Consider the following 56464-nt stretch of genomic DNA (forward strand, 5'->3'; position numbering starts at 1 on the left):
TTCAAAACCTGTTGGCCCCGGAGAGCTAGATCGTACTGGTGGGAATTGCGTTTTATGTGGTGGATCTCTAGATTCCACTGTCTGATTGGTAGTTTTCCAATCGGCAACCCAGAGCGATTTTTGCGATTAATGGCTGGATTGTTGGCTTTCGTTGCCCCGTTCCGCCACGACCGTCCTATCAGTACTCTGAGTGGATTGCGTATCACTAAATTTCTCGTGGTCTGGTCTCCTTGACTCCGGGTCAATGGGTGGTGCTTGTTGGTTTGACATGCTTATTGCGAAGATAAGTGCTGTTGGAATTAAAATTTAACTGTCAATGTAGTAGGCGCTGGATAATCAGTCGAGCTGTTTCCAAGGCTAGGCGGTTGGTCGCTTACCGCTTCTCAAGAACATAGCCCACGCCTCGGAGCGTGTGGATAAGCTTCGTCTCGAAAGGATCATCGATCTTGGCTCTGAGCCTTCGAATCGACACCTCTACAACGTTTGTATCGCAGTCAAAGTTCATGTCCCAAACCTGTGAGATGATCTGCGTACGGCTCAGTACCACCCCCGTGTTGCGCATCAGGTAGTGCAACAGTGCAAACTCTTTTGTAGTCAAATCGATGCGCTGGCCATCCCTGAAGGCTCTGTGACGGCTCTGGTCGAGTTCGAGGTCAGCTACACGAATTATCTCGACGGATGCAGGGTGGTCAGACCTGCGCATCAAGGCGCGGACCCGGGCCAGCAGTTCTGGGAACTCAAATGGCTTGATTAGGTAGTCATCTGCACCGTTCTCCAGGCCCCGAACCTTATCTGCTAGGCGACTTCTAGCCGTCAGCATCATGATACGAGAAGGGCAGTTTTTACGTCGCAACAGTTCAAGCACCTGCCACCCATCCATCTCCGGCAGATTGATATCAAGGATGATCAACTCATATTCGTGCTGCTTGGCCAGGAATAATCCATCTGAACCGGTATGGACGCAATCTACAACATAACCGCATTCAGTAAGGCCTTGACGCACATACTCCGCAGTTTTTACTTCATCCTCAATTACCAGAATTCGCATGGGATTTTGTCTCGACATCACTGAGCAATTAACCGCGCACGCGCGCCGGCGTTATTGAAATGAATGGTAAATCAAAAAGAGTTGTCTGGGGGCTAAATTACGGATTTGTAATTTCTAGGTAATATATTTGATAGTCTGGCGTTATATCTTGTCGCGGTTTGGGTTTGACAGATGCGAGCCCTCTCTCCAATAGGTGATTTGACCTTATGAAGTACTGGGTTATTCTATTCTTTGTTCTGGTTTCATTCCGTTCAGATGACGGCGAAGTTCCCCTCATTGAGGAGGCTGGACATTGGTGTAGCCATGAGCTGCATCGACATGCGATGCATGAACTCGAACAACTGCTCGAATTTTAGATAAAAAAAGGCGCCCAAAGGGCGCCAAATATTCACCTTTTACCAAAGGAGCACTTAAGCCACTCAAGGTGAATGCGTAATGCACGTTTTTCTGAGGGGCCAGTTCATGGAAAACTGATCCGATCAGAGAATTACAGAATAGAAAGCGGGTATTCAATGATCACGCGAGTTTCATCAAGGTCCGATTCGAAAGCAGTGGCACGCGTGGTAGCTTGGCGCAACCGGAAGGACAAGTCTTTAGCCGGGCCGGTTTGAACGACATATTTCACCTCGACGTCACGCTCCCAACGTTTTTGATCGGTGAGCGGATTGCCGTTGTCGTCGGTACGCATGTAGAACTGGTTGGCGTTCGAGTAGTCTGCGCCCGAACCCCTTGCGTAGCGGGTCATGAACGTCAGACCAGGAATACCGTAGCTGGTGAAGTTAAGGTCATAACGCATCATCCAGGAGCGTTCTTTCGGCGAGTTGAAGTCGCTGTACTGGATCGAGTTGTCTACGAAGATTGAGTCCGACTGACGCAGGTAATCAAAATCGTCATCGCCATTGTTGCGCTGGTGTGACAGGGCCAAGGTGTGGGCGCCGTAGCGAACACCGACCTTGGCACTCCAGATATTGTTGTCGAACTCGCCCAGTCGGCGTTTACCTTCATCCACGGCTTTGTAGTAGTTGAACCCACCAATCAGCGCGAGGTCATCGCTCAGTGGGTAGGCGAAGCTGGTACCGGCGTAGTACTGGTTCCAGACATCTTTCAACTGGCTGCCGTAGACACTCACGGTCCAATTGTCGTTGATCGAGTAGTCACCGCCGCCGTAGCCGATCCAAGGCGAGTTGACCGGGCCGCCATAGAAGGTAACGAAATTGTCGTTCAGGTTACTGGAAACCGGTTGGCTCATTGCATGCAGTCGACCACCTTGCAGGGTGAGGCCCTGGATGCTGCTGTTCTCAACGGTCACGCCGCGGAAGCTTTCTGGCAGGAGGCGCGAGTCGCCCGCTGCGACGACCGGCGTCGATGGGAATACATCACCCACTTTCACCACGGTATCGAACAAGCGGATTTTGGCCGCTCCGCCAACCTTGGTGTATTCATCACGCGCCTCACCCTTGTTATCAACGGGCAGCACGTCGAAGGAGCTACGGCCGCCGTTGCGACCGTCGCCGGTATCAAGCTTGAGGCCGATCATTGCAAAGGCATCAACACCAAAACCGACGGTACCCTGGGTAAAACCAGAGTTGAATTTGGAAATGAGCGCGTGCGCCCAGGCTTCGGAGTAGCCGTTGGTGTTGCCCTTACCACTGTTGTAAGTGGGAGCCGAACTGTCGCGATTATCACGATTGAAGTAGAAGTTGCGGTTGAGCACTGTAAGGCTGCTGCCCTCAATGAAACCTTCTGGTTTGTCTTCAGCTTGAGCAGAAATTGCATAGCTTCCAGACAGCGCAGAAACTGCCGCCAAATACAGTGGTACTTTGATTTTCATCTGATGCTCCTTTGATTTACGGCAGTTTTTATTATGTGTACCGACGCGGGTGTCTTTATATGTTCTGACCCGGCGGCGCGCCTATGAAGAGCGCCGAGCTCATATTTGCAGGCCGAAGATAACGGGAGGGCGATAGGATAATTACAATTTCGTCATCTACAGGTTATCCGGGTGCCTAGCACCGTGTGTTAGCCATCTCTCTCGGTTGTAATCAAATCCTGGGTTCGACTGAATTTCTCAGTGTTTACGGGCATTACCCACTTTTCTTACGAAATTGTAATTTTCTAGCCACCCCTCTGATAGCTACCGCTCTTTAGAGTGCCATCACCTAATCCAGTGGGGCTTGGCAGCTGTTTCGGCGTTCTCGCCAAGCTTTATCGAAGTTTGTGCACGAGGACCATTAAAGTGCCCCGGTATATCCGCAATGTCTTTCCTAAGACCTCAATCTCACCCTGGAAGATAGCCGCACTCTGTGCGGTCATCTCCGGGCTGATGGCACCTGCTGCATTTGCCCAAAGCATCAGCTTGCCTCAAGCGCTTTCGACGGCGATGGATGCCAACCCTGACATGGCCGCCGCCCGTCAGGAGATTGGGATCGCAGATGGGGCACGCAAGCAGGCAGGGCTTATCCCCAACCCAACAATCTCGTACGACGTAGAAGACACCCGTCGCAGCACTAGCAAGACAACTGTGACGCTCAGCCAGACCCTGGAGCTGGGCGGAAAGCGGGGCGCACGTGTTGACGTCGCCACCTATGGCCAGACTGCTGCACAGCTGGAGTTGGACCGTCGAGTGAACGCTCTGCGCGCCGAGGTCGTTCAAGCCTTCTACGCAGCATTGCGAGCGCAGACTGGCCTAGATCTAGCCAAGCAATCTCTGGAGCTGACTGAGCGTGGTCTGCGCATTGTCGACGGCCGCGTTCGCGCAGGTAAATCCTCCCCAGTAGAGGCTACTCGTGCTCAAGTACAGTTGGCCGAAGCCAAGCTGCAGGTCAGACGCGCCGAAACGGAGAAAGCGACCGCTTACCAGCAGCTAGCTCAAATTACGGGGAGCTCGGTCACAGTATTCGATCGCCTGGATTCGCCGACCCTCTCCCCAGGTTTGCCTCCGGACGCTGAAGAGCTGTTGTCGAGGCTCGATCAAACTGCGGAAATGCGTCAGGCCGTGGTGCAGATCGACAAAAGCGATGCGTCCCTCGGCTCAGAGAAAGCTCAGCGAATCCCAGACCTCACTGTAAGCGTGGGTAGCCAGTACGACCGCTCCGTACGTGAACGGGTCAACACTGTAGGACTGTCCATGCCATTGCCGCTGTTTGATCGTAATCAGGGCAACATTCTTTCCGCTTCTCGACGCGCAGATCAAGCCCGAGACCAGCGCAACGCAGTTGAGCTGAGGCTGCGTAGCGAAACCCAAACCGCAGTAAACCAGTGGGCGACCGCCATGCAGGAGGTCGAGTCCTACGACAAGACCATTCTGCCGTCCGCACAGCAGGCTGTGGAGACCGCAACTCGCGGTTTCGAGATGGGCAAATTCGGCTTCATCGAAGTGCTGGATGCCCAGCGCACCTTGATCGTCGCTCGTGGCCAATACCTCGATTCGTTGGCAACAGCGACCAATGCGCGTGCGCAGGTGGAAAGGGTTTATGGCGATGTCGGTTCGACTGCCGGCGTTCGTTGAACGGGCCAGAAATTTTCTTCGGCGCTCGGCATAACACGTCGGTGCCTATGATCAGCAGGAGTAGCAATGGATAACAAACGCAAGATCGCCCTCGCGGTCGCCGCTGTGGCAGCCCTTGGATTTGGCAGCCTTGCCTGGAACAACAGTTCCGGAGAGCAGGCCGCCAGTACCGTCGAGCACGGCGCTAACGATGGCCATGGCGATGAGAAGACGACCGCATCAGCCGCCAAAGAGGAGGGTGATGAGGGTCATGGTGCAGAAGGCCATAGCGAAGAGGGTGGTGAGGAAGAGGGCAAGCTGACCCTGAGCGCTGAACAGATCAAGGCAGCTGGGGTAGTCCTGGAGTCTGCGGCCCCCCGTGACCTCGGCACCGTTGTGACTTTCCCGGGGGAGATTCGTTTCGACGAAGACCGGACTGCACATGTTGTCCCTCGGGTCCCTGGCGTTGTTGAAAGTGTCCAGGCCGACTTGGGCGAAGCCGTTAAGAAAGGCCAAGTCCTCGCAGTGATTGCCAGCCAACAGATTTCTGACCTGCGCAGCGAACAACAAGCCGCACAGCGACGCGTAGAGCTGGCCCGCGTTACCTTCGACCGTGAGAAGCAACTGTGGCAGGACAAGATCTCCGCCGAGCAGGATTACCTGCAGGCACGCCAAGCGCTGCAAGAAGCAGAGATATCTCTGGCCAATGCCAAGCAGAAGGTCGGTGCCATCGGCGCTTCGGTCAATTCCGTAGGCGGCAATCGTTACGAGCTTCGGGCACCCTTTGACGCCGTGGTGGTAGAGAAGCACCTGACCATGGGTGAAGTCGTCAGCGAGGCGACTAACGCTTTCATCTTGTCCGACCTGAATCAGGTGTGGGCCACCTTCGCTGTCCCTCCCACTGAACTGGGCAAGGTGGTGACGGGCCGTGCGGTAAAAGTTTCATCGCCCGACATGAACGTCGAGGTCGACGGCAAGGTGGGTTATGTAGGCAGCCTGCTGGGTGAGCAAAACCGTGCAGCGACCGTTCGCGTTACCTTGACCAACCCTGACGGCGCCTGGCGTCCAGGTCTGTTCGTGAACATCGCCGTCACTTCTCAGACCGATCGAGTGGCTGTGGCCGTTCCTGAAGGCGCCGTGCAGACCGTTGAAGACAAACCCTCGGTATTTGTGCGCACCAGGGAAGGCTTTGACACTCGGCCGGTAAAAACGGGCCGCCGTGACAATGGATACGTGGAAATCATCGACGGCATCCAAGCCGGCGCCCAAGTAGCAGCCAGTGGCAGCTTTACACTCAAGTCTGAGCTCGGCAAAGCGTCTGCCGAACACGGTCACTGATGCGAACTGACAGGATGATTTCTCATGTTTGAACGTATCATCAGATTCGCCATTGAGCAGCGCATCGTTGTAATGATCGCTGTTCTGATCATGGCCGGCATCGGTATCTACAGCTATCAGAAGCTGCCCATCGATGCGGTACCCGACATCACTAACGTCCAGGTGCAGATCAACGCTGCTGCGCCTGGCTATTCGCCATTGGAAACTGAACAGCGGATCACGTTTCCAGTTGAAACGGCCATGGCCGGTCTCCCGGGCCTTCAACAGACCCGTTCCTTGTCTCGCTCTGGCCTGTCTCAGGTCACCGTGATCTTCAAGGATGGCACTGACATCTTCTTTGCCCGCCAGTTGATCAACGAGCGGCTGCAAGTTGCGAAGGAGCAGTTGCCAGAGGGCGTTGAGGCTGTCATGGGTCCGGTATCCACTGGGCTTGGTGAAATTTTCTTGTGGACCGTTGAAGCTGAGGATGGTGCGGTCAAGGAAGACGGTACACCGTACACCCCAACCGACCTGCGTGTGATCCAGGACTGGATCATCAAGCCGCAGCTGCGGAACGTCCCAGGTGTGGCCGAGATCAACACCATCGGTGGTTACGCCAAGCAGTTCCTGGTCGCGCCGGATCCGAAGCGCCTAGCTACATACAAACTGACCCTCAATGATCTGGTCGCAGCGTTGGAAAGCAACAACGCCAACGTCGGCGCCGGTTACATCGAGCGTAATGGTGAGCAGCTCCTCATCCGTGCGCCAGGGCAGGTCGGTAACATCGAAGACATCGCCAACATTGTGATCACCAGTGTCGATGGCGCACTGATTCGAATCAGCAACGTCGCTGACGTTAGCATTGGCAAAGAGCTCCGGACGGGGGCTGCCACCGAGAACGGTCGCGAAGTCGTACTCGGCACCGTGTTCATGCTGATCGGTGAAAATAGCCGTACCGTGTCTCAGGCTGTTGCCGCCAAACTGGCTGACATCAACCGTACCCTTCCAGAAGGTGTGGTTGCCGTGACGGTCTACGACCGCACCAACCTGGTTGAAAAAGCTATTGCAACTGTGAAGAAGAACTTGGTGGAAGGCGCGATTCTAGTAATCGCCATTTTGTTCCTGTTCCTCGGTAACATCCGTGCTGCACTCATCACCGCGATGGTGATCCCGTTGTCCATGCTGTTCACCTTCACCGGTATGTTCAACAACAAGGTCAGCGCCAACCTAATGAGCTTAGGCGCACTCGACTTCGGAATCATCGTCGACGGTGCCGTGGTAATTGTAGAAAACGCGATCCGTCGACTGGCTCATGCGCAACACAAGCATGGCCGTATGCTCACCAAAGCTGAGCGCTTCCATGAGGTCTTCGCTGCTGCGGGTGAAGCTCGCCGGCCACTGATCTTCGGTCAGTTGATCATCATGGTGGTGTACCTGCCGATCTTCGCCCTGACCGGCGTCGAGGGCAAAATGTTCCACCCCATGGCCTTCACCGTTGTGATGGCGCTGCTGGGTGCAATGATCCTCTCCGTCACCTTCGTTCCGGCAGCCATCGCCATGTTCGTCACTGGCAAGGTCAAGGAAGAGGAAGGCGTGGTGATGCGCACTGCGCGGCTGCGTTATGAGCCGATTTTGAAGTGGGTCCTTGGGCATCGGAACATCGCGTTCTCGGCCGCTGTAGTCCTGGTCGTGCTCAGTGGTGTGCTTGCAAGTCGTATGGGTAGCGAGTTCATTCCAAGCCTCAGTGAAGGTGACTTTGCGATGCAGGCCATGCGCGTGCCAGGTACGAGCCTGACCCAATCCGTAGAAATGCAGCAACGCCTTGAAAAGGCTGTGATTGAGCAGGTCCCGGAAGTAGAGCGGATGTTTGCGCGCTCGGGTACAGCCGAAATCGCATCCGACCCGATGCCGCCTAACGCCTCCGACGCCTACATCATGCTCAAGCCTCAGGATCAGTGGCCCGACCCTAAGAAGCCTCGCGATGAGCTGATTGCTGAAGTGCAGAAAGCCGCAGCCGGTGTCCCAGGCAGCAACTATGAGCTGTCCCAGCCCATCCAGTTGCGTTTCAACGAGCTGATCTCGGGCGTACGGAGTGACGTCGCAGTGAAGGTGTTCGGCGATGACATGGACGTGCTCAACAACACGGCCAACAAGATCGCTGCAGCGCTCAAAGCGGTACCGGGCTCTTCGGAGGTCAAGGTTGAACAGACCACCGGCCTGCCGGTGCTGACCATCAACATCGACCGCGAGAAAGCCGCACGCTACGGCCTGAACATCGCGGATGTACAGAACTCGATCGCCATCGCTGTCGGCGGTCGTACGGCCGGCACGTTGTATGAAGGCGACCGTCGCTTCGACATGGTGGTGCGCCTGCCTGAGACCGTACGTACCGACGTAGCAGGTATGTCCAGCCTTCTGATCCCTGTACCGGCCAATGCATCTCAAGGTGCCAATCAGATCGGCTTCATCCCGCTGTCGCAGGTCGCTAACCTGGACCTGCAGCTGGGTCCGAACCAGATCAGCCGCGAGAACGGCAAGCGTCTGGTGATCGTCAGCGCCAACGTCCGGGGCCGCGACCTGGGGTCGTTCGTTCAAGAGGCAACCGCTTCGCTGGATGCCAAGGTGCAGATTCCTGCTGGTTACTGGACCACCTGGGGTGGCCAGTTCGAGCAGCTCCAATCGGCGGCCAAGCGTCTGCAGATCGTGGTTCCGGTGGCCTTGCTGCTGGTCATGACCCTGCTGTTCCTGATGTTCAACAACCTGAAAGACGGCATGCTGGTGTTCACCGGTATTCCATTCGCACTCACCGGTGGCGTCGTGGCGCTGTGGCTGCGGGACATCCCGCTGTCGATCTCGGCTGGGGTTGGCTTCATTGCACTGTCCGGCGTCGCGGTACTGAACGGCCTGGTGATGATTGCCTTCATCCGCGGATTGCGAGAGGAGGGACGAACGCTTAGGCAGGCCGTCGACGAAGGCGCGTTGACCCGACTGCGACCTGTGCTGATGACAGCCCTGGTGGCGTCCCTGGGCTTCATCCCGATGGCCTTGGCAACCGGTACCGGTGCAGAGGTTCAGCGGCCACTGGCGACAGTGGTGATTGGCGGGATCCTGTCCTCCACCGCGCTGACTTTGTTGGTGCTCCCTGCCCTGTATCAATGGGCACACCGCAAGGATGAAGACGGTGATGAGGCCGAAGTGGTTAGCTGATAGCCACTAAAGAGAAGCCCACAACACACGTTGTGGGCTTTTTTGTTTTATATGAGCCAGATGCACTTACCTTTCAAAATTGTAAGTAAGGTGAATTTTAGCGCCCGCCGTGGGCGCTTTTTTATTAATGGACTTCTCATGAAAACCACTAGATCTGCAATTGCCGTATTCATGCTCTTCTCTGTGCTGTCGACAGATGCTCTAAGTAGCGTGCAGATCAATGAGGATCTTGAGCAGTCTGCTCGGCAGGCTACAGAGCGCTATGCACAGAGCGTGAAGAAGCCCATGCCAGAGCTTGAAGACTACACCTATGGCATGAATCTGGACGTTGGGAAGTTGGTGTACGTGTCGCCCAACGTGCGGTACTGCGGCAACGTGAAAAGCATGATGGCCTACGAGGACTCGAAGGGCGAATTGCACATGGTTCGCTACCTGGTGAAAGGCGAGTGCGTTAATAGTCGGTGAGCGGCCACCCACTTGCTGCCCCCGGCGCTTAGCTCACAGCAACTCGATGCCAAAACGACGTAGCAGCAGAGCAAAGCCCCCAAAACTTACCATGGTGATGATGATGCTGATGATAAGCGTCGGCCAAAAGTCCAGTTTGGGCAGCAGCACCGGAAAAGTGATAAACATTGGCAGGGTTGGAAGGACGTACCAGAACGTATACCAGGCATGATTAGCTATCTTTTCCATACTCTGGTTTTCCAAGTACAGCCAGATCAGCGTCATGACCGTGACCAGAGGCAGAGCGGCAACTAGGCCACCCAGCTTGTCGCTACGTTTTGCCAGCTCTGATACTAGAATCACTATTCCGGCAGTGACTAAGTACTTCGTGATGATCCAAGCCATTGCTGAACCTCCTACGGGCACTCGAGAGAGTCTGTCGGAATCTTCCCAAGGCGCTCACGAAGTGCTCCTGCCGTTTTGACGCCTATCATTCCCGATCTTTCCTTTACGACACCACTCTCTCTGTTTGAAGAGTGGTGCGTTGACCAGGTGGTTACCAACCGATCAGTGCGACGGTAACGGCATGCTCTGGTGGAAAGCTGCGCGCTCGATCTGAATGGTGCAGTGGTGGATTTCGAACGCATCGCTGACCGCTTCCACGACGCCCGCCAGCACGGCATCTCCATCTGCTGTGTCACCCACTACTACGTGCGAAGTCATCACGTTGCTGCCGCTACTGACGGCCCAAACGTGCAAATCGTGTACATCAGTGACGCCATCAACGTTGCGGATGGTGGTCTCGATTGCCGCGACGTCAAGCCCCCTTGGGACACCCTCCATGAGGATGCCCAGGCTCTCGCGAAGCAGCTGCCATGTCCGCGGCAGTACCCAGAGGCCGATTGCAACAGCGACAATCGTGTCGACCCAGGTCCAGCCAGTGAAGCGGATAATGAGAGCCGCGATGATTACGCCCAACGATCCGAGCATGTCGCTCCAAACTTCGAGGTAAGCCCCTTTGACATTGAGGCTCTCGTTGCTGGCAGATGCCAGAAGACGCATCGAAATAAGGTTGATGATCAGGCCAGCGATCGCGATCCACATCATCGCGCCAGTGGCGATCTCCGTCGGCATGAAGAAGCGTTGGTAGGCTTCGTACAAGATGTACATTGCCACCAGGAAGAGCAGGACTGCGTTGAGCGTGGAGGCCAGGATCTCCAACCGCGCATAGCCAAAGGTTCGTTTTTGATCCGCCGGCCGCTTGGCTATCTGGAGCGCAATCAGCGATATCGCCAAGGCGGCGGTGTCAGTGAACATGTGAGATGCATCCGACAGCAGCGCCAAGCTGCCGGTTATCCATGCACCGATTACTTCAGCAATCATAAAGCTGCCAGTCAGGGCCAATGCCATGACTAGCTTCTTCTGATGTCCCTCACGTACTGCTGCACTGCCATGATCATGATTCGATCCCACGTATTTCTCCTTGCGCAGGGGGGTGGTCGCGTTGGCTTACCAGGGTGGCCAGGCGCTAAGGCGTGGCTTGGCCGCACTGGCTGCAGAATTTCGCTCCTGACGTCAGCGAGGAGCCGCAGGCCTTGCAGCCACTCGATAGTGGTGTTCCGCAGTTTAGACAAAAGCGCGCAGATGGGGCGTTAGCGGTCCGGCACTGCCTGCAAGGCTGCAGATCAGTGATTGGGGCTTGGGATATTGCCCGCCCACTGTCAATTACCCGGTCATTGCCGTCGCAGCTCTGCTGCTGGTCATAGCGGTCATGCCGATCGCTCCCGTGCCCACCACTGTGGTGCTTACCACCGCCGTGGTTTCCCCGGCCGTGGTGGCCGCCCAAGATGTTCTTGAAAAAGCTCATGGTGTTCGTCCCTCATTGATAAGTGACATAAGCACGGGCAAAAGTTAAGGAAGTGTTCTGCTCGCGAGAAAGACTTCTAAATTGAAGTAAAAGTTCAAAATGAGCGTACGACAAAACAAGCCCATTTTGTTTATGAAATTTAATTTAATTCGCTGGGTGGCACTAACCACACAGCAGTCGAACGTGTCCGATTTTTTATCATAGCCTGGTCGATCACAATCAAAAAAGCCATTGCTGCGATTCTGACAGCATTGTAATCACGAGGTCATCGTGTCGTTATCGTGTTCCGGAAATAATGCGCCTAGCGAGAGTTTACTTCTCATTCAATTCTTTTGCCTCAAACATCCTAAGCGCCCTTAAGCCATAGGGCTCGGGGTCTCTGGCGCTCCGCACGCCCACCTTCGCACAGTATCTGTCGATGGTTTGCCTGGTAGCTACCGAGGATTCCATAGCCATGCGTCATGGATCCCATAGCCATGCGTCATGGATCAGCAGCCTCCTAGAGTTTGATAATGACACCTTCGAAATCCATTGTTCACACCCTGTTCAGTAGATTGATCTTTGCTATTCGCAGTACTCGACAAAAAGGCATCAGCACCAATCTGCTCATCGGGCTGGTAACTCTTTGGTTGTTGCTATTTACGAACGCTGAGCTTTGGCGTGTTCTTACGCGGCTGATTTTCAATGCCGATGAAGTTAATTGGCTGCTCGCGAGTAGCCTGCCAGTTGTTGTGTTTGCTTGGGTGTTTACCATACTCAGTCTGCTGTCATGGGCACGGCTCGCCAAACCGCTACTGTGCCTGATCCTGATCAGTGCGGCTTTCGCCAGCTACTTCATGAATGCTTACGGCATCGTCATTGATTACACCATGTTCACCAACGTCGTGGAGACCGACGTCAGTGAGGTCTCCGAGCTACTGAACTGGAAGCTCGGCCTCTGGGTGGCAATGGTAGGGGGATTGCCCGTTTACCTGATCAGTCAGGTGCCGCTCCGACGTAAGCCCTGGATCAAAGCGTTGGCCAGTAGACTCATTGTCCTTTCGCTTGCCCTAGTCACCCTTGCCGGCATTGTGCTGAGCCAATACCAGTCTTATGCGTCCTTGCTGCGCAACAACCGGGAGATTCGGCTCATTCTGGTTCCCACCAACCTGTTTGCGGCCAGTCATGGCTACCTGAAACGTCAGTTGGCCACGCCGAGGCCAAGAGCCGAGAAGGGCTACTCGATGTGCTTCAGCGCGCAGGCATCAGCGTAATGTGGACTGACAACAATTCGGGCTGTAAAGGGGTCTGTGACCGGGTGCCTAACCACAAGGCTACCCAACATGCGGATGCTCAGCTGTGCACCAGCGACGAGTGCAAGGACGGGGTGCTGCTCTCGGAAATGGAGGACTTCATCAACCGTCAGGAAGGCGATGCTGTCCTGGTGCTCCACTACAAAGGCAGCCACGGCCCAGCCTACTACAAGCGATATCCCTCGCAGTTCAAGAAATTCGAGCCGGTCTGCGAGACCAATGAGCTCGACAAATGTAAGCAGCAGGAGGTGATCAATGCCTACGACAACTCGATCCTCTACACCGACTACGTAACGGCCGGGCTGATCGACATCCTGGCTGCGAACACCAAATTCGACACTGCGCTCATGTACGTCTCGGATCATGGGGAGTCACTGGGAGAGGGTGGCCTCTACCTACATGGGCTGCCCTATGCGATGGCCCCGGACGAGCAAACCAAGGTGCCAATGGTGCTCTGGATGTCTGACTCTATCGCGAAGAGCGAACGGCTGAATATGGGCTGCTTGAAAGCCCAGACAAACTCGCCATTGAGCCATGACAACCTGTTCCACACGGTGCTCGGGATGATGAGCGTCCAGACATCCTCGTATCGCTCAGCCCTAGACTTCACTGCCCCTTGCAAGCCCTTGGCCGGAAGCACGTACTCCGGCCTCTGAATGCTCGAAGTGCGATTGAAATACTCGCTCGTATCAGCTGCAATATTCAATTGGAGAGCAGAAAAGTCAGTTGAATCTGGTTGCCCAGGTTTTGCTCGCTGTGAATGTCGACCTTGCCACCGCAGTGTTCCACGATCCGTTTGTACCGCGAGCGATGCGCCTGCAGTGTACGTTCAAGCAATTCGGGCCAATCAAGCGCATTGACCAGTGTTGAGACCTAGGCTGGCATCTCGGTTGCTGCCGTTCTAGTCATGGGTAACCTGGGTCGCAGCAGGTGGCGACTGAGCGTAATCGACCTATGAAGCGGCCGGTCGACAACGACCGCTGTGGGTCGAAAGCTGCCTTAGGGCTGGGCGTCTGCATCACTAATTGGCTTTAGCACTATGCTCCCGCCTATCAGCTGTATGCTCAGGGAATCACCGATTTTGAGACCCATGCGTTCGAGGATATCGTCCGGGAGGTCAGTGATGACATCCCCAGTACCATCACCTGGTTCTTGGCATTTCAAGGTTGTCCGCACGGATTCATTCATAAGGGGCGGCTCCTTATGAGCTGATGGGGAAGCCTCCATCCTACGCCCACTTGCCCCCTACTGGCAGCATTCGACCCACTGCGAAGGCTGGATGTTGGAGCCAGCACCGGCAAGCTCTGCTTTCGCAAGTATGAAGGAGTTTAGTGATAATCCTGCTTCCGGCTGGCGGCGATGGCGCTGACAACTCAGCTTAGGGCCGTGTCTGCTTGAGGTCGCAAGCAGCCAGTCGCTAATGACCGCGCTATCGAACCACTGAGCACCATCCGAGACAGAGCTTTGTTTACCGCGGAGCGTGAGCCCGTTCGCTCGAATACCTTCCTAACAAAGGGGCTTCCCCTTAGGCATACGCTTGATGCGGTTCGAGTTAGATCCTGCGATAGACACAGCTAATCCTATGTCAGACGAGATGTAGACAGGTCCTCTGGCATGGAACCCAACGGCGTTAAGTGTAGACACCGTGTTCAATTCGTCCTAGGAGTGTCACAACTTGCTGGTAGCCCGATCGAGTCACCAAGGTGCTGCAAGGTGACTGATGCCTTAGCCCGATTGCTGGCTTGTACAGCCATTGCGCGGCAAGCACTCGACTGCCAAGCACCAGCGTTGCCAGATGCACGATTTCTTCGCACCTGCCCTTGAAGCTTCGGTGGTCGATGCTCCAGCACCCCTGCGGCGAGCATGGGCACAGCGCTAATATCTGAGGATCCTTCATTTGCAAACCTCAAAGGTGAAAGCCTATCTCTCAACCGGCAATTCGGCCAACAGGTTCCATTCCTTTGCCGGCATGTGCTGCTATGTCGAGAAACCTTCCTTGCGTCTGTACCCGCCTTCGCAAAAGCCTTCGGGCGTCGTCTTCATTTTCCGACTTTATACGCCACTTATCAGTCTTTACCTTCCGTCGGCCCTTCATTGCCTCTCCTCTTCCACGTAGGTAGCGCCCAAGATCAAACCAGCCGCAGGGTCAGATCGCGCAGACTTTGGTTGCATCCGATCGGACATCTCAGTCCATGCTGAAGGGGGACAGGCGCCCCTCCTCATCGGTCCGATGGCGTCACGCTTAGCTCCTCACGAACGCGCTCAATGATTGAATCCAGAGTGGCATCCTTGTCCATAAAAAGGTAGCACTGGGTCAAGATCGTCAAAGGATGAACATTCATGACAGAGGCGAGCCCATGCACCATTTCGAGGGTAGGGCCCTTTCCTCCGGCTTCCAGTTGACTAAGGTAGGTTTGGCTACTGTGGCCGCCGAACTCTTCTTGGCTGAGGCTACGAGATTTCCTCTGCCAGAATTTGGATCGCGGATCAGTTGAGAGCTTTGCAATCTGCCTCAGCTTGCGCGAGTTCATTAGCTGCCTGTTGCACCGTTTTTAAATGCCGGCGCAGCGCAGCATCCCGCACCTCAGGCCCCTTTCTGATATCTTTTAGCCCTTGCATCATCAGAGCAGAGATCTCGGCGGCTCGTTTCCGCACTGCATGCTTAACCAGCTGCGTGTCGGCAGGAGTGATAGCTGTTGCGGGGTTAAACCGGAAATTGCGCTCATGAGACTCGCGCCAATCCATCAATACCTGGGTGATTTGCTCTCCAAACCCTCTGATCTGCTTGATCTTTCGTGCGTTGATCTCTGCAGCGGTTTCGATGCCGAACGATTGTAAGCCCGCTCGCTTTGCGGGTCCCACTCCCGGCAGCACCGCCAACTCGATGTAGAACTTTTCCAGGTAGGCGGTGCGTTGGCGCTGCTCAGCTTTACTGCGAAGGGCAGCGAGGTCCTTCTGCTCCCTGACAGCCAAGGTATCAAACTCAAGTTTGAGTCTGTTTAGCAACTCGCGCTTGGCAGTGACCTGATCAACCCCAGAGTCTGCCTGCAGGGCCCTCACTGCATCTTGGTGTCGTTTGCGAGCGGCGTCTCTGATGATGGTACGACGCTGCTTCTCTTCCGTCTTGGCCTTGGTGCCGAATTGCCCCACGAAAAGCCAGCTCGTGGCAATGATCGTTAGGTAGATGAGGGGGTACCCACCCATGGCCGACCATATAGCGATCGTAATACCCGTCAGCGTTAAGCTCATGAAGTGTTTTGCGGTTGTGCTGAAAACCCCAAGCGGCAGAGGGTCGGGCTCTGGGCTAGGATTACTTGCCGCTGGGATTTGCACCTGGTCAAGAATTGGGACTTTGGTTATGGCTGCCCATACTTCACCAATCTTAACTGGCGAGCCGTTGTTCGCTTCGCCTGGTGCGTAGATCGGAGTGACAGTGAAGTAGATGACGCCTTTGCCATCCATCAAGCACCAAGGGCAGGTGCTCAGGTGAGTCGGAAAGGCGTGGAGCTTTGACTTCGCACATGGCCGGAGCCTGGACCGGAGTTCGTCCAATGCCACTATCCATTGATGAGCAGTCGGCCGACCAGTTCGTTTGCCCTCCTCAGTGAATGTCTTTTCGAACATGCCGGCAATTGAGCCAGGCACCGTCGATAGCGGCAGTGCGCTGGGGGGCGGTAGTAGAAGGCTTTGGCTGGTGCTGTAGGCAAACCTGAATTCCGAAATGTTGTCTTCAATTGTCTCACCGAGCCCTTCCTTTTGAGGCAGGGGTTTGGGGAGCAATGGAACCGAAAACCAACGTAAGCACGAATTAGAGTTCGCTTTACTCGTATGTGACTGTTGATTGGAGAACTCTGATTGTCGAAACGAGTTTATCGAACCGCTTTTCGGATGTTTACGGTCCTTCCTGATGTTCGTTAAAGCGGTTTCATAAAACGGTGGTTTTATCGTACTCCCCAGACAGAGCGCTGGTTTGCGGGCAGGTACTGGGCTTAAGTGCGTTTACTGTTCCATTGCTCCCCGAACCCCAGGCACGCCAGCGTACGGATGCCGGCCACCCAGCAAGAGGTGCCAGATCAGAAGTCCAAGGCCGAAGTTATCGTGGTTTGGTGTTCGGACCACTCGGCGGAAGTTCTTTCCCTGTAGCTCAGGAGGTGTGTATGTTCCTACGCCCACTTCGCAGAGATGCTGGTTGACCCCGTCACTGAGCTGGTAAGTGTTTGCGCCGATGCCGAATTGACCCACGTGCCGAGATTTTACTGAGCCCCTCTGAATTCTTGCGAACCAATGCCAGTGCTGCATTTCGTTAGATTGGACTTGGGTCAGTCTTTAGTCGGCGCGTGGATCAATTCGGCATCGGCGCCAACACGCGTACGATCACTTTGGCGTAAGCGCAGCCTCGGTCCCTCTAAAGTTGGCCATTTTCGAGACGCCCAGCCAGCGTACTTGCGCGGCGCCCCGATCAGACCGTATCTGGCGGTACCAAAGCGCGGAGCGGTCATATCCAACACATTGCACGGGGTATAATCGCTCCGCCGACCACGCGGCTCATCCGCGCCACGAGCAGGACAATACCGGCCATCATGCAGTTATCGAAATTAGCTCGAACAGAACGCTTTGGCCCATGTTCTGGTCTCGCAATGTCTCTACTGCTCTCAAACGATTTTGCTTCTCAACGCGCAGTGACAGAGGAAGAAGATCATCTCGGACTCAAATAGTGCCTTTGCTTGCAGGTCTTTGGCCTATCTCGAATGGTTTTGGAAATCCATGGACCAAGCGCAGCATAGTTTTCGTCCAGTACCAGTTCACCGTGATATGCGCCGGCAGCGAATTACCGTCCAAACCGGCGCGGTTATTTCCTTCAAAGATACGGCGCACAGATCGACTTCGGCATCACCATAGTCATGGCTTTTTATTCGCTTTAATCCACTGATCGAATACGGCGATTTCCTTCTTCTGTGCGGCAATTATGTCCTTGGCCATACGGAGCATCTCTGGATTTTTTCCGTTCTGGAGTTCGGCTTGCGCCATCTCGACTGCCATTTGGTGGTGCATGCGCATGTTGGCCGCGAAGTCATAATCCACGTCACCAGTCATGGACATGCCGCCCATTTGTTTCATCATCTTCGAATGATCCTTCTGCTCGGAAGGCATCTGCATCGCTTCGCTTTTCGTGGGTTCTGCGGCATTAGTCCACGTCGGCGCTGCTGCCATTACCGCGACAGCCATCGCTACCACCCTCATCGACAAAGTGAACCGGCTAGAGCTGTTGTGCTTGATATGCTGTGACATTGTGAATCTCCTATTAGCGCCGAAGGGTTGGCACATGCATGCCATGGCCCCCGAACACGGAAATTGCTATTTCTGTACTGCATGGGGCTTGACTAACTCTGTTCGCCAGCCATTTTTCGGCAGATCTCTGCGCATTCACGGCAGGCCCTGACGCAATCTTCCATACCACCGACCTGTTCGCAGCTCTTCACGCAAGCATCACAGATCTCGGCGCAAACCCCACAAACGTGGTGGTGAAAGGTGGAACCACTCAACAAGAAATTGGCCGACGTCTGACAGATCTCGGCGCAGTTGATCATTAGGCGAAAATGTTCGGCCTCAAGGTGTTTACCCCCCGCCTCAAGGCAATGGGTCATCGCTGTATTCAGACAGGTTTTGTGGCAGTCGCTACACGCCTCAACGCAAGGCCGCAGGTATTGGTGAGTGTTTCTGTGAGAGGTAACCGGGGTGTCGCTCATAGCTATGTTCTCCATTGCATCCAAGGAAAGACAACACTAGCAGTGGTGCTGAGACCAGCGGCATTCGATAATTTCTATTAAAAACAACTGATCATTTCAGACTGATCGCGGATGAGTGATACTGCAGACAAGCACCAAGCGTAACGCGAGCAAGATGCTGTTAAATAGCATTCAAGTAAGTGCATACCCAAGGGCCAAGGGCTCATATTTCACCCTAGACCACGCTCGGCGGACAGTCGACTGAAATTAAAATTACATTTCTGTCAGCTCTTGGTTGGTTAACACTTCGTTGCGAATTGAGTTTAGTACCGAACGTCACCTAATAACGGTCGAAACACAAATTATAGGCGCGCTGTTAAGCATGCCATTAATTGAGTAAAGACCTTGCCTGACAGATATGTAATGTTAACGGCAGCTTTCTGACAGGTATCATTAGCTACTCTCTAACCATCAGTGAATTAGAGTTAGGAGAGGGTCATGAAATCATTGAAGGCAGTCATCGCTATTGCGGTATTGGCAGTTTCGTCCTTTGCCATAGCTGAGGGTGGAGGGGATCGCGTCTTTGGTCGGATGATGCAAGAAAATCAGCAGGCGATGGAGCAATATGCCATCAAAAATGGTAAGGCCATACCTGAGGTTGTTCATTACCAGTATGGTTTGAACCTTGATATCGCAAAAGTTATCAGTATGACCCCAACCACAGGATCTAGATACTGTGGGTTGGCCCCTTCGCGTATGACCTACGAAGACTCGAGTGGCAAGTTGAATACCCTCGAGTACCAAGTGCTGGTCAGTAATTGCCCTCATGGTGGCTGATCGCTTACGGTCCAAGTGCATTAGAGAAACTAAGGTTTATTTATGGAGCACCAAGTGGATAATTACATTCCGCTGACAAAAAAGTAATTTTTAGGTCATGCTAGCGTTATTTTAGATGTGAAACTATGCTGCTGCACGCAGGGTGTTCACCTGCATGCTTATAATCATAAATATTTCACATTAAAACTCTGCCAAGCAAAAGCCTGGGGTATTACATGAATAATAATAATAACTTTTATGGTCTTTCCCTCATTGCCCTTGGCATGAGTCTGGGGCAGGTTGCAGTGGCCGTTGAGCAAAAGCCAGAGGGGTTCATTGAGGGGAGCAGTTTTAACATTCTCAACCGAAATCTCTACTTCAATCGCGACTTTCGCAACGGTCAGTCCAGTCGAACGGGGAACGGTTACTCCGAAGAGTGGGCTCACGGAATTATCGGACGTTTTGAGTCAGGCTTCACACAGGGCACTGTGGGCTTCGGCATTGATGCATTCGCAATGCAGGGGATCAAGCTTGACTCGGGTGATGGCCGTTCTGGAGCCGGTGGCACAGTAGACATCATGCCCTACAACAGCAAGGGTCAGCCTGAGGATACCTATTCAAAAGTCGGTGGAGCAGCCAAGCTTCGCTTGCTAGATACGGTCGTCAAGGTTGGGGACGTATTTCCTTCTACGCCTGTTGTGGCGTATGGGGACTCACGACTGCTGCCTGAGAGCTTTCGTGGCGCCACGTTTGCCAACACCAGCATTGAAGGCCTGACCTTGCAGGGTGGTCGCCTGCATGCGATGAGCCAACCGAATTCAAGCAGCATGCGCGATGGTTTCGCTACGTTCTATGCAGGATCTGTAGACGCGCCTTGGATCGCCTACTTGGGTGGCGATTACACCGTTAACGAACATATCGGTGTGAGTCTCTATACCAGCCGCTTCAAAGATGTGTGGAACCAGTATTACGCTGGCACCACGTTAAGCTACCCACTTTCCGAGACTGTCGCGCTGATTGGTGGCCTGAACTACTACCGAGCAGTCGACGAGGGAAAAAAACTGCTGGGCAGCTTCGATAACAACATCTGGAGCGGTAAGACCGGTATCCAGTTTGGTGCCCACACGCTGACCGTTGGCTACCAGCGCAGCAATGGGGATGACGATTTTGATTACCTGCGCCAATCTGATTCTATTTTCCTGGATAACTCTATCCAATACAGCGACTTCAACTCCCCGAAAGAGCAATCCTTGCAGCTACGCTATGACTTGAATATGCAGTCCTTTGGCATTCCTGGCCTGAGCTTCATGACTCGTTACGCGAAGGGCTGGGATGCTGACTACTCGAATGCGAACAGCGTCTATATGCGCCGAGGAGCTGATGGCGCTCCACTGCAGGACCAGAAGCGTTGGGAGCGAGACATCGAGGCTAAGTACATCATTCAAGCCGGCTCCCTGAAAGACATGTCCTTCCGTGTGCGCCAAGCGACGACTCGGGCTACCGCCTTCGAATCAGATTTGGATGAGATTCGTCTGATTGTGGAGTACCCGCTGCAAATTCTCTAAATCGAGCATTAGCTACCTAGCTCACCAGGTACAACCCGTCTCTTTGTTACTCCTTTGGTTGGGAGGCGGCTTAGGCGCCCTTGTGGCGCCTTTTTTTATGGTGCGCCAGGCATGGCGCGTTGCGCGCAAGCGCAACCAGTTTGGCTGTGGTGGCCACACTGGTGACTTGGAGGTGAAAGTCCTCTACACACCCGGCAAGGGGAAGTGTTAGCCAGAGGCAAGGGTGTCGCGGGTGACCGCGAATCTGAAGGAAGCCCGAGGCAAAATGCTGGCCTGACGAACAGGAAGCGGATTAGGCGGCACAGCGGGGTAAGGTAGCCATAATTGCCCAAGCCCAATACTTGCACGGAGCGCTGTGACGTAAATCCGACAGGCATAAGCAGGAAGGTCGCGCGAATTACCCTGGGAGATCTGTTTAGCCTGCCATGTGCTACCGGCATCGCGAGATGACGGGATGGGCGACAGAAGTCAACAGAGGCCGTAGTAGCTGCTCGAAACCGGAGCAATGAAGGGCTGAACCTGCCATGAGTGGATAGTCGGGTGTGATCTCTGCAGAGCGTAAAGCAGAAACTCCGCGTAGCGGGGGTCGAGACCATCAGGAGGTAGGAGCCGGAAGCTCCGAGGGCCGGTCTGGGCGCTTAGATACCGCAGGCGACACATCAACGGAACCAAACTCGCTGACGCTGTTTGTCAGTAGGCAGGAAGCGTTGTGCACCAGCCGATCCAAAATGGCATCGGCCAAGGTCGGATCGACGATAAGCTCATGCCATTTGTCCACCGGCATAGAGCGGTCATCCAGCAACTCCAGCATGTCGCGCCGTTGCTCGGCGGTAAGCGGCACAAGCCCCCAGTCGAGGATCAGCAGATCGGTCTTGGCGTAGCTGTCCATCAGTTTCGCGAAGAGGTCTTCCAGCAGGTGTGGCAGGCGCAGGTAGCGCACTCTGTAGCCGTTGTACCCACGCCCTTGGAGTCGCCATGATCAGGTTCAGCCCAACGCACTGCCACCAGCGTCGATCTCTATCAGCCGTGTTTTGACGCAGTTCCGATAGAGTTCGATCACCGATTGATTATAAAGGTCGCCCCCTGCCAGACCAAAAAATCAGACTGCTGGATGACGTTGCACAAACAATCATGGGGCGTGCAGTGGCGGACACAATCACTTCATGGCCTGCTTCCTTCCGAGGGTATGGATTCAACCGCGAGGCGTCGTCGGCGCATCAATCGGTAAGCTGCCGGGATGACAAATAGGGACAGTAAGGGCGCGGTAACCATACCACCGACCATGGGCGCAGCGATGCGGCTCATTATTTCGCTACCGGAACCGCTGCCCAATAGGATCGGTAATAGGCCAGCAATGATGACCGCCACCGTCATGGCCTTGGGTCGAACCCGCTGCACGGCTCCTTCGCTAATTGCTGCTATTAGCCCTCGCTCGGTACTGTCGCCGGCCTCTACACGTTCGGCCCAGGCGTTTTTCAAGTAGAGCAGCATGATCACGCCGAATTCGGCAGACACACCCGCCAGAGCAATGAATCCGACGCCGGTAGCCACCGACAGGCTAAAGCCGAGTAGGTAGAGGAACCATGCCCCACCAGTAAGGGCGAACGGCAAGGTGGCCATGATCAGCAAAGCCTCGTCGAATCGGGAAAACGTCAGGTACAGCAGCACGAAAATGATCATCAGCGTGGCCGGCACTACCAGCTTGAGCCGTGCGTTGGCTCGTTCAAGAAACTCGAACTGCCCCGAGTAACTCAGGCTCATGCCTGGCTGCAGCTTGACCTGCTCATTGACAACACGACGCAGATCGGCAACCACTGAGGCAATGTCCCGGCCACGTACGTCGATATACACCCACCCGGAAGGTCGGGCGTTCTCGCTCTTGAGCATCGGCGGGCCTTCACTGACCTTGACCTTCGCCACCGTGCCAAGGGTGATCTGGCTCCCTAGCGGAGTGTAGATCGGCAGTTGCTCTAGGGCGCCAAGCGAATCACGCCACTCTCGGGGATAGCGCACATTGATCGGAAAACGGGCGAGCCCTTCAATGGTCTCGCCAACATTCTCACCACCAATAGCACCGGCGACGATCGACTGCACATCAGCGATATTCAACCCGTAGCGGGCAGCGGCTTTGCGGTCGATATCCACATCGATGTAGCGGCCGCCCGTCAATCGTTCAGCCAGAGCCGAACTGACCCCGGGCACGTTTTTGGCTACGCGCTCGACCGCCTGAGTCGCCGCGTCGATTTCCGTCAAGTTTGTGCCGGCAATTTTCACTCCAATCGGACTCTTGATCCCAGTGGCGAGCATGTCCATGCGGTTGCGGATCGGTGGTATCCAAATATTAGTCAGCCCAGGGACGCGCACCACTCGATCCAACTCTTCCACCAATTTTTCCTGGGTCATACCAGGACGCCACTGTTCGCGTGGTTTGAACTGGATAGTGGTCTCGAACATCTCCAGCGGCGCCGGGTCGGTAGCGGTTTCGGCACGACCAGCCTTACCAAAAACGTGTTCGACTTCGGGTACCGTCTTGATCAAGCGGTCGGTCTGTTGCAGCAGCTGCGCCGCTTTCTGTGCCGACAACCCCGGCAGAGCCGAAGGCATATAGAGCAAATCGCCCTCGTCCATTGCAGGAAGGAACTCGCCACCCAAACGAGAGATCGGCCACAACGCGCTGAGGAAAACCATTAACGCGATTAATAGGGTGACTTTGGGTCGATGTAACACCGCATCAAGGGCCGGCTGATAGATCCTGATCAACCAGCGGTTTAGCGGGTTCTGGTCCTCTTTGGGGATCCGACCACGAATCCAGTAACCCATCAGTACCGGCACCAGGGTTACCGAGAGTCCGGCCGCCGCCGCCATGGCATAGGTCTTGGTGAAGGCCAATGGACCAAACAGACGACCCTCTTGAGCCTCCAGGGTGAACACCGGGATGAACGATAGGGTGATGATCAGCAGGCAGAAAAACAGCGCCGGCCCCACCTCCGCCGCCGCTTCGGTTATCACATGCCAGTGACGTTCGCCCTTCAACTCCTCCCCAGGATGGGCCACATGCCAAGCCTCGATCTTCTTGTGAGCGTTCTCGATCATTACCACGGCGGCGTCGACCATGGCGCCGATGGCAATAGCAATCCCGCCAAGGGACATGATGTTGGCGTTGATTCCTTGATGCCGCATGACGATGAAGGCAATGAGCACCCCCACCGGCAAAGAGATAATGGCCACTAGGGATGAACGTAGGTGCCAGAGAAATATCCCACAGACCAACGCGACGACGATGAACTCCTCAAGCAGTTTGTAGCTGAGGTTTTCCACTGCGCGGTCGATCAGTTTGCTGCGGTCGTAGGTGGTGACGATTTCCACCCCGGCCGGCAGACTGCTTTTCAGGTCGTCCAGTTTGGCCTTGACCGCCGCAATGGTTTCGCGAGCGTTCTTGCCGCTGCGCAGAATCACCACGCCGCCGACGGTTTCGCCTTCGCCGTCGAGTTCAGTGATGCCGCGGCGCATCTCCGGCCCCAGCTGGATCGTCGCCACGTCGCCTAGGGACACTGGCACCCCGCCAGCACCGAGCTTGAGCGGAATGGCACGAAAGTCATTCAGCGTCTTCAGGTATCCGGAGGCGCGCACCATGAACTCGGTCTCCGCCATCTCCAGCAACGCACCACCGGTTTCCTGATTGGCCTTGCCAATAGCGTCGGTTACCTCAGCCTGAGTGATACCGAGGCTGGCCAGCTTGAGTGGATCGAGTTGGACCTGATACTGCTTGACCATGCCACCCACGGTGGCCACCTCCGCAACGTTGGGCAGGGTCTTGAGTTCGAACTTGAGGAACCAGTCCTGCAAGGCGCGCAGTTGCGCCAGGTCGTGTCCGCCACTGCGGTCCACTAGTGCGTACTGATAGATCCAGCCCACGCCTGTGGCGTCTGGCCCCAAGGACGGTTTGGCGGAAGTCGGCAGTCGGCTTTGGACCTGACTCAAGTATTCCAGCACCCGGGAGCGGGCCCAATACAAATCGGTACCGTCTTCGAACAGCACGTAAACGAAGCTGTCGCCGAAAAAGGAATAGCCGCGTACGGTCTTGGCCCCTGGCACCGAGAGCATGGTGGTGGCCAACGGGTAGGTCACCTGGTTCTCAACGATCTGCGGCGCTTGTCCCGCATAAGGGGTGCGGATGATTACCTGAGCATCGGAGAGATCCGGAAGTGCATCGATCGGCGTGCTCTGAACCGACCAGACGCCCCAGACCGTGACGAAGATCGTCGCCAGCAGCACTAGAAATCGGTTGGCCACTGACCAGCGAATCAGGGCGGCGATCATGGCTGACCCCTTAGTTTTTCCAGGCGTTCAATGCGTAAACCATCATCGGTTTGGCTAACCGATACCCTAACCTTGTCTCCCGTCTTGAGACCTTGAACGAGAGCAGGGTCAGTCAATGGGAAGGTCATGGTCATACCAGGCATGCCCAGCGTCTTGAACGGACCAAGGGCGATTGTTACGTCTTGGTTATTGATCTCGACGATCTGCCCATCCGCCTCATGAAAGCTGGAGGCTGCTGCGCTGGGTGGTGACATTTCCAGCGTGCTCGCAACAATGCCCTTGAGACTGGCCTCAGAGTCGAGCAGGAACTGTCCAGAGCTGACTACCTGCTGACCTTCTTCCAACCCCTTCAATACCACCGTTTTGCCTTCGTTTTCCTGCCCGAGTTGCACTTCTAGGGGGCGGTAGCGACCCGCGTCTTCGGCGAGCATCACCAGGACGCGTCGGCCGGTGCGAATGATTGCCTCGCTCGGCACCCACAGCACGCTTTGTTCGGTAGAGCGTTTTAGGTGCACCTGGGCCGTCATGCCCGGCCTGAGTCGCCCATCAGGGTTGGGCAGTTCGACCCGGACACGCACAGTTCGGCTGTCGGGGTTGGTTTCGGGCAGAATCGCACTGACTGTGCCCTTGAGCACTGTTCCCGGAAAGGCTGGCAAACGTGCTTCTACCGCTTGCCCCATGATGATCGATCCAGTCTCCGACTCTGGTACGGCCACTGCCAGCCAGACGCTGCTCAATCCATTGACTCGAGCCAGAGTCTCGCCGGCCGCCACGGTCATACCCGAGCGTACATCCAACTCTTGCAGTACACCGCTAATGGGGCTGGTGAGCGTCAGGACCGGCTGGGTCTTGCCGCTTCGCTCCACTTGAGCAATCAGCGGTGCTGGCATCCCGGTCAAGCGCAAGCGCTGGCGTGCTGCCGCCAGCAAGTCGGCATCGCCACTGCGTTTGAGTGCGAGAAACTCTTCCTGAGCAGCGGCCCATTCCGGTACCAGGATATCGGCCAAAGCCGCATGGGCTTTGAGCACATCGCCTGGAGCACGGGCGTACACTCGCTCCACAAAGCCAGCAGTACGCGATTGAATCACTGCAACATCCCGCTCGTTGAATGCCAACACACCGACCACGTCCAAGTTGGAAGTAAGCACGCCGCGAGTGACTGTGGCCACTCGCAAACCGAGATTCTGGGTCAGGCTGGGGTCGATACTGATGGCCGCACTGTCCGCTGCAGCATCCGCGTAGCGGGGCTTCAACTCCATATCCATAAAGGGAGACTTGCCTGGTTTATCGAACTTCTGCTGCGGGGACATCGGGTCGTACCAATACAGTACTTTGCGTTCGTCTTGGGCTTTAGGGGCCTGTTCGGCTGCGCTATCAGGCATGCGCTGTTGAGCGAACCAGTAACCGCCGGCAGCGCCCAAGGTAATCGAGAGACCTGCCAGCAAAGCCCCTTTCCAGATTCGAGTACTCATTGATTGGTGTCCCCATAGGCGAAATACAGGCGAGCACTGGTGAGGGCTCGCTGTTCTTCGAAGTCGATCTGTTTGAGGCGGGCCTCGATGAGTTCACGTCGGGCAGTGATGACAGGTGCCAGGTCGCTTTTACCGGCCCGGTAGCTGGCCATGGTCATCCCGACTTTTTCCTTGGCCAGGGGTAACAGACTGTCCTGGCTGCGGTACACGGCACGGTTCAGACGCTCGTATTCGGCCAGATCGTCCTCCAGTTGCTGGGTGTGTTCACGTACGAGAGCTTCGCGCTCGGCCTCCAACTGATTCAGTTCAGCGTGTTTGGCGGCGATCTTCGGGTTCTGTCGGGACTCGGGGAACAGTGGCAAGTCGAACGTGAACTGCACGCTGACCATGTCGCCGAACTGACGGTTGCGGCGCTGGTAATCAAGCTCCCAACTCCAGTCGGACTGCTTTTCGGACTCTGCTTCACGGACCTTGGCCTGCGCTTCGCGAGTCATTGGCGCGTATGCCGCCAATGCGGGGTGATATTGCAGCTTATGGGAATAACCTGAGGTATCGATGGGCCACTCGGGCAAGCTGCCGACGGGCTGGTCATTGGCCGCTGGGCCAATCCAGCGTTTGAGGGCCGCTCGGGCTTGCGCACGCAGGCGAATTAACTCGTCCTGTTGTTCCGCCAACTGAGCCGCCTCCTGTTTCGGCGTTACTGCATCGGCAGGTTGGGCACGACCACCGGCGATCTGCGCCCGGACGGTATCGGCCAACAGACGGTTCTCCCGGTAAAAATCCTGAAACAGCACCTCTTTACGCTCGACGGAGTAGCTGCTGATCCAGGCCAATGCCGTGGCCTGACGAACGTTCAGCCGCTCGACACGGCCTTCGGCCGCGGCTCGATCTACGGCCGCCTCGGCAACTTCGATACGCGCCCTACGCTTGTCACGATTGGGCACCTCCTGCATGACGCCGACCATCTGCATGGTCATACCGTCCTGCTCGAGGCGCCAGCGGTCAGGGCCACCGATGGGATAGTCTTGTATGCCCAGCAGGAGCTTCGGGTCGGGTAGTTCTCCAGCTGGAATGGCGGCGCTGCTGGCCGCTTGCAGTTTGGCCGCTTGGGCGGTCAGCGATGGTGCATTGTTTTCAGCCAACCGTAAGGCTTCGTCGAGTGTCAGGGGTGCAGCAAGGCTTGGCAATGCCAGCACGCTTGCCGCCAGGGCAGCCACGAGGGGCCAACCGGTGCAGTAGCACTTGGGATTCATGTTCACGATTCCTGTGATGATCCACTGCGCGTGTCTTGGGCTCGCGCGCAGATATGCCATCCCGCGCCAGGGCGGGATGAGGCTCAGTGGGGTACAGGAATCAAGCGCGAGGCGGTCGCCACACCCCGGAGGGAGCCTGAGTAGACAGGGAGTCGCTGAAGATTGTTAGTATTTGCGGACTGGACAAACGGGTGGCAGGTTTCCCCAACAACACTTGTAGCAGACTGGCGCTCCTGCATTCCTGACCAGGTTTGCAGGGTTTGCCATGATCGGCGGAGCTGCTCATATCACCGCAACAGTCCTGGTTCATATCATCCATCATGGTCATACCCGTCGTGTTCGTCGGGCAAGGTTCTGTCGGTGACTGAATGCCCGCCATCCCGCTCAGGGGAAGCGCCAAGCTGATCAGAAAAATGAGGAACAACCGCAGATAGCGTTTCATGCGAGGAAGTTTAGTCGCTGGCGACGGGCGATACCATTACGAATCTGTCAGGTAGAACCAGCAGCAACGGCGCTCCTTAATTTAGCGGCCTGTCTATACGCATGCTGATAGGTCAGGCTTCGTAAATGATTGTCTCGTGAGTCGGTAATGCCACGATAAGGATCACCGAAATGGGTAGAACCAGTGGACCGTGCCGAGAACAGCGCTCAACAACAGATAGATACCCGCCAAACACCTACTATCCTACCGCCTATAAGTTTGTTGAGCAGATAGCTCAATATGAGCTCGCCGCAACAGAATCACTGGACGCTGTAGATACACTTGCGGACGACAGCCAAGGAAACTGGAATATGTCCGAGACAATAGCTACACATAGCATTCCCCGTACGGTCTGGGCGCTAGGTTTCGTCAGCCTGTTCATGGACTTTTCTTCAGAAATGGTTCATAGCTTGCTGCCTATCTTTCTGGTGGGCACTCTAGGCATCAGCATAATCACTCTGGGTCTGATCGAGGGCATTGCGGAGGCGACGGCCCTGATAGTGAAAGTGTTTTCAGGGGCGATCAGCGACTACGTCGGTCGTCTCAAGGGCTTGCTGCTGGTTGGCTAGGGTCTTGCGGCACTCACCAAGCCGCTCTTTCCATTGGCTCACTCTGCAGAAATGGTGTTCACCGCACGCTTTCTGGATCGGATCGGCAAAGGTATTCGCGGCGCTCCACGTGATGCCCTGGTCGCTGATGTATCGCCACCGCATATCCGTCGCTTGCTTCGGCTTACGTCAATCCATGGATACGATAGGGGCCTTCCTCGGGCCAGCAGTAGCCATCCGCCTGATGTATGCCTTCAGTGAAAACATTCCACTGGTGTTATGGATCGCGGTGATACCGGCGTTGGTAGCGGTCAGTCTGATTTTTATTGGCGTCGATGAGTCCGAACACGAGCATTCAGCTCAGCGCTTTCGTTCACCCTGGCACGTTTTAGTGAGGCCTTCCTGGGCTTGCGCGCTCAGCAAGCAGGGTTGTCTGCAACCTGGGTGCCGATAGTAATGGTGGTGATGGCCTTGTTCTACACGCTCTCGGCCTACCCTGTGGGGAAGCTCTCTGACCGTGTAAGTCGCACAAGTCTCCTCAGGGTCGGGTTGATATTGCTGATCTTGTCCGATCTGGTTCTAGCCAGTGCCGAGTCCGTCTCAATGTTGATACTCGGCGTCGCCCTATGGGGACTTCATATGGGATTTAGTCAGGGGCTACTGGCTGCGCTTGTCGCTGACACGACACCGGCAGAATTGAAAGGAACCGCTTTCGGGATTTTCAACCTGGTGAGTGGTGTATCCATGTTGCTGGCAAGCGGGATTGCGGGGTTATTTTGGCAAACGTATGGCTCAGCAATGACATTTTATGCCGGCGCGGTTTTTTCTGCGATAGCGCTCATACTGCTGATAGCACAACGTAGCAAGAGCACACATCGCTTGCATGATCACGGGCAGTGATCATGCAAGAATCAAGGAAAGTTTGAAACTTAGTTTGCCATGTACTCGGCAATCACTTGGTCAGTACCTGCTTTGCTCAGGCCGATGACCTGATAAACATCCTGCTTCCCACCGACCTCCATGCCAGGCGAGCCTGCCGGCATGCCCGGCACAGCTATCCCGATAAGGTCGTCGCGTTTGCTCAAAGCAACTATTTGCTCGGCAGGCACGTGGCCTTCAACAAACTTGCCGTTGATCACCGCGGTGTGGCATGACGAGAGACGCGGAGCAACACCCAGGCCCTGCTTGACCGCGCTCATGTTGGTTTCTACATGATCAACGACGGTGAAGCCGTTAGCTTCAAGGTGCTGCATCCACTTCTTGCAGCATCCACAGTTAGCGTCACGATGGACGTCGATCGTCATCGATTCTGCTGCATGACCAGCGGAACTGATAAACAGAGCCGCGAATGCAGCGAGGCGAAGTGCCCGGCCAGGACGAAGAAAGTTATTTCGCATGGGTATGCTCCTTCCCATCAGCATGGGTATGAGTTTTTGGCTGATCCGCAGGAGCATCTGCACCCTCAGTATGAGCATGCTCAGTACTTTCATCCTGAGAGGGTGCTGCGTCTTCATCATGAAGATGCGCACTATTTTTGTCGTCATGATGATCGTCGGACTCAGCTACTTCTTCAGCGCCGCCTGCATCATGATGTCCAGCGGCAGCCTCTTTTTGACCGTCATGCTGTCCTTCATGGTTATGCATTTTGGTCTCGCCGCCACCGTGTTGGTGGCCATCGCTGCTTGCTGTCAGGGCCTTATATTGCTCTGCATCCAAGGCGGGAAGCTGCTGAAGAAAAGCAACCATCCCCCAGATGTAGGGGTCGGCCATGCTTTTGCCCCAGGCTGGCATGCCTGTGGACTTGATACCGTGCTTGATGATCCAGAAGGCGGCAGCTGGATTTCCATCAACGCCCAGTTTTGAAAGATTTGGAGGTGCCGGGTAAAGGCTTTTACTCAACTCGGTTCCAGCGACACTCGGAGCGAGGTGGCAGCCAATGCACATTGAGTTGTAATTGCCTGCACCTGCACGAATGAGAGCTTCATCGCTTAGGCTCTGTACGTAAACCCAAGAAATACGATTTTCTGTAAAATACACCGCCATTAAAGCCAGGAGGCCAAGATGGCAAAGCGGTATGAACTCCCCGACGCAGCCTGGGATCTGGTTGCAGATATCTTCACCAAAAATCAGCGCACCGGGCGCCCTCGGGCCGATGATCGCCTGATGCTAAACGGTATTCTCTGGGTGCTTTGCTCTGGCGCAGCCTGGCGAGACATGCCCGAACGATTCGGCCCTTGGTCAACGATCTATCAACGGTTCCGAGGATGGCGTGATTGCGGAGCTTTTGATCAGATGCTCAAGCGTCTTCATATCCGATTGAATGAGCAGGGTTTGATTGACTTGGAAACATGGATGATCGACTCCACTGCCGTACGAGCAACCCGGGCCTCATCAGGTGCCGGGAAAAAAGGGGATTTGAAGAACCGCAAGACCACGCGCTCGGGCGCAGCCGGGGTGGCCTGACGACCAAGATTCACATGCTGTGCGACGCCAATGGTGTGCCTCTGCGTTTCCTGTTGTCAGGCGGACAAGCCAGCGATATAGCCTATGCCCAACCGCTACTCGATCAGGCTTGCATACCCAGCCTGCGCGGTCGCCCACGCAAGCGTTGCCGCTGGTTGCTGGCTGACAAGGGTTACGACGCTGAAGCGCTGCGCCAGTATTGTGATCGTTATCGCATGCAGCCAGTCATTCCGTTGCGAAGCATGAAGCGCAAAACCAAGCCAGGATTGCCTCGACTTTTTGATCGCCCCAAATATCGGCAGCGCAACATCATCGAACGCATGTTTGGCTGGCTGAAGGAGAACCGTCGCATCGTGACGCACTTCGACAAGCTCGCAACAAGTTTTGCGGCGATGGTCTCATTGGCCTGCGCTATGCGGTGCTTGCGACAATACTTTACGTACAGAGCCTAGCACCTCATGATCTGCACGCCCCTATCGCGCCAGCACCAATAGCGCCTGCCCCCCATCACCAAGGTGACAGTCAGCCAAGCGGCAGGCACTATCAGCATCAACAAGGCTGCATTCGACTTGAGCACTTGAAGTGCTGGACGACGGAAACGTCTGAGCAGATACCGGTGCAGTGGGGGGTGTAGTGGTCAACTGCCGTGCAAATAATTTTTTTAAACGATAAATCGAGAGATTAATGCCGCAGATAGCAACGACGCTCCGTGAGTTTAAAACGGGTCTGGCCCCGGCTCTACACCAGTGAAGGTGATCTCAACGGGGTCACTTTCGCGCTGCCACGCTAGCTGATAGACCAGCCACTGGTGCTTTCCTTCTTTACGATCAGCCACCAACAACAGCGTCCATCCTGCCCTCAGCAACTGGTTGGCGTTTTCCTCGCTGCGAGTGCTGATCAACCTCTTCGTTTGGTCTATCGCCATTGCCAATTTCCGTAATGTGCCATCGTTATAGAGGCGTAAAGGCTAGCAGGCCATTTGATGATGAGCCCCTATGCGCAATCCCTTCAATGCGTATGTATTGGTAGCAGAGCTTAGGCGACAACTGGGCGGATTGTGTTGCCATGACGTTTTCTTATAGATCAAAACTAATCAGCTGAAGGTGGTCAAATCGAATGCAAATGTGGTGGTCAATTAGCATGCAATTTCCAATCTCTAGTTTTGTACCAAGCTCAACCGTTAGAAAATCATCAGCCAAGTCGCGTCCTGCAAGCCGGTTTTAGGTTTGAACAATAGACAAGTTTCTGATCAGAGCAAACCTACCGAAATATGTTGACTAGACATTTATTGACTTAAATTTACACATCTAAACATATGAGCGCTGCATACAACCACCACTCAAGCCTTGAGCTTTCATAGTCGACATATGTTCCCTATTATAAAACCGCAGCGGGGCTCGGAAATCCACCAGAGAACCTGCCTGATAAGACACAAATCAGGCCAGGTACTTCGGAAGCTGAGAGTTGGCGCAGGCTGGTAAGAATCAAGGTATGAAATCACAGAGCTGTATGGATGCACAGTATAGATCCGAGTCCCTCATTTAAGTCAATTCCGACCTGGGTGTCGGCTTTTCAAATAAATGCTACCCATCGCCGGCGAAGGCCTCAATCGGCGACTCCAGATTATCGAAATAGCTGCGACTGCAAGTGGCAATTAATGTGACTACCCAAGGCTCTGTCGGCAATAGCTGCAACTGCCTTGCAATTTTCAGTGACAAATCTACTGCCAATTGATAGTGTTCTTTTTGTTAGAGGTTCCCTGTGAGGTGCAAGTTTGGTTCCTACCCACTCTTGCGAAAGAAACCGCCCATGTGGCGGTTTTTTTTCGCCTTGTGTTTTCTGCTGGCGAATTTTCCATCAGGTGTGGTCTACTGATACCCTTGTCAGGAGGCCTGACTCTCTCCAGATCCAGCACGTTTCCCGTGCAATCCTGACAGAGATTCCATATGACTCCCCGCCGTGCCACTTCGTTACGCCCTGGACAATTCAAACATCTGATCCGCGTTGCATCCGTCATAACTTCTGCCAGAGCGCGATGTGGCTTTGTTGTGGCTAACCCATACCACTGGCATCCGCGTCACTGAGCTGGCGTTGCTAGAGGTCGCAGACGTGCTGTATTCCAGCGGTGCCATCAAGCCCGAGGTGTATTTGCGTGCGGACATCACAAAAGGTTGGGCCGAGAAACATCTATCTCACCCACGCCAAATGTCTTGCCGCGCTCGATGCGTGGTTTGCGGTGCGTCATCGACGCCGCTGGGGCCTTTCCGGCGAGGATGAATACCGAGGGTTGCGCCCAGGTTCAAAGCTGGTCATGACGCACAAGGGGCAAGCCTTCGAACTCGCGTTCAAACACCGTCAGTTAGACAGCGGGCCAGAGGTGTACCGGGCATGTGATGCTCTGCAACAGACGATCACCAGGCTCTACCGTCAGGCCGGTATCAAGCAAGGTTCGTCCCACAGCGGCAGACGCTCCCTAGCGGCGAAGGTGCTGGCTGCAACGGGAGACGTGGAGACAGTGCAAACGACGATCATGCGTGCCTCGACCACTCAAGCCGTACCTGACGGTGGATCAAGCAACGATCCGGCGAGCATTTGAGATCGCTCTTTAATGCGCCATATGTCTTGCATATGTATGCCTGCATTGCTATATTGCATATGTCAGACATATGTAGGAGTGACGTTATGCGCACTGTCTCAATTTTCAAGAACGGCAAGAATCAAGCAATTCGCTTTCCCACTGACATGGCTTATGAGGGTGTCGGCGAGCTGGAGATTACGCGCAGCGGCGACACGATCACCCTGCGCCCCGTGCGCCCGAGCTGGCTGTCGCTGGCTGAATTGCCCAAGGCTGATGCAGACTTTCTGCAAGAGCGTCCGACCGTTATCAGCGATGAAGGCAGGTTCAATCTGTGACCACGTACATGCTGGATACCTGCATTTGCTCCTTCATCATGCGCGAGCGTCCAGAATCTGTTTTGCAGCGCTTGGCCGCAGAGGTTGCGCGGAATAACCGGATCGTAATTTCTGCGATTACCTACGCCGAAATGCGTTACGGGCAGATCGGTAAGAAGGCATCGCCCAAGCACAAAACGCTGGTTGATGAGTTTGTGAAACGTCTGGATGAGGTCTTACCGTGGGATCCAAGCGCGGTTGACGCGACGGTCGAGGTGAAGTTCGAACTCACCAAAGCTGGCTTGGTCATTGGCGAGAATGACACCGCTATTGCCGGTCACGCGATTGCTTCGGGTTGTGTGTTGGTCACGAACAATGTGCGTGAATTCAGCCGCGTTTCGGGGCTGCCTTACGAAGACTGGGTTCACTGAGGAAAAAAGTAATGGTCAACCGGATTGAGTTCACTGCTGCCGAGCTGCTTGCGATTGAGCAGGTGCTGGAGCCCGCAGAGAGTGACAACCCAGAAACTCAGGCAGCAATTGAGAGTGCCTTTTTAAAGGTGGGACTGGCTTTGGAGCGTCCTTGGGCACTCAAGCAAGAGCAGGAAACTATCAAGTTAGTGGCCGAACGCTTGAGCCTGAAAATGAAGGATGTTCACCTAAAAATCGAATCAATGAGCTTGAGTGAGTGGGAGGCATGGGTAGATGACCTTGACTCTGATGAACGCCTTGAGTTTTTGAGCAAGTACCACAGCAAAACAGCGTTCTACCACGTTGCAAGGGTACGTCCGCCAACTTATCGCAAGTAGTAGGAAATCGTAGTGACGCTACACGGTGAAAGCGATGTGGTTACGGCCTCACCAAGCGATCAGCAGGCACAGGCTATCGCGCAGTGGCAGCAGTATGTAGCAGACGGCAAATTCGCAACCCTGACCGTTGACTAATTGCCCTGCCTCGGTTCGCCGGGGCCATGAAGGAACGCGGACCATGGCAGCTAAGACCAAAATCATTCAACCGGGCGGACTCAACAAACGGCTGATCGGCACGATAAAGGCGGCAGTGAAAAGTTCGGCGATGGCCCACACCTGCGAATGGCTGGTCATCGAGGGGTACGCATCCGATGCTGCGCACGCTCGCGAGCTGGTCAGCTCCGCTCTCAACGCCTAGGAAACCGATATCTGCACCCCCCAAGCCCTGGCCGTCAAACAGCCGGGGTTGAGGACGTAGAAACAGGCCACTTTCGGCCTCCGGATCGAGCAGGACAGCGTCCAGGAGGGCAAAGCAAATGGCTGTGGTTATCGATATCCAATCGTTGCTCCCGCGCATTACTGCCGTTGGTTCCGCGCTAGATGTGTTGGCCAGCGTCACTGATGCGAGTGAGCGTGTGTCTGAGCCAACGACACCTGAGCAGCAGGCGGCAATGCAGCAGGTGAACATCGAGCGTGGCAAATTGTACGAAGACTTGCTCACGCTGTTGGTCAAGCCGCAAGCCAAGCGTGCCGCCGAAGCTGCCGCCTTGCGTGCTGTATTCGCCCAGGTTTCGCGATGCCTCAAAGGCCAGCCGCTGGCTCTCGAAACGCTTGAGGCATATGAAGAAGACGCTGCCAATAGCCATTCCGACGTGCCTCGGCTGCGGGGGTTCCTGCAAGGTTTGTACGCCGGTAAGTCGCTGTCATTTGAGGACTACTGCGAAGTTGATGCCCTCATCGTGTCAGCCTTCAATTTGTAGGGGAAAAACCATGAACCCAGAGACGTCAGTTACGAACACTGCTCAGGTCGTCGCGAATCGCTGGAACGCTGAGGCTGATGAGTTCAATCGGTGGGATGCGCTGGGCCAAGATGAAAAAGATGAACTCATCGCGGCAGAGCAAGAGCGGCTGGCCAGCACCGAAAGTGTTGGCGTTAATCCAAGTAACGTCGAATAGTACGGAAAACAGATCGATGCAAAACGCTAAATCAAAACGCAGCACTGTGCTGGCGGTACTGGCTCTGTTTGTCGCTGTCGGTGCGGTCTCCTACAGCGTTGTTGTGTCGCAACGACAAGCCACTGAACTAGCTGAATATTGCGCGAAGCCAGTTGTCGAGCCGTTCAAAACTAAGCTGGCCTGTATTGCCCGTTAGTTGAAGTGAAAAGTCGCCCGCTGTACCACAAGCCCAGGCCTAAAAAAACCGGGGCCGAGGACGTAGAGGCATACAACAACTCATTCAAGGAATCCGCTTATGAAGCTGACCACAACACAAGAAACTACCCTGCGCAAGATTGCTTCATCGGTCGTGGGTGTAGGGGGGGTTATCGGTTCAACAATCAACCTTTTCCTGAAAGGCGCGCTGGGTACGGTGATTGCGCTGGTAGTTTTTGGTTTGATGACTGCAAACCCTGAAACGGCAACGTTTGGCGACTTTCTCCGTGCAATTCAGTCGCCTGCTTTGGCCAGTGTGGGGTTAATTGGCGGGCTACTTTCGGTGGGGCTTCGCCAGTTGCTCGCGCCCAAGTAACCGGCCATAGAAAAACGCGGCGGATCTGCCGTCCAGGTACACCACAAGCCCCGCCGTCAAACCGTGGGGCCGAGTACGTAGAAGGATGCCCATTTTCGCGTCCGAGCAAATACATGGAGAACAATATGTTGAGTCAGGAACAGCTTGCAGCTGCGTTGAAAGCCTTCGGTGAAGCTGTACCGGCTGGCACTAAGCTTCATTCGTTGAAAGTTACCCCCTCTGTGGGATACGCCGACACTGAGGCCAAACCTGTGTTTGTGTTCGTTCTGGCTGATAGCGAAAAAGACGTGCAGCGGTTGAGCCAGGTAATCGATCGAGGGATTAAGTCGTTTGAAACTGAGCCAGGCCTTACAGCCTCGCTTCTGCGGGATAAGCCTCAAGCCCCTGCGACCGCTGAAAACATCGCTTCTCAAGCAAGCACACACATCATTCTCAAAGACAGCCAGTAGTCACGGAAAAGTTGCTCAGATACCCCCAAGCCCCGGCACGTGCTGGGGCCGAGGACGTAGGAGAGGGACGCTTTTCGCTCCCCAGAATCGAGCAGGAGAAAATAGCCATGAAGGAACTCCCAATTCTGTTCAATGGGGAAATGGTTCGCGCCATTTTGGCAGGCCTCAAGACGGTAACTCGCCGAGCGGTGAAGGTTCAGCCGATCAGTAAAAACACAGGCATGGTGAATGCCGCGTACTGCGGCAAGCCTGATTTGTGGTTGGTAGACGGGTCGGTGGGTGACTACACCTGCAACGGCTTGGTAGCGCCGCAATGGACTTGCCCCTATGGCCGTCCAGGTGATCGGCTTTGGGTGCGGGAAACTACTGAGGCGGACGAGCAAACCAGCGACGTTGTGATTCTTTCTCGTTACTCAGCAGACAGGGCGCCAGTCCTGTACTCCGGCTGTGAAGATCCAGATTACAACGACACCGTGGCTCATTGGGATTATCCGCGTCGATCTCGCCCAAGCATTCACATGCATCGCTGGGCCAGCCGGATTCTGCTGGAGATCACCGCCATTCGGGCTGAGCGGCTGCACCAGATGAAAACAATTGACTACCAAGCCGAGGGGTGTCACGGCGGGCACGGATCAATTCCGGGCTATATCTACAACGCTACGCCATGTGAGCACTTCCACCACGTCTGGGATAGCACCGGCGGCGACTGGAAAGCCAATCCGTGGGTGTGGGTTGTCGAATTTCGCCGGGTTGAATCTGGCTGTGCCGGTGTAACTCAGGTCGAAGCTGCTTAATTCAAGGAAAACGCTGCTGCACCCCAAGCCCTGCCTAACCCGTGGGGCCGTTGCCGTAGGAGAGGCGCAATTTTCGCGCCCAGGAAAGAGCCATGTCTGATTCCGATTTGTTGGAAGTGCAGCAACCGATCAACCCAGAGGCAGCGAGCGTCGATGTGGCATGTCCGCATTGCCACAGTATTGAAGAATTCCACGCCTCGGCCTGGAGCAAGCAGAACCCGCACGGGCGTTTTACTTTGTCGCCGATCCACGCTTATGGCGTGACCTGCGCGGGGTGCCGCAATGATTTCTGTTTCAAGCTCACCGCTGCTGCGCATCCATGGCCATCAGGCCCTACACGCGACGTGACGTGCCCTGCTTGCCAGCACACTGTAACAACTCACATTTCCGTGATCCGCATGACGGATGGAGAGTGCAGGCCGGAAACCTGTGACAAATGTAATGCCGATTTCGAAGTGTACGCCGATGGTCGTGTGGTCAAGATCGAGTACGAGCAACGGCCTACCGCACGTACACACGAGCAGATAATGAAATACTTCGAGGGGCTTGAGTTCAACCCGAATGGTGCCCGTGACTGGCCGATCACCACCGAGGTTAAAATTCTACTGACAGTGCCAGTGTTGCGAGTGTTTGATGATGGCACCCTGCAATTCATGGACGACGATGGGGGGGAACTGGTGTACAGCCCTCGCCTAGACCCAGAAGCGCTGGAGCGTTTTTGCGAAGCGAATATTGAGACGTATCGGGCGTTTCATGGCGAACACGAAGCTGCGCTTGACCGTCGCGAGTCCGTGCCACTGGCGCCTTTCTGGTAACTGGGAGATATCCAATGAAGACCACCATGACACCAGACGAATTCACTGCTGTTCTTGAGCGGGCCACTGAGGGAGAGCGTGTAGCGCTCGATGGGGCTCATTGGCGTTACATCAGCTTGATCGGGCTTGTTCACGATGCACTGCCAGCGGAAGTGGTTGCTGCTGACCAGAAGGCGTACCCGCACTTCATCAAACAGATGGATGGAAGCCCTCTCTTTAGCGATGCTGATTGCACCGCGTTCATGGTTGCAGTCACTGGGCTTTCGGCGGAATTTTGCGAGGCTTGGAAGGATCACGATTTCTACGAGTTGCACGGTGAAACCGCAGAAGAAATGGCAGCCCGCCAAAGTTCAGCCAGTTAAGGGAAAATTAGAACCATGACGATTTCACTAAGCCATGTAAGCATTGGGATGGCTTCGCTCGCAGTGTTTTCCATCCTCACCTATAAAATTGCATCAAGGCATGGAGTAACGGCTGGAGTGCTTGCGTGGGTACTGCTATTAGCGTTCTTCAAATTTGTGATTCAGGATGAGGAAGGCCCCTTATGGTCGATAAAAATATTTGGGGTGCTTGGTGGGCTGCTGGGGTGGCTGTGGGCCGGGCATATCAAATTTAACCCACAGGAAAAGGAGCAGGGCTAGCCATCCGAACGGGTTGACAGAATTTCCATGGCATCCGAGAAAGCGATTATTGGACAATGGGGAGGATTACGCCGGCTGGTTGCCGGTGGCGAAGTGATAGACCTCAATCTCGAAGCGGATGCAGAATATTCAAGGAATTGTCGCTGCCCATCCAGCCCGCCATTGTCGCGGGCTTCGGCAGTACCAGAGTGCGGTTATCCGCTCCAACATCGAAGGAAGGGAAAACAAATGGGCAAGGCCATAAGTTTCAAAGTGACCCCAGCATAAGCCGCGATGATTACCACCATCGTGGATCGTGTAACCGCGAAACTGCCGGAGACGTTTTCGGATCGTCAAAGCCTCGAAATGGACATCACTGCGTGTCATGCCAATGGCTGCAAACTGCGCCTCGCGGATCTGGCCGAAGCCGACGAATTCAACCTGACCCATGACGTCGGCGGCATCCGCCAAAACATCGACCGCGCAACCGGAAAGCTGCAAGGCCACTGCCTGCCGCGCTACTCCGCGTAGTTCCGGGAAAACGCACTAGGTGCACCCTAGCCCCGCCGTAAAAAAACGTGGGGCTGGGTCGTTAGAAGAGGGTGAGATTGTCGAGCCCGCCTAGAACAAGGACATAACCCATGAGCCAAACAGTGGCAGAAGCACAGGCAGCGCTTGATGCAGCGAAGGCAGCTTACTTGGAAGAACTGCGCCGTGACAGCGAGCGCGGCGAAGGGAGCCACAACCAAGAGCGTCGTCGCGAGGAACGCCAAAACGAGTTGCAAGAAAAAGTTTGGCAGTGCGAACAAGCACTGAAAGCGGCCATGCTGCGTCAAGCAGGTGCGGCCAACAGCGCGTGACAGCGGGCGTGGAATTAGTCCAGGCGTGACCAGCGCCGATACCGAGGAAAAGTCGCCCAGGTGCGTTGCAAGCAGGGCCAGTTCGGATCGGACAACTACATCTTGTGTCACGCGGGCAACGGCGGATGGTTGATGCAGCACTCAAACAACGATTTCTACCCGCTCACCCCTGCCGAGGTTGAGCAAGTGCGCCCGTACTTTGCGGATTGCCTGCCAGAGAATGAAAGTTTCCCTACCGGCATTACCCTCGGCAGTGAGGAGACACGCGCCATTGGTTTCCTCATCGATCCGCCGGAGGGGTTTGAGACACGCGGCGGCGAAGGGGCACGGATGCGGATGACCACCATCGGCGCCGATGGGAGCAAGACCCTCACTGACACTGTTTTTTTGTAGGAAAAGCCCCATGAAAATCGAACCAACCAAAGCTGCTGTAAGCAACGAATCGCTGAACAGCGAAGCCCTGAATCTTGGGCATCCTGGTACTCATTTGAGCTGTATGCAGGCACCAGTATCTGATGCGGTTTCGCGACTTCAAACCCTCTTGCAGAAGCCTATACAGCGCGGCTATTTGAAGCCAACGCCTTGGCCGTCGAAGTAAAGGAAACGAGCAGACAGACAAGGACTTACCTCGTTGGAACAAGCGGCGTCACAAGCCGCAAAGGAGTTAGGCGCGGTATTGTCTATTGGTGTCCTTCTGGAACCATCTGACTTGCCGATCGTTCAGCGCCCGTTGGATGAGGTCATCCAGGCAATAAACGCGGCTATCGCCGCTTGTGAGCAGCGGGAGCGCAACGAACACACGGAACTGTAGGAAAAATCCGCTGAACACCACCGGCCCGCATCTGCGGGCCTTTTTCTTTCTTTGTAGTCGCAGCTATTTCCACAATTTCGCATTAATTACGGAAACTGACACTGGGGATTTCAGACAAGCGACTGGCTCGGGCATCGCGGAAGAGCAGTCGTGCGGGGTCAGCGCATTGAAGTTCCACAGGGAGGGCTGGACCGTTTATGACGTTTTCCATCGGGTATCCAAAGGAGATACCCAGCGCGATGAACCCAAAAGCCAACGCAGCCGAATTCGCCCAGGCAATGCAGGATTTTGCCACGACTCGAGGGGGACTTAGTCGCCGGAGATTGCGTGCCGCTCACAAGGCCAGCAGAAAACACCTCGATATCACTTCACCAAAATTCATCTTGCCAAGCTGTTTTCTGATGCCCTATGCTTTCTCAGTCTTGAAATGGGCCGCTGGCGTGGCTTGGTACGTGTGACCTCAGGACAGAGAGCGACATCCGCAGTGCAATGAGTTACTGATACACGTCACACCCTGAAGTCGGTTTTGCGCAAACCAAAGGTCAGCCAGCAACCATCGATTAATCGCGCAAACCCTCACGTCTTGGCATAGGGCCAGGCGTACCTTCAAGGCGATTGTGATGACCCGTATCCCATTTCAAAAATCCGATATTCAAGAATTCAAAGGCCTCGCGAAACGTATGTTCCGTGGGCTTGACCTCCTCGATCATAAGAACCCCGATCGCATGCGTGAGATGGTGGCCAAGGTTTTTGGCTACAACGATCTTCATGAAGTCTACAAATGTTTTGGCACCTTGATGCCTCCGCCAGCGGCCCCGATCACCCGTTTCGATATCCAGCTTGTCGCAGCTGATGGGCTAAGGAAGGTTGCTAACATTTCCTTCGTTGATGCATGGCTGCGTGCTGGGCGGGCTCGTCTGTATGGGCTCAGTATCGACCAGTTCACTGTAGAAGCTTTGCGCGCTGTGAGACTCAAAGCCCGGGGTGTTTCGGAGGATCTGGGCCAGGTAAAGGACATCAGTCAGTCCTCGCCCAAGTGGCATGATGAACAGCTGCGATTCTTCCGTAACGGGGCCCCGAGCTTTGAGCTGTGCGTCAAGCATAAGGAGGCAGCTTTCCACTGGACCACGTTCACCGGACTCTATGACGCAATTCTTTCCTCGCGCTTCAAAGAAGAAATCATAAATCCAGATGGCTTGTTTGATGCCGGCAGTGATGATGCCGTTGACACCTTCCTTCGCGATACCCTCATTCCCCAATGCTGGATTCCACTTTCACAACTCATCCAGGACGGGTTCGAGGTTCCAGGTCATGAGGCTGTCTGGCTGTATGTAGAATCGGGTTTATGTATCGGTCGCGGTATCCGTCACAAAGCACATGGTGGGTTCTTGCCTCGATTGTTTCTGACCGACATCGAGGTTGCCGAAGGTCTTGCAATGATCCTGACTGGTACATACATCCAGGCTGGTTCGTCGCTGGGCAACTCCTTTTTTGGTGTCCCGAAAGGCGATTGCCTGGTGTATCAGCTTAAGCCTGGCGTTCGCTCGCCGGGGGCGGTCACTGACCCCTCGAATCAACCAGCAGCCAAACCGTATGAGCTGGATCTGGTTCCAAGCCTGTTCGCGGGCTCACAGAGTATTCGGCATGGAGGGGGGCGTGGGACCACTACAAATTGGGGGCTGGATGGTAAGGCTATTCGCGTGAGTCATGCCGATCGTCAGGCTTTGAAGAACACCTATTTCGAAGTAGAACCATGGCTGACCGAGTCAGACTTCGCTGACTTGTTTCCCGATTACGTTGCTACACCCGCTGTTAACCATCGTGAAATGTTTGCGTGGTCGAAGGATCTTGAGAACAAGGTCTTCCTACCTCCAGTATCGCTTGAACTCCAAGCCCGAGCGGAAAGCATCATAAAGCGGAAGAGCCAAAATGCCGTTGCTCAGTTAGCCGCGGCCGCAGCATCAGGGGAACTCTTCGCTAGGGTGGAGGCAACCATCCCGGCCATGCTGCTTGAACAGCTGGCCAGCGACCTGATCTATGAGATCTTCGGCAGTGATCAGACCGAGCAGGTCAAAAGTGTGTCTCAAAAAATGGTGGGTTGGTTTCCCGAACTTGCCGGATTTCACTCCTCGGTGCTTTATGCCGTCGTCGTCGTCCACGGTCAGGGCGTCTTTGGGGACCATTTCCCGGCAACCCTCCGACTCGTGGACATTCTCTCGGCATTGCTGCTGTTGCAGGCAGGGTACCAAGGTGGGGGCCGGTTCCGTTTCTTCAGGACGGTACCTTCTCAAATTGCCCTGGGACAGTGGTACAACGGCGTTACTTCGCTGGCATCTATCCACGAGGTAGCCCTGCAGTATGAGGGTTACGTCACCGCACTTAAGGATCAGCAGGCGCGTATCAATTGGATCGCTTCGTCAATTGAGCTTGATAGCCGTCGCCGCGCGGAAGCCATCGATCACAAGTATTTGTATGTCAGTGACGAAATGCCCCGCGCCAAGCCCTTAAGCCCTATGCAGTTGGTCAATGCAGTGGGTGATTGAGGCAAGCCTCGATCGCTCGATTGCCATTGCGCCGCCTGGTCAAAAGGGCGGGCGGCGTTATGTTGCAACAGGTCATCAACGAGCCTCGTAGGACCTTGCTCAAGTCAAGGCAGCGAGGCACTGACCTGAGGCCCGTTTATGTACCATCTCTTGGAAATCGCTGTCTTGTTCATCATCGCACCGTACATTCTGTTCGGTGTGGTGCTTGGGGCCGTCGCCGGCCTCATCATCAACCTCTTTCAACCTGCGGTCCTGATGACTTCAGTCTGGTTTGCGGTGTTAGGCGCCTATTTATCAACGTCCCGCACAGACCCCAATCAGGGCTTCGTAAGCCTGTTAGGTATGGTTACTGATAGTCAGATCTTGGGGGTTTCTGTACCCAGCATCCTGCTCGGAATCGGAGGGGTTCTCCTGATCGTGGCGCTCTTGTGCCGCCAGCGGCGCTGAGCAGTGAGTAAATCTCAGTCGGAGCTGCTAAGCACTCCAGTTATCTCGAAGAACTTTGGAGGGTGCATCTGGCTGGGCCTGAGTAAATCACAAGTTATGATGGCCATTAGATTTCAGAGCCCGCGAGTCGACCAAATCTCATGACGAACAAAGACACTTTTCCCCATGTTGTGGGCACCCTCTTGAAATTCAGCAGTGATCAGCCAAGTGCTGTGATTAATCCGTTTGCCAGTTTTACCTTGGAACCATTTGAGCTGCTCAGCTTGATCGAGGCAGCTACTGGCTTCGATCTAAATCAGGTTCAGCGTAATCATGCTGTTGAAGCTGGTCTGCTGGTAGCTCAAAGAACGACGCCCAACGCTGCGTTGTTGGTAGAGGAATGGATTAAACATCCCGACCTTGCTGACTTTGCTCGCGAAGCTCGACGGGCCTTGATCCCAGGTTGACCAAATCAATTCTCCTCTCGCATATCGCGAGGCCTAGGTCTGGCGGCCACAATCGCAAGGCCACTGAGTAAAGGAAACGCACACATGCCCATTAAGCACTGCATCATTCACCATATTGACAAGAAACCAGATGGCACCCCAGCGGTCCTCCAGTTCGCTGACCACGAATTGCCTGCAGAGTCGCAGACGACTGAAACCCTGCTGGGCGATCTGAATGACGCCTACAACGCCAAACAGGGGAAGGCCTGGGGCTTGTTTCATCCAGAGTCAGGTGCTTATCCATTCAGCGGTTGGCTCAGCAAATACCTCAAGCAGGATACTACCTTCCTCGAATTCACTAACGAGACTGTAGAGCACCTCACCAAGCTGATGGAGGAGTCGAATCTTTCCACCGGCGGGCACGTACTCATTGCTCATTATGTGCAGGGCATGACCGACTATCTCAGCATTGCGCTGCTGCATCACAGCGAAGGTGTCACGGTGACAGACACGCTGGATGTCACACCTTCCCGACACCTCGATGTTGGCCAACTCCACCTGGCTGCACGCATCAACATCTCCGAGTGGCAGAACAATAAGAACTCAAAGCAGTACATCTCGTTCATCAAGGGAAAGAACGGCAAGAAGGTGTCGGAATACTTCCGCGACTTCATTGGCTGTATGGAAGGTGTGGACGGCCCGGGCGAGACACGTACGCTGTTGAAAGCTTTCAGTGACTTCGTGGAGAGTGAAGATCTACCCGAGGATTCGGCTCGCGAGAAGGTCAGTACCCTGGTCGACTACGCTGTGAGCCAGACAAAGCTCGGCGAGGCAGTCAGCCTAGAAGAGCTTTCATCGCTGATCGATGAGGATCGGCCGCAAGCCTTCTATGACCACATCCGAAACAAAGACTACGGCCTGTCGCCGGAGATCCCGGCCGACAAGCGCACCCTCAACAATTTTCGCCGTTTCACCGGGCGGGCAGAAGGTCTTTCCATCAGTTTTGAAGCGCATCTGTTGGGCTCGAAGATCGAATATGACGAAACTGCCGGCACCCTCGTGCTCAAGAATCTCCCTACCCAACTGATTGATGCCCTCAAGCGCAACCAGAAGGGCTGATGTGCAACCGACGTGTGTGCGGTCCGGGCCCACGCGTTACCTTAGAATCCGGCAAGAGTCAGCGAGTAGGACGGGCATTTGTTGTCGAGCAATGTCCGTCTTACTCAAGCCGCTGGCCCTGGTCTCTTCAATCTGGACGATAAGAGATGAACTTGTTTTACGTTTTCGCCTTGGGGCTGGCGCTGACTGGATGCTCGAGTAGCCCGCCGAACCCGAATGTTCCAATGGTTGAGAAGTCTCTAACCAAGCAGTGGTACAAGATCGATCACGGGATTGCCAGCAGATGGGTACCGGTCGAGACTCCTCACCCGCCAGCATGTGAGAGAGTGATCTACATGAACCTGGCCAACACGCAACCCACGACAGCGGACAAGCCAAAGCCAGCACCCGTAGAGCCATCGAAATCTGTTTCAGACCTTGCACCCTCTAGGTCCATCGCAAAGCTACCGCTCGCACCCCGGCCGATACCGGGATTGCTACATAAACCTCTTGAGCACCCTGCAATGCCACCGGGGAAAGCTATCGCCAAGGCTGATCCTGCCAAGCCAAGCCTGCAGGAGCAGCAATTGACAATGATGTACGCGGAGGGGGATGCCAATGCGGCTTACGACTTGGCCCAGCTGCTCTTCAGCCAAGGTCGAAGCGAACCCGCATATGTTGCTCTGGAGTACGCCGTGCGGCAGAAAAACCCAAAGGCCATCGCTCTCTACTCCAAGCTCAGGCCTGAATCAGGCGCGCAGCTGTAGTCATCCTCAGGTCCCGAGCCGCCCGGGCCCTCCAGTTTCTCCTCATCGGCAGTTCACGCTTAATTTCCTCAGTCCGTCCGTGATCCGCTAGGCCAACGTAATGTGAGCAAAAACAGATGAATGAGCTTTTTGATACAGCCGCTGCATGCCTCAAGCGCGCTAGCAAGATTGTGGTCTTCACTGGAGCTGGGGCTTCTGCTGAAAGCGGAATTGCAACGTTCCGTGATGCACTGACCGGCCTCTGGGAGCGGTTCGATGCCCAGCGCCTCGCTACAGCACCAGCCTTCAAAGCTGACCCGTCACTGGTATGGGGTTGGTATGAATGGAGGAGGGCACAGGCGCAAAGTGTACATCCCAATCCCGGGCATGTAGCCGTCTGCCAGCTGGCGCGTCATGTTTCAAAGCTGACTATCGTTACGCAAAACGTAGATTCTCTTCACGAGCGGGCAGGCTCAGATAATGTGCTTCACCTGCATGGGAGCCTGAACAGCCCGCGGTGCTTCGAGTGCGCCAGCCCTATGGTTGTCTCCGATGTTTCTGGTGATCCCCTTGGAGAGGGTAGCCGTATTGAACCGCCGTCTTGCCCTGAGTGTGGAGGCCTTTGCCGGCCGGGGGTTGTTTGGTTTGGTGAGTCGCTGCCAGCGGACGTATGGGAAGCTGCAGTCTCGGCTGTTGCTGAGTGCGATGTGCTGCTGTCGATCGGAACATCCGGTGCGGTCTATCCAGCGGCTGCATTACCGAAGCAGGCATTGAGCTTCGGAGCAGTCGTGATTCACATAAACTCAGACCGGGTAGCTGTGTCCGCTGAGAATGAAATTTCGCTGGTGGGGAAGGGCGGGGTGATATTACCTCAATTGCTGGCCAGGGCATTCAGCTGACCAGCAATCCTTACGATCATGTTGACGCGTCAGCGCTTTCAACCGCAATAGCGGGGGATGGCACACTCTGCGAGGATCCGAACCTCGCGTGTGCCGCCAGCGGCAGTACCAGGATGTCGTTCGTCGTGATGTCAGCTTTGAATACCCTGCCTTCTTTGACAGGTGGGCGACTCTGAAAATCGCGGAATGTGTCATTGCTTATGACGTACTCAGTCTCACCACTTGCGAGTTCGATGATGGTCTCATCTGCTGTGTTGCCTTGAGCGATCTCGTGGATCTGGACGGAGTGATGAAAATGCTTTTCACCATCTGGCCAGAGCTTTGCCGAGTTCTTCAAAGTCCCCGGGTCGAAGCAGATTATGATCTCGACGCCAGGCCACAATTGCTGAAGGATCGGAACCAGGTGAGTGAGTGCAACCACTCCTATGAATTTGCGATTGGGGTTTCTGCCCCGATAGCAGAGGTTGGTGCCATCGATGACAAGGCGGGTAATGCCCCTGCTTTCACGCTTTTGCAACTCAGTAATTATGGTCTCAACTTTTGCCAGATTGCGCTGTAGAGACTCCACCTGACCGTTTTTGATTCGGAAAGCTTTGTCGGTGTTGTCGAGCCCAAACAGGTTGAAGCATTGTTGCTGTACGACCCGTCGGCTAATAGCGTCTGGTGAAGCTTTGAAGCGAAGGTCAAATTCAGCTGCAGACTCCCGAGCCTCTACAGCCAAGGCCAGTTCACCAGTCAGCTGTTTCATGTCAAGCAGCGGCTGCACCAAGTGCTCATCAAACCGTCTGACATCCGCTCCGAGCTTTGCGACTTCGGGTTCAAGGTCAGCGACTTGACGGTTATATGTGGCGATTTCGGCATCAGCCTCTAGCCAGTCCAAGGTTTTATTGAACTGGATCTGGTAGTAGATTTTCTCGACGGCGCCGATTTCAACTTTGAGTCCCTCCTCGAGCTTGGCAAGCTTGGCCTCACGCTCAGGGTCTACTTTCGGCTTGGGTTTAGACTTAGGTCTGGGAATTGTGCCAAACAGCCGGAGCTTTATGATTTCAGCTACAGAAAGTGGCGCCCAGGTTGCAAGGTAGGGGATGCCCATACGAGTTGAGTTCAGATCTTTCTGAATCGCCTCCACGCGCGCTCGCGCTAATTCAAGTGATGCCTTGGCCTCTACTTCGTTGAAGCAGTGGAGCCACCCTAGGAGGGTGTGTTGGTCTTCAAGGTTCTTTTTGGCTACCAGTAGAGCCGCGGATGCGGCCTCGAATCGCTTGCGATAAGGGTTGAGTTCCATGGGTGCCCTCAGTACTGTCTATCTCGGGTATTCGTGAATCGGCCTTTCGGGTCAGTCTTGCTCAAAGCACCCGGCCGGGCAGGTCATAGAATCTAAGCCGTGCGAGCAAACTCCGTTATCCCAGTCCTCTGCTTGAGTCGCCCGGAGTTCCTCTTGGGTTTGAAATCCATATGTCACTCGCGCTTAAGCGGAAGCGGATTTGTCAGCCTCCCGATCGGAAAACTCATACAGCATCGACTCGCAGAACGTCGAGTGAACAACGGTCTCATAGGTTGTGCCGTGTTTACAGGCGGCTGAATAGAGGTCGTCGACGCGTTGCTTGATCACTGCAGAGGTGTCCGTTTCTAGCATGGTTCTGGTGTCCTGGTCTGTGCATTTCGAGACATTCTAACGTCGTAATGGGGCGCGCGTTGGCAAGGGCTCACAGGCGATTCCGATAGCCCGAATGCCCCGTTGTTTGGGGTGGCCTTACCCCACCGATATCGGCCGCGATAGCTTTCACGCTATGTTAGTGTAGAAAAAGGTACGCCTCTTTTCGCAATAGTCAGTCCTATGTCGATTCAACACAATTGCATCCAAGCCGTTCGGAAATATCTTTCGAGCGTAACCTGGAGTTCAGCATGGCTTTTTTCGAGTCCCTTTTTGATTTGGTTGGCAGCGCGATTGGCACTTTAGGTGATCTAACGGTTTCAGCGGTCGGCATTGTGGTCGAAAACCCTGGGAAAACGGCGTTGGTATGCCTGGGTACGATTGCCACTGGTGGCACAGCCTTGGCTTTTGCCGGCCCACTTGCAGCAGCCGCGGGATCGGCGGGGCTGTTGGGCGCTACGGCGTCGGGAACGGCGATCAGCTCACTCTCTGGTGTTGCGCTGACAAACGCTTCGCTGGCGGCTGTGGGTGGAGGTGCTCTCGCCGCCGGAGGTGGCGGAATGGCGGTGGGCGCTACGGTAGTGGCTTCGACCGGCGCGGCATTAGGTGCTGCTGCTGGCGCTGGTGTGGCGGCAGGTGTCGCTGAAGCGGATAAAAAAGGGTAGGGGTAGATGGCACGCATCACCAAGGCACATAAGGCTGGTCTGGACTTTCTGGACTTGGTCTTCTTCAACGAACTGGTCGTTAACGTAGGCATGGATGCCGAAGAACGCTCGCAGCTCGAAAAGATCGTTCAGCGGGTCACGCAAATGGTCGAGTGCCGGCATTCAGGTCTACAGGCCGACGTCATCAAGCATTTGATCTACTACATCCTGGAGGTACGCCTGGCTACCTCTACCGAGGAGTTGAGCCAGTCGAATCCGCATGTACCGAGGCCGCCAAATCTTTCCTCAGCGCAGATGGAGGCAGTCGACAACTTCTGGAATGACTACCAGATGGCTTACATGTCTGTGATTACGGAAAAAAACACTGGGGTTTTGGCCAATCATGCATTGCAGATAGCTGAGGTCCTGATAGGGGAGTTCGTTGGCTGCTCGCCTCTGGTCAGGCGAGATCTGCTCACCCGATGCTTTGTCAGTGAGTTCACTGACGCGTCAGTAGGTGTTTACTGCTGGCTGATCGTTTCTGGAGTTTTGCCCGTCACCAAGAACAATCCAGATCGAATCACGGATGAATTCACCGAATCATTCTTAATACGCCTAGCCCTGCTCGCCGATTACCAAATGATTGTCCATGCCTTCAACATGATGATCAGCAAGGATGATGCTAGCGCCACATACCTCCGTATGCGCAATCTGAACCTGACTGAAGATACGGTCGATCGCCTGTTGGATATTCAAAGGCATTTCCATGATGCCATCAGCAAGAAAAGCCTGGCTAGCATTCCGCTGATCTGCCGGCGATCTCTGGAAAATCCATCGCAGGTTCAGGAGTTTTTCGGCGAGTGGGGGAAGCGTAAGGTGCGGTTTCGGGCGCACACGGGGACCCTGGGCAGCTGGCTGAGTATTTTGGGGGCGGCTATGGTTCATCGACAACTGATGGGTGAGTATGCGCTTGCGGCCAGAACTCAATACGCCAACAGACTCGGGGCGGTGAAGCTTTCTGACCTCAAGGTCCCTGCCATTTTCAATGCCTGTGACAATCAGCACACGATCACCGAACTAGTGAAGGGCAGGCTCTCTGAGTACGGACTAAGAATTAACCCAGACACCCTGTACCGCAGCCATTCGACAATGAGAAAAACTACCCTTCGGTTACTTGCTTTGTACTGCAAATTGACGCGCGATTTAGGGGTTGCGATGTCTGCCCCGTACGAGGACGTAAGCTACGTCAATGCGTTCGTACACTCAGACAAGCTAGGCTGACAGCCCCATCATCATGACGCCCACGTCCCCCGGGAGGCGGCCGTCTCACATCGTAGCGCGTGCGGCGTGCAGTCATACCACTCAGGTGGGAAGAACAGTAGGTGTCGTTATGTTAGTGCGGCCATACCAACAGGAACGTCGCATGTACACCAAACAGCCGAACAAGCCTATTGCACTGCTAGTTGCCGAGGTCAAAGTCCAAGCCGTAAATGCCCCAGCAACTGAACAATCAGCGGCGTTGGCCAGGATCAATGTCCTTGTCGCAAGCCTAAAAAAATATGAACATTTTCAGTATCAACCAGACAGGCTGATTGAAGGAGGAGCGTACGAATTATGACCAAGGGAGTCACAACACTAACCTTCCACGGCGGGCCGAACGATGGGGAGGTTATCGAGGATGTTCCCGGGATACGGGTATTCCCCCTTGTAAGCCGGCCCACCGGGAGCGGGTTTGCTGAAGTGGATGGCAAGGTAGGCGTGTTCACCAATGCAGCTACATTGCCCACGAACTGGTTCACCTTTAAAACAGCACACTACGCTAAGCGCGGGGCCGAGCCAGATGGACCGGGGGTCCATTATGACTTCCTAGAAGTGGTTTTCGTCTCGCGGTGCCGAGCGGTCACTCAAAAGAATGGGTTGTGCAAATTAATAGCTCGACCGAATCAGGCGCTCTGAGGGAGGCTCCAAACGGGTCTGAACTGCCAGTACCCTCCAAACCTAAAACCCGCATATAACCGATTTTCCAGCCACTAATGCAATATCCGACTTAAAACGAAACATCATAGCCGGGGGTAGATCTGATTACCGTGGTGTACCTCCTTCCATCTCCCAAACCTTTAAACCCCCGGATTTTCTGGGCCTGAACCTACCCACCATCCTGATCAACCGCTTTTCCTTTCTTTACTTTGCCTGGCTTTCGCCAGGCCCTTTTCTTTCTGCTTCTCCCCCAGCTTTTCCTGTGCGGCGCGCACCTGCCCAGGCCGGGTAGGGCGCTTTTAAAGGAAGAGCGTTACACAGGAGATTTAACAGGTAGTTCGAGGGGTGTCATAGGAAATCAGGCTGACTTGCTATGATGTTACTTATTTGGTGGTAGCGTTTTGGGTGGCAGTATCGCCATGTGCCAAATAAGAATGGTTGTCACAAGGCACTACCCCAGCGCTCTGCCGGGTAGTAGCATCTTGCTGAAGGGAGGAGCGCAATCCTTCAAAACGACAGTGATTGCTGTCCTAGCCCGCTCATCAGTTTCACCTGCGTCACGTCCTCCATGTGTCGTTATGATCGAGGGGATTTCTCACGATGAGCTACACGTGATGGGCTGAACTATTCGTCGTCGGGCTCTGCGTAGGCTTCTGCCAGAAGGGCCTGGGCGTGACCTTCGAGGAAGTCGAAAACCTCCTCTTGGATATACCCGTTGTATTGCTTGCGCCGGCCCTTTGATACGACCCCATTCTGGTCTAAGCACTGCATAATCAGCTTACTCAAGAGGCTGCCGCGCACATCGTAGTTTTCATTAACCACCTTGAGCAACGTGTCGTATCGTTGCAAATACTCGGTTTCTTCCCTCAGTTCGACTTCCAATGCCCGCTTGGCCATTTCCAGCGTGAAGGCCACACACTCAGTCGCATCCCAATAGCGATATAGGCTTGGGTCGCCGGTGAAGTTGAGCGACATGTTGTCGGCATCGACCCAACGAACGTCCCAGAATTGCCGTGCAGGCTTAGAGAAGCTCTGTAGAGCTTCTAGATAGCGTTGCTCCTCTCGTTTCATGGCCACAGAGACAGGAAGTAACAAACCGTTCTCCAGAGCACCGCTGCAGCACAATGCCTGGTGTATCAAGAATCGCGACAGTCGCCCATTCCCATCCATGAAGGGGTGCAAGAAGACGAACCCGAATGAGGCAATGCCGGCGGCCACCAGCGGGTCAAGCTCTAAGGGGGCACGGTTTGCGAAGGCCATGAGTTCGAACATCAGCTCCCGACAAAGATCTGGAGGAGGGGGGATATAGGTGACCCCCGCCGCTCCTCGAAAGGAGTTGGTCAGGTGGTTTTGTTCATGCCGGAAGGCCATCGCCCATTCGAGCGGTTGGGAAATCGCATTGTTTTGCAGAGAAACCAAGTAGTCTTCGGTAAGCGGCTGGCGGTCATGTGCCTGGCGCAGTAATTGAACAAAACGCTCCGACTTCTGCTGGCTTGGTGCTTCCTTTTCAATAGCAAATGAGGAATCCGTTTCGCTCAGGTAAGCCCAGTTGATGGCGCGGTCCATCATTTCCTTTGGCAAGGAGGCAATGAACTCTTTCGAACGCCCTAGAATGTCGTAATCAAGGAGGGCCCGGACCTCAGGCGTGCGTTCTACCGTCGCGCAATATTGGAGCGTCCCTAAACCATTGAAGTCCACGCGCCAGCGGTTGTTTCGCACCGATGGGCCCGTGATGTACCGTTCTGGATCAAACAGCAGGACGCCAGGGCCCCGAGGCTTGTCCGTGTAGTCCAGTAAAAGTTCGGAATAGGCTTCCCAGAGGAAGCAGACTTTGCGCAGATAGCCGCTGGTGGGAGATTGGGTTATGGCCTCGACAAGGAGTCGACCTTCAATTCGAGGCAGAGCCTGCGCCAAAATAGAGAGGTTGACGCCCTCATGTTTGAGCGCAAAGATGATATGGGCGAGAAAATCCCCAGCCTCCGGCGCAACCGCCTGCGGTACTGCAAGCGCGCCGTTGATCCGCTCAATGCGGGTGACGGGTTGAATTAGTGCTGGGTTTTTTACCCCGATAGCCTTCAGCCTCATCTCATTGATTAAATGGGCGTAACCCACCATATTTCCCATTATTCCCCCTGTCTTTGGCTAGATTTTTTTAACAGAGCCAAGATTTTCTTAAAATATGCCCCGACCCCTCAGAAAATATTAACCGAGAATGGGCCCACAACCACGTTTTTTGGCTTTTCGCATATCAGCGCGCCGGGAATCTGTGTAGTGGTCATCGTGTGTTGCCCTGTCGGCATTTTTACGGCACCGGTTTAATCATGGCAGCCTGAAGGTAAGCCCATCAGCGAAACGAGGGCTGGGGACGTGTTCTTATTGGCGTCCTGCCAGGCCCAATTCTCGGTTACTCGGCTGAGCAACTTGCACAGCGTTGATGTACAGGACATAAGCGCCGGGGCGCTGACCCCGAATTGAATCGGTGGCCGATGCCAAGCTGACACTGCTCGATTCAGTCAGTCGGACATATGCTGACAGGGATAGTCCGGATGGCTCGCATTTTTGGTACGGTCGAGCGTGATGAGTGGTTGGTCACCCTAAACCCGGACGTTGTGCCCTAGAAATTTCAGGGACTTGGCCATCCTGCTGTTGATTGGAGGCGCCTCGTGAGGTTTGACCATGCCCACAAGCTCCAATGAGCAGAACTTCCCAATTTTGGACAGTCTGTAGTTCTCAGACCACAGCAAGTCACAGATCCTGACGGCAAAGTCGTCCTTCCCATATAGGAGATGTGTAAGGCTTGCTTTCACCCGAGTGACGTCGCCGCCGTTGTCCTTCCAAAAGACCACAGGTAGCTGAGTCAACCCCCCGCGAGTAAACCGTAGTAACTCCGAGAAGGCATGCACCTGCAGCAGTCCCTCTGTAAGCTGCTCCTGACTGCTTTGAGCTATAGCCTCAGGTGATCCAAACACCTGGTGCAGAAGGTTTTGTGAGCTTACATAGCCTGAATCAATACGGGGATTCATCGTATCTACCCACTCTCGAGCGATAGACTCCAATTTCGATATCCGCGCGGCCGGTAACAGTACCGGCGCTTCCTTCCAGGTTTCATCGTCGAGAATCAATGTAAGCCGACACCAGTTAAGGAACCTGTTGGTTTCAGCAGAAATATCCAAACTGGCGAGCTCAGGTCGACGATAACCACCACTCTCCAGGAATGAGGCGACCTCACGGAACGCTGGCATGTACTGGCTGTATATTAATTTTTGCATCTCGGCCAAGAATAGGCGCTGTGGCGTTTTCTTTTCACTGCCGACCAGTACGTTGGTAGGGGTAACGGATACCAGCCCCTTGTCGAACAAAGCCTCAGCAGAGGCCAGCTTCTTTGACGATTCCCATATGTTTCCAAACTTTCTGAGCTCTGCCGGCGTCAGCATGGCTGCATCAGCCCAAAGCTCTGCGAAGTGCAGCAGCAACGCGGCAATGCGGGCCTCATCGTGGGGCTGATCAAGGGTAATCGTTGCTTCGCGGTTTTGAACCAACCCACCATGAGTAAGATTGGCTGATCCAACCATTGCCTGACTGTCATCCCCAATGAAGACTTTTGAGTGGAAGCCATCTGTGAAGTAATGAACTGTGCAGTTGGGCTCGGCGAGAACCTTAGCCAGCTCGCTTGGATTAGTTGCCGAGTTGAGCCCAACAAGTAGCTGTACGGTCGCACCGCGCCGGGCAGCCTTGATAATCTCGTCCGATCGATTGAAGTACGGAGCAGCGAGTCTAAGCACTGACGCAGTTTCAAGCAGGAGGTTATAGGCTGAAAGGACGTAGTCTTTGGACGGTCCATTGGTGCAAACGAGGAAGGTGGCCATGCCGAATTACCTGGCTGCTGTGAATAGCCAGTTTACATGGGATGCGGAGGCCAGTCGCAGCGGGAATACGAAGTCCAGGGGCTCAGTATCAAAGGGGGGTTGGCGATTTCCATCTGGTGGAAATCTGCTCAACGCCTGTCTCATTAGCTACAGCTGAAGCGTTAGGATTTGTCGGGGTTTCCCAGGTGGTGAGCAGTGATACATTCAATTACATGCAGAAGGCCCGACGGCGTCGGGCCTCAATAACGCTACTTATTTTTCGGGCAAGACAAAGACAACATTCTTCCTGGCTGTGTAGATAAAGTCAGGCTCTAAACGGATGGCAGCCCTGATGGCTGCCTGCCACTCAGGATCCGTATTGCCTTGGTTCAACCCATGCTGATTCGTCGCTATGATGGTTTTGACTTGGCCATTATCCAGTAAGCGATCCAACAACCCCGCACCAATACCCTGAAGCCTCAACAAAGTACGAATTCGCTCAATTGGTGATTTGGCATGAATCGTCACAATAGCTTTGACGCCAGCCAACACCATTGCGACGACCTCGATGGCAGTGTGCGGATCTCGAAGGTCATCTACAACAACCAACTGCTCAGATACTGGGCCGCAACGAAGGATGGATTCCGTTTCCGGAACATAACGCACCGCCGCGTTATCCGGGTAGGAAAGATCCCTGTTTCCGGCATGCAAGATCGTAGTTGTGTTCTGAGCATTTGGCTGCCTCAACAAGTCATCCACTAGCGCCCGCGCAGTAGGTGTCTTACCTTGCCCTGTAACCCCCCAAACCACAATCAACGCACCGGCACTGGTGGAAGGGGACAGCGTTTGCCGAATGCAGCTATACGTGGCCTCGAGTGCAAAAGCTGACTCAACCTCGGATACAGTTGTGGAATGGAATGACGCGCAGGCCGCGTCCCAGTTTGGAAAGTTTTCTTCCTTTGCCACAAGCTCAAGAGCCTGCGAATGAGTGACTGAGACTTGAAACATGCCCTGCACCGCGTTGCGCAGTTTTTTTGCTCGGTTTTTAAGAGATTCTGTAGTCATTTGGCTGCTTTCCAATGTAAGCCAGGTTGACGCATAGCGTTGTCGGAGTCCTCGTTCTCGATGCCTGGCAATGGTTGAA

At 54.7% G+C, this 56464-nt stretch carries 58 protein-coding genes and 3 pseudogenes; 37 read left to right on the forward strand and 24 right to left on the reverse strand.

The features are described 5' to 3' along the window. Positions 1-373: 373 nt before the first annotated feature. A complete protein-coding gene (locus tag A7D21_RS25705) occupies positions 374-1048 on the reverse strand; it encodes a heavy metal response regulator transcription factor (protein ID WP_034137066.1) in 675 nt (224 codons plus the stop codon). 487 nt (positions 1049-1535) lie between these two features. Beyond that, a complete protein-coding gene (locus tag A7D21_RS25710; RefSeq protein WP_034137067.1) occupies positions 1536-2879 on the reverse strand; it encodes an OprD family porin in 1344 nt (447 codons plus the stop codon). A gap of 405 nt (positions 2880-3284) precedes the next feature. On the opposite strand from A7D21_RS25710, the gene A7D21_RS25715 reads away from it, so the two are divergent. The 4 genes from A7D21_RS25715 to A7D21_RS25730 all read left to right on the forward strand — a co-directional run bounded on the left by A7D21_RS25715 (position 3285) and on the right by A7D21_RS25730 (position 9524). Further along, the gene (locus tag A7D21_RS25715) at positions 3285-4556 is read left to right on the forward strand and encodes a TolC family protein (protein ID WP_141718267.1); all 1272 of its coding nucleotides are present in this window, start codon (positions 3285-3287) and stop codon (positions 4554-4556) included. 66 nt (positions 4557-4622) lie between these two features. Further along, positions 4623-5873: an efflux RND transporter periplasmic adaptor subunit gene (locus tag A7D21_RS25720; protein WP_034137069.1), complete on the forward strand. Its 1251-nt coding sequence runs from the start codon at positions 4623-4625 to the stop codon at positions 5871-5873. A 24-nt stretch (positions 5874-5897) separates the two neighbouring features. Next, on the forward strand, positions 5898-9059 hold the full coding sequence (locus A7D21_RS25725) for a CusA/CzcA family heavy metal efflux RND transporter (protein WP_069553008.1): 3162 nt from the start codon (positions 5898-5900) through the stop codon (positions 9057-9059). Positions 9060-9197: 138 nt separating this feature from the next. After that, complete coding sequence (locus A7D21_RS25730; protein WP_034138160.1) at positions 9198-9524, forward strand: DUF2790 domain-containing protein; 327 nt, start codon at positions 9198-9200, stop codon at positions 9522-9524. Positions 9525-9557: 33 nt separating this feature from the next. On the opposite strand, the gene A7D21_RS25735 is transcribed toward A7D21_RS25730, so the two are convergent. From A7D21_RS25735 to A7D21_RS34700, 3 genes are all read right to left on the reverse strand, one after another. Then, the gene (locus A7D21_RS25735; RefSeq protein WP_034138159.1) at positions 9558-9908 is read right to left on the reverse strand and encodes a DUF3147 family protein; all 351 of its coding nucleotides are present in this window, start codon (positions 9906-9908) and stop codon (positions 9558-9560) included. 162 nt (positions 9909-10070) lie between these two features. Further along, positions 10071-10976: a cation diffusion facilitator family transporter gene (locus A7D21_RS25740; protein ID WP_034138158.1), complete on the reverse strand. Its 906-nt coding sequence runs from the start codon at positions 10974-10976 to the stop codon at positions 10071-10073. Positions 10977-11031: 55 nt separating this feature from the next. After that, positions 11032-11370, reverse strand: coding sequence for a zinc ribbon domain-containing protein (locus A7D21_RS34700; RefSeq protein WP_080761431.1), 339 nt, complete (start codon positions 11368-11370; stop codon positions 11032-11034). A 512-nt stretch (positions 11371-11882) separates the two neighbouring features. Here A7D21_RS34700 and A7D21_RS25745 point away from each other — a divergent pair. Continuing rightward, positions 11883-13318, forward strand: a pseudogene (locus tag A7D21_RS25745) (phosphoethanolamine transferase). Positions 13319-13364: 46 nt separating this feature from the next. On the opposite strand, the gene A7D21_RS36330 reads toward A7D21_RS25745, so the two are convergent. The 6 genes from A7D21_RS36330 to A7D21_RS25765 form a co-directional block, all read right to left on the reverse strand. Beyond that, positions 13365-13499, reverse strand: coding sequence for a hypothetical protein (locus A7D21_RS36330; protein WP_256556379.1), 135 nt, complete (start codon positions 13497-13499; stop codon positions 13365-13367). A 162-nt stretch (positions 13500-13661) separates the two neighbouring features. Next, complete coding sequence (locus A7D21_RS25750) at positions 13662-13850, reverse strand: AbrB/MazE/SpoVT family DNA-binding domain-containing protein (protein WP_034138156.1); 189 nt, start codon at positions 13848-13850, stop codon at positions 13662-13664. A gap of 442 nt (positions 13851-14292) precedes the next feature. Next, entirely contained in the window at positions 14293-14559 is a 267-nt protein-coding gene (locus A7D21_RS36690; RefSeq protein WP_080761430.1) for an antitoxin Xre/MbcA/ParS toxin-binding domain-containing protein, read from the reverse strand. A 322-nt stretch (positions 14560-14881) separates the two neighbouring features. Next, positions 14882-15193 (reverse strand): helix-turn-helix transcriptional regulator, encoded by a 312-nt coding sequence (locus A7D21_RS25755; protein ID WP_083272242.1) that lies wholly within the window; start codon positions 15191-15193, stop codon positions 14882-14884. After that, on the reverse strand, positions 15150-16124 hold the full coding sequence (locus A7D21_RS25760) for a hypothetical protein (RefSeq protein WP_141718268.1): 975 nt from the start codon (positions 16122-16124) through the stop codon (positions 15150-15152). Before A7D21_RS25760 ends, A7D21_RS25755 begins: the two co-directional genes overlap by 44 nt. 1437 nt (positions 16125-17561) lie before the next feature. Continuing rightward, complete coding sequence (locus A7D21_RS25765; protein WP_226926058.1) at positions 17562-17951, reverse strand: DUF305 domain-containing protein; 390 nt, start codon at positions 17949-17951, stop codon at positions 17562-17564. Between the two features lie 935 nt (positions 17952-18886). Here A7D21_RS25765 and A7D21_RS25770 point away from each other — a divergent pair. Then, positions 18887-19225, forward strand: a complete 339-nt coding sequence (locus A7D21_RS25770) for a DUF2790 domain-containing protein (RefSeq protein WP_034114901.1) — start codon at positions 18887-18889, stop codon at positions 19223-19225. 215 nt (positions 19226-19440) lie between these two features. Beyond that, a complete protein-coding gene (locus A7D21_RS25775; RefSeq protein WP_034114902.1) occupies positions 19441-20769 on the forward strand; it encodes an OprD family porin in 1329 nt (442 codons plus the stop codon). A 595-nt stretch (positions 20770-21364) separates the two neighbouring features. Here A7D21_RS25775 and A7D21_RS25780 read toward each other — a convergent pair. From A7D21_RS25780 to A7D21_RS36335, 5 genes and pseudogenes are all read right to left on the reverse strand, one after another. Next, positions 21365-21718: pseudogene (locus A7D21_RS25780) on the reverse strand (ATP-binding protein); the annotation flags it as partial. Positions 21719-21930: 212 nt separating this feature from the next. Next, positions 21931-25089 carry an efflux RND transporter permease subunit gene (locus tag A7D21_RS25785; RefSeq protein ID WP_069553010.1) on the reverse strand — a complete coding sequence of 1053 codons (3159 nt, stop codon included), beginning with the start codon at positions 25087-25089 and terminating at the stop codon, positions 21931-21933. Further along, complete coding sequence (locus A7D21_RS25790) at positions 25086-26561, reverse strand: efflux RND transporter periplasmic adaptor subunit (protein WP_034114904.1); 1476 nt, start codon at positions 26559-26561, stop codon at positions 25086-25088. The genes A7D21_RS25785 and A7D21_RS25790 overlap by 4 nt, the downstream gene beginning before the upstream one ends. Next, positions 26558-27814, reverse strand: a complete 1257-nt coding sequence (locus A7D21_RS25795; RefSeq protein WP_034114905.1) for a TolC family protein — start codon at positions 27812-27814, stop codon at positions 26558-26560. Before A7D21_RS25795 ends, A7D21_RS25790 begins: the two co-directional genes overlap by 4 nt. Positions 27815-27914: 100 nt before the next feature. Next, the gene (locus tag A7D21_RS36335) at positions 27915-28256 is read right to left on the reverse strand and encodes a hypothetical protein (protein ID WP_080758782.1); all 342 of its coding nucleotides are present in this window, start codon (positions 28254-28256) and stop codon (positions 27915-27917) included. 350 nt (positions 28257-28606) lie between these two features. Between A7D21_RS36335 and A7D21_RS25800 the strand changes: the two are divergent. Continuing rightward, positions 28607-29743 (forward strand): annotated as a pseudogene (locus A7D21_RS25800) (MFS transporter). A 29-nt stretch (positions 29744-29772) separates the two neighbouring features. Here A7D21_RS25800 and A7D21_RS25805 read toward each other — a convergent pair. Together A7D21_RS25805 and A7D21_RS34720 are read right to left on the reverse strand one after the other, a co-directional pair. Next, positions 29773-30240: a DUF411 domain-containing protein gene (locus A7D21_RS25805; RefSeq protein ID WP_069553036.1), complete on the reverse strand. Its 468-nt coding sequence runs from the start codon at positions 30238-30240 to the stop codon at positions 29773-29775. Further along, positions 30230-30886: a cytochrome c gene (locus A7D21_RS34720; protein WP_083272243.1), complete on the reverse strand. Its 657-nt coding sequence runs from the start codon at positions 30884-30886 to the stop codon at positions 30230-30232. Before A7D21_RS34720 ends, A7D21_RS25805 begins: the two co-directional genes overlap by 11 nt. A gap of 18 nt (positions 30887-30904) precedes the next feature. Here A7D21_RS34720 and A7D21_RS34725 point away from each other — a divergent pair. Beyond that, positions 30905-31758 (forward strand): IS5 family transposase gene (locus tag A7D21_RS34725; RefSeq protein ID WP_115128421.1). Its coding sequence is split into 2 segments (ribosomal slippage): positions 30905-31246 and positions 31249-31758, totalling 852 coding nucleotides; the frame shifts between segments, so codons are not numbered across the junction. 263 nt (positions 31759-32021) lie between these two features. Here the strand turns inward: A7D21_RS34725 and A7D21_RS25825 are convergent. Next, positions 32022-32231: a hypothetical protein gene (locus A7D21_RS25825; protein ID WP_069553013.1), complete on the reverse strand. Its 210-nt coding sequence runs from the start codon at positions 32229-32231 to the stop codon at positions 32022-32024. A gap of 1227 nt (positions 32232-33458) precedes the next feature. Between A7D21_RS25825 and A7D21_RS25830 the strand changes: the two genes are divergently transcribed. The 25 genes from A7D21_RS25830 to A7D21_RS25940 all read left to right on the forward strand — a co-directional run bounded on the left by A7D21_RS25830 (position 33459) and on the right by A7D21_RS25940 (position 47200). Further along, the gene (locus tag A7D21_RS25830) at positions 33459-33902 is read left to right on the forward strand and encodes a site-specific integrase (protein ID WP_256556385.1); all 444 of its coding nucleotides are present in this window, start codon (positions 33459-33461) and stop codon (positions 33900-33902) included. Positions 33903-33988: 86 nt separating this feature from the next. After that, a complete protein-coding gene (gene vapB / locus A7D21_RS25835; RefSeq protein WP_017849257.1) occupies positions 33989-34219 on the forward strand; it encodes a type II toxin-antitoxin system VapB family antitoxin in 231 nt (76 codons plus the stop codon). Further along, complete coding sequence (locus A7D21_RS25840; RefSeq protein ID WP_017849258.1) at positions 34216-34629, forward strand: type II toxin-antitoxin system VapC family toxin; 414 nt, start codon at positions 34216-34218, stop codon at positions 34627-34629. Before vapB ends, A7D21_RS25840 begins: the two co-directional genes overlap by 4 nt. An 11-nt stretch (positions 34630-34640) precedes the next feature. Then, positions 34641-35006, forward strand: a complete 366-nt coding sequence (locus A7D21_RS25845) for a hypothetical protein (protein WP_017849259.1) — start codon at positions 34641-34643, stop codon at positions 35004-35006. A gap of 178 nt (positions 35007-35184) precedes the next feature. Continuing rightward, positions 35185-35364, forward strand: a complete 180-nt coding sequence (locus A7D21_RS25850) for a hypothetical protein (protein ID WP_017849260.1) — start codon at positions 35185-35187, stop codon at positions 35362-35364. A gap of 118 nt (positions 35365-35482) precedes the next feature. Next, positions 35483-35926 carry a hypothetical protein gene (locus A7D21_RS25855; protein WP_069553014.1) on the forward strand — a complete coding sequence of 148 codons (444 nt, stop codon included), beginning with the start codon at positions 35483-35485 and terminating at the stop codon, positions 35924-35926. 10 nt (positions 35927-35936) lie between these two features. Further along, positions 35937-36122, forward strand: coding sequence for a hypothetical protein (locus A7D21_RS35535; RefSeq protein ID WP_141718269.1), 186 nt, complete (start codon positions 35937-35939; stop codon positions 36120-36122). A gap of 16 nt (positions 36123-36138) precedes the next feature. Beyond that, entirely contained in the window at positions 36139-36318 is a 180-nt protein-coding gene (locus A7D21_RS35540; protein ID WP_141718270.1) for a hypothetical protein, read from the forward strand. Positions 36319-36417: 99 nt separating this feature from the next. Continuing rightward, positions 36418-36693, forward strand: a complete 276-nt coding sequence (locus tag A7D21_RS25865) for a hypothetical protein (RefSeq protein WP_069553015.1) — start codon at positions 36418-36420, stop codon at positions 36691-36693. Positions 36694-36818: 125 nt separating this feature from the next. Further along, positions 36819-37142: a hypothetical protein gene (locus A7D21_RS25870; RefSeq protein WP_017849263.1), complete on the forward strand. Its 324-nt coding sequence runs from the start codon at positions 36819-36821 to the stop codon at positions 37140-37142. Positions 37143-37249: 107 nt separating this feature from the next. Further along, positions 37250-37936, forward strand: a complete 687-nt coding sequence (locus A7D21_RS25875) for a hypothetical protein (protein ID WP_017849264.1) — start codon at positions 37250-37252, stop codon at positions 37934-37936. Positions 37937-38028: 92 nt separating this feature from the next. Next, a complete protein-coding gene (locus A7D21_RS36070) occupies positions 38029-38751 on the forward strand; it encodes a hypothetical protein (protein WP_069553016.1) in 723 nt (240 codons plus the stop codon). Between the two features lie 14 nt (positions 38752-38765). Continuing rightward, entirely contained in the window at positions 38766-39113 is a 348-nt protein-coding gene (locus A7D21_RS25885) for a hypothetical protein (RefSeq protein ID WP_017849266.1), read from the forward strand. A 15-nt stretch (positions 39114-39128) separates the two neighbouring features. After that, a complete protein-coding gene (locus A7D21_RS25890) occupies positions 39129-39392 on the forward strand; it encodes a hypothetical protein (protein ID WP_026140318.1) in 264 nt (87 codons plus the stop codon). A 273-nt stretch (positions 39393-39665) separates the two neighbouring features. Further along, a complete protein-coding gene (locus A7D21_RS25895; protein WP_069553017.1) occupies positions 39666-39902 on the forward strand; it encodes a hypothetical protein in 237 nt (78 codons plus the stop codon). Between the two features lie 110 nt (positions 39903-40012). Continuing rightward, positions 40013-40231: a hypothetical protein gene (locus A7D21_RS25900; RefSeq protein WP_069553018.1), complete on the forward strand. Its 219-nt coding sequence runs from the start codon at positions 40013-40015 to the stop codon at positions 40229-40231. A gap of 132 nt (positions 40232-40363) precedes the next feature. Continuing rightward, complete coding sequence (locus A7D21_RS25905) at positions 40364-40624, forward strand: hypothetical protein (RefSeq protein WP_171902640.1); 261 nt, start codon at positions 40364-40366, stop codon at positions 40622-40624. 10 nt (positions 40625-40634) lie between these two features. After that, positions 40635-40829 carry a hypothetical protein gene (locus A7D21_RS35545; RefSeq protein ID WP_141718271.1) on the forward strand — a complete coding sequence of 65 codons (195 nt, stop codon included), beginning with the start codon at positions 40635-40637 and terminating at the stop codon, positions 40827-40829. Between the two features lie 410 nt (positions 40830-41239). Continuing rightward, positions 41240-41500 carry a hypothetical protein gene (locus tag A7D21_RS25915; RefSeq protein WP_069553020.1) on the forward strand — a complete coding sequence of 87 codons (261 nt, stop codon included), beginning with the start codon at positions 41240-41242 and terminating at the stop codon, positions 41498-41500. A 162-nt stretch (positions 41501-41662) separates the two neighbouring features. Further along, positions 41663-43585, forward strand: a complete 1923-nt coding sequence (locus A7D21_RS25920; protein ID WP_069553021.1) for a hypothetical protein — start codon at positions 41663-41665, stop codon at positions 43583-43585. A 138-nt stretch (positions 43586-43723) separates the two neighbouring features. Next, the gene (locus A7D21_RS25925) at positions 43724-44032 is read left to right on the forward strand and encodes a hypothetical protein (protein WP_069553022.1); all 309 of its coding nucleotides are present in this window, start codon (positions 43724-43726) and stop codon (positions 44030-44032) included. 140 nt (positions 44033-44172) lie between these two features. Further along, positions 44173-44478 carry a hypothetical protein gene (locus tag A7D21_RS35550; RefSeq protein ID WP_141718272.1) on the forward strand — a complete coding sequence of 102 codons (306 nt, stop codon included), beginning with the start codon at positions 44173-44175 and terminating at the stop codon, positions 44476-44478. Positions 44479-44562: 84 nt separating this feature from the next. Then, a complete protein-coding gene (gene yejK / locus A7D21_RS25930; RefSeq protein ID WP_069553023.1) occupies positions 44563-45576 on the forward strand; it encodes a nucleoid-associated protein YejK in 1014 nt (337 codons plus the stop codon). Between the two features lie 146 nt (positions 45577-45722). Then, the gene (locus A7D21_RS25935) at positions 45723-46322 is read left to right on the forward strand and encodes a hypothetical protein (RefSeq protein ID WP_069553024.1); all 600 of its coding nucleotides are present in this window, start codon (positions 45723-45725) and stop codon (positions 46320-46322) included. A gap of 116 nt (positions 46323-46438) precedes the next feature. Then, positions 46439-47200 carry an NAD-dependent deacylase gene (locus A7D21_RS25940; RefSeq protein WP_069553025.1) on the forward strand — a complete coding sequence of 254 codons (762 nt, stop codon included), beginning with the start codon at positions 46439-46441 and terminating at the stop codon, positions 47198-47200. 16 nt (positions 47201-47216) lie between these two features. On the opposite strand, the gene A7D21_RS25945 is transcribed toward A7D21_RS25940, so the two are convergent. After that, complete coding sequence (locus tag A7D21_RS25945) at positions 47217-48485, reverse strand: hypothetical protein (protein WP_069553026.1); 1269 nt, start codon at positions 48483-48485, stop codon at positions 47217-47219. A gap of 183 nt (positions 48486-48668) precedes the next feature. Continuing rightward, the gene (locus A7D21_RS35920) at positions 48669-48836 is read right to left on the reverse strand and encodes a hypothetical protein (protein WP_171902641.1); all 168 of its coding nucleotides are present in this window, start codon (positions 48834-48836) and stop codon (positions 48669-48671) included. Positions 48837-49105: 269 nt separating this feature from the next. Here A7D21_RS35920 and A7D21_RS25950 point away from each other — a divergent pair, with 269 nt between their 5' ends. The 3 genes from A7D21_RS25950 to A7D21_RS25960 all read left to right on the forward strand — a co-directional run bounded on the left by A7D21_RS25950 (position 49106) and on the right by A7D21_RS25960 (position 51116). Beyond that, entirely contained in the window at positions 49106-49519 is a 414-nt protein-coding gene (locus tag A7D21_RS25950) for a hypothetical protein (protein WP_069553027.1), read from the forward strand. 6 nt (positions 49520-49525) lie between these two features. Beyond that, positions 49526-50779, forward strand: coding sequence for a hypothetical protein (locus A7D21_RS25955; RefSeq protein WP_069553028.1), 1254 nt, complete (start codon positions 49526-49528; stop codon positions 50777-50779). Positions 50780-50921: 142 nt separating this feature from the next. Further along, entirely contained in the window at positions 50922-51116 is a 195-nt protein-coding gene (locus tag A7D21_RS25960; RefSeq protein WP_069553029.1) for a hypothetical protein, read from the forward strand. A gap of 983 nt (positions 51117-52099) precedes the next feature. On the opposite strand, the gene A7D21_RS25970 is transcribed toward A7D21_RS25960, so the two are convergent. The 3 genes from A7D21_RS25970 to A7D21_RS25980 all read right to left on the reverse strand — a co-directional run. Next, positions 52100-53599, reverse strand: coding sequence for a Fic family protein (locus A7D21_RS25970; RefSeq protein ID WP_069553031.1), 1500 nt, complete (start codon positions 53597-53599; stop codon positions 52100-52102). 470 nt (positions 53600-54069) lie between these two features. Further along, a complete protein-coding gene (locus A7D21_RS25975; RefSeq protein WP_069553032.1) occupies positions 54070-55341 on the reverse strand; it encodes a phosphatidylserine/phosphatidylglycerophosphate/cardiolipin synthase family protein in 1272 nt (423 codons plus the stop codon). Positions 55342-55593: 252 nt separating this feature from the next. Further along, the coding region (locus tag A7D21_RS25980; RefSeq protein WP_218188703.1) for a glyoxalase superfamily protein at positions 55594-56464 on the reverse strand (871 nt) is incomplete at its 5' end.

Origin of the sequence: Pseudomonas sp. AP19, assembly GCF_001728855.1 — a bacterium.
Lineage (GTDB): Bacteria > Pseudomonadota > Gammaproteobacteria > Pseudomonadales > Pseudomonadaceae > Aquipseudomonas > Aquipseudomonas fluorescens.

Coding starts and splice junctions, on each gene's coding strand:
- A7D21_RS25705 (WP_034137066.1), bottom strand. CDS start 1,048: ATGCGAATTCTGGTAATTGAGGATGAAGTAAAAACTGCGGAGTATGTG.
- A7D21_RS25710 (WP_034137067.1), bottom strand. CDS start 2,879: ATGAAAATCAAAGTACCACTGTATTTGGCGGCAGTTTCTGCGCTGTCT.
- A7D21_RS25720 (WP_034137069.1), top strand. CDS start 4,623: ATGGATAACAAACGCAAGATCGCCCTCGCGGTCGCCGCTGTGGCAGCC.
- A7D21_RS25725 (WP_069553008.1), top strand. CDS start 5,898: ATGTTTGAACGTATCATCAGATTCGCCATTGAGCAGCGCATCGTTGTA.
- A7D21_RS25730 (WP_034138160.1), top strand. CDS start 9,198: ATGAAAACCACTAGATCTGCAATTGCCGTATTCATGCTCTTCTCTGTG.
- A7D21_RS25735 (WP_034138159.1), bottom strand. CDS start 9,908: ATGGCTTGGATCATCACGAAGTACTTAGTCACTGCCGGAATAGTGATT.
- A7D21_RS34700 (WP_080761431.1), bottom strand. CDS start 11,370: ATGAGCTTTTTCAAGAACATCTTGGGCGGCCACCACGGCCGGGGAAAC.
- A7D21_RS25750 (WP_034138156.1), bottom strand. CDS start 13,850: ATGAATGAATCCGTGCGGACAACCTTGAAATGCCAAGAACCAGGTGAT.
- A7D21_RS36690 (WP_080761430.1), bottom strand. CDS start 14,559: ATGAAGGATCCTCAGATATTAGCGCTGTGCCCATGCTCGCCGCAGGGG.
- A7D21_RS25755 (WP_083272242.1), bottom strand. CDS start 15,193: ATGAACTCGCGCAAGCTGAGGCAGATTGCAAAGCTCTCAACTGATCCG.
- A7D21_RS25760 (WP_141718268.1), bottom strand. CDS start 16,124: ATGGATGGCAAAGGCGTCATCTACTTCACTGTCACTCCGATCTACGCA.
- A7D21_RS25765 (WP_226926058.1), bottom strand. CDS start 17,951: ATGTCACAGCATATCAAGCACAACAGCTCTAGCCGGTTCACTTTGTCG.
- A7D21_RS25770 (WP_034114901.1), top strand. CDS start 18,887: ATGAAATCATTGAAGGCAGTCATCGCTATTGCGGTATTGGCAGTTTCG.
- A7D21_RS25775 (WP_034114902.1), top strand. CDS start 19,441: ATGAATAATAATAATAACTTTTATGGTCTTTCCCTCATTGCCCTTGGC.
- A7D21_RS25785 (WP_069553010.1), bottom strand. CDS start 25,089: ATGATCGCCGCCCTGATTCGCTGGTCAGTGGCCAACCGATTTCTAGTG.
- A7D21_RS25790 (WP_034114904.1), bottom strand. CDS start 26,561: ATGAGTACTCGAATCTGGAAAGGGGCTTTGCTGGCAGGTCTCTCGATT.
- A7D21_RS25795 (WP_034114905.1), bottom strand. CDS start 27,814: ATGAATCCCAAGTGCTACTGCACCGGTTGGCCCCTCGTGGCTGCCCTG.
- A7D21_RS36335 (WP_080758782.1), bottom strand. CDS start 28,256: ATGAAACGCTATCTGCGGTTGTTCCTCATTTTTCTGATCAGCTTGGCG.
- A7D21_RS25805 (WP_069553036.1), bottom strand. CDS start 30,240: ATGCGAAATAACTTTCTTCGTCCTGGCCGGGCACTTCGCCTCGCTGCA.
- A7D21_RS34720 (WP_083272243.1), bottom strand. CDS start 30,886: ATGGCGGTGTATTTTACAGAAAATCGTATTTCTTGGGTTTACGTACAG.
- A7D21_RS25825 (WP_069553013.1), bottom strand. CDS start 32,231: ATGGCGATAGACCAAACGAAGAGGTTGATCAGCACTCGCAGCGAGGAA.
- vapB (WP_017849257.1), top strand. CDS start 33,989: ATGCGCACTGTCTCAATTTTCAAGAACGGCAAGAATCAAGCAATTCGC.
- A7D21_RS25845 (WP_017849259.1), top strand. CDS start 34,641: ATGGTCAACCGGATTGAGTTCACTGCTGCCGAGCTGCTTGCGATTGAG.
- A7D21_RS25850 (WP_017849260.1), top strand. CDS start 35,185: ATGGCAGCTAAGACCAAAATCATTCAACCGGGCGGACTCAACAAACGG.
- A7D21_RS25855 (WP_069553014.1), top strand. CDS start 35,483: ATGGCTGTGGTTATCGATATCCAATCGTTGCTCCCGCGCATTACTGCC.
- A7D21_RS35535 (WP_141718269.1), top strand. CDS start 35,937: ATGAACCCAGAGACGTCAGTTACGAACACTGCTCAGGTCGTCGCGAAT.
- A7D21_RS35540 (WP_141718270.1), top strand. CDS start 36,139: ATGCAAAACGCTAAATCAAAACGCAGCACTGTGCTGGCGGTACTGGCT.
- A7D21_RS25865 (WP_069553015.1), top strand. CDS start 36,418: ATGAAGCTGACCACAACACAAGAAACTACCCTGCGCAAGATTGCTTCA.
- A7D21_RS25870 (WP_017849263.1), top strand. CDS start 36,819: ATGTTGAGTCAGGAACAGCTTGCAGCTGCGTTGAAAGCCTTCGGTGAA.
- A7D21_RS25875 (WP_017849264.1), top strand. CDS start 37,250: ATGAAGGAACTCCCAATTCTGTTCAATGGGGAAATGGTTCGCGCCATT.
- A7D21_RS36070 (WP_069553016.1), top strand. CDS start 38,029: ATGTCTGATTCCGATTTGTTGGAAGTGCAGCAACCGATCAACCCAGAG.
- A7D21_RS25885 (WP_017849266.1), top strand. CDS start 38,766: ATGAAGACCACCATGACACCAGACGAATTCACTGCTGTTCTTGAGCGG.
- A7D21_RS25890 (WP_026140318.1), top strand. CDS start 39,129: ATGACGATTTCACTAAGCCATGTAAGCATTGGGATGGCTTCGCTCGCA.
- A7D21_RS25895 (WP_069553017.1), top strand. CDS start 39,666: ATGATTACCACCATCGTGGATCGTGTAACCGCGAAACTGCCGGAGACG.
- A7D21_RS25900 (WP_069553018.1), top strand. CDS start 40,013: ATGAGCCAAACAGTGGCAGAAGCACAGGCAGCGCTTGATGCAGCGAAG.
- A7D21_RS25905 (WP_171902640.1), top strand. CDS start 40,364: ATGCAGCACTCAAACAACGATTTCTACCCGCTCACCCCTGCCGAGGTT.
- A7D21_RS35545 (WP_141718271.1), top strand. CDS start 40,635: ATGAAAATCGAACCAACCAAAGCTGCTGTAAGCAACGAATCGCTGAAC.
- A7D21_RS25915 (WP_069553020.1), top strand. CDS start 41,240: ATGACGTTTTCCATCGGGTATCCAAAGGAGATACCCAGCGCGATGAAC.
- A7D21_RS25920 (WP_069553021.1), top strand. CDS start 41,663: ATGACCCGTATCCCATTTCAAAAATCCGATATTCAAGAATTCAAAGGC.
- A7D21_RS25925 (WP_069553022.1), top strand. CDS start 43,724: ATGTACCATCTCTTGGAAATCGCTGTCTTGTTCATCATCGCACCGTAC.
- A7D21_RS35550 (WP_141718272.1), top strand. CDS start 44,173: ATGACGAACAAAGACACTTTTCCCCATGTTGTGGGCACCCTCTTGAAA.
- yejK (WP_069553023.1), top strand. CDS start 44,563: ATGCCCATTAAGCACTGCATCATTCACCATATTGACAAGAAACCAGAT.
- A7D21_RS25935 (WP_069553024.1), top strand. CDS start 45,723: ATGAACTTGTTTTACGTTTTCGCCTTGGGGCTGGCGCTGACTGGATGC.
- A7D21_RS25940 (WP_069553025.1), top strand. CDS start 46,439: ATGAATGAGCTTTTTGATACAGCCGCTGCATGCCTCAAGCGCGCTAGC.
- A7D21_RS25945 (WP_069553026.1), bottom strand. CDS start 48,485: ATGGAACTCAACCCTTATCGCAAGCGATTCGAGGCCGCATCCGCGGCT.
- A7D21_RS35920 (WP_171902641.1), bottom strand. CDS start 48,836: ATGCTAGAAACGGACACCTCTGCAGTGATCAAGCAACGCGTCGACGAC.
- A7D21_RS25950 (WP_069553027.1), top strand. CDS start 49,106: ATGGCTTTTTTCGAGTCCCTTTTTGATTTGGTTGGCAGCGCGATTGGC.
- A7D21_RS25955 (WP_069553028.1), top strand. CDS start 49,526: ATGGCACGCATCACCAAGGCACATAAGGCTGGTCTGGACTTTCTGGAC.
- A7D21_RS25960 (WP_069553029.1), top strand. CDS start 50,922: ATGTACACCAAACAGCCGAACAAGCCTATTGCACTGCTAGTTGCCGAG.
- A7D21_RS25970 (WP_069553031.1), bottom strand. CDS start 53,599: ATGGGAAATATGGTGGGTTACGCCCATTTAATCAATGAGATGAGGCTG.
- A7D21_RS25975 (WP_069553032.1), bottom strand. CDS start 55,341: ATGGCCACCTTCCTCGTTTGCACCAATGGACCGTCCAAAGACTACGTC.